General features: G+C 69.3%; 61 protein-coding genes and 2 tRNA genes (2 of these 63 only partly in view). 19 read left to right on the forward strand and 44 right to left on the reverse strand.

Features of this window, described 5'->3' with window-relative positions:
* On the forward strand, nt 1–36 hold the 3' portion of the coding sequence (locus tag DEU35_RS13540; RefSeq protein WP_116239811.1) for an SDR family oxidoreductase. It extends 783 nt beyond the left edge of the window; the window shows 36 of its 819 coding nt (coding positions 784–819); the start codon falls outside the window, past its left edge; the stop codon is at nt 34–36.
* 467 nt (nt 37–503) lie between these two features.
* A complete protein-coding gene (locus tag DEU35_RS13545) occupies nt 504–860 on the forward strand; it encodes a hypothetical protein (RefSeq protein ID WP_147301877.1) in 357 nt (118 codons plus the stop codon).
* Nucleotides 861–919: 59 nt separating this feature from the next.
* Here DEU35_RS13545 and DEU35_RS13550 read toward each other — a convergent pair.
* Nucleotides 920–993 (reverse strand) — tRNA-Ile (locus DEU35_RS13550).
* Nucleotides 994–1128: 135 nt separating this feature from the next.
* Between DEU35_RS13550 and DEU35_RS13555 the strand changes: the two genes are divergently transcribed.
* The 5 genes from DEU35_RS13555 (at nt 1129) to DEU35_RS16880 (ending at nt 4735) form a co-directional block, all read left to right on the forward strand.
* On the forward strand, nt 1129–1419 hold the full coding sequence (locus tag DEU35_RS13555; RefSeq protein ID WP_103209307.1) for a hypothetical protein: 291 nt from the start codon (nt 1129–1131) through the stop codon (nt 1417–1419).
* Nucleotides 1416–3005 (forward strand): hypothetical protein, encoded by a 1590-nt coding sequence (locus DEU35_RS13560; protein WP_116239814.1) that lies wholly within the window; start codon nt 1416–1418, stop codon nt 3003–3005. The genes DEU35_RS13555 and DEU35_RS13560 overlap by 4 nt, the downstream gene beginning before the upstream one ends.
* 4 nt (nt 3006–3009) lie before the next feature.
* Nucleotides 3010–3384, forward strand: coding sequence for a YbaB/EbfC family nucleoid-associated protein (locus DEU35_RS17565; protein ID WP_116239815.1), 375 nt, complete (start codon nt 3010–3012; stop codon nt 3382–3384).
* A 286-nt stretch (nt 3385–3670) separates the two neighbouring features.
* Complete coding sequence (locus DEU35_RS13570) at nt 3671–4126, forward strand: hypothetical protein (RefSeq protein ID WP_116239816.1); 456 nt, start codon at nt 3671–3673, stop codon at nt 4124–4126.
* Between the two features lie 189 nt (nt 4127–4315).
* Complete coding sequence (locus tag DEU35_RS16880; RefSeq protein WP_147301878.1) at nt 4316–4735, forward strand: hypothetical protein; 420 nt, start codon at nt 4316–4318, stop codon at nt 4733–4735.
* Nucleotides 4736–4827: 92 nt separating this feature from the next.
* Here DEU35_RS16880 and DEU35_RS13580 read toward each other — a convergent pair whose 3' ends face one another.
* On the reverse strand, nt 4828–5790 hold the full coding sequence (locus DEU35_RS13580) for a DMT family transporter (protein ID WP_174799693.1): 963 nt from the start codon (nt 5788–5790) through the stop codon (nt 4828–4830).
* 41 nt (nt 5791–5831) lie between these two features.
* On the opposite strand from DEU35_RS13580, the gene def reads away from it, so the two are divergent.
* Nucleotides 5832–6398, forward strand: a complete 567-nt coding sequence (gene def / locus DEU35_RS13585; protein ID WP_116239817.1) for a peptide deformylase — start codon at nt 5832–5834, stop codon at nt 6396–6398.
* Between the two features lie 24 nt (nt 6399–6422).
* Here the strand turns inward: def and DEU35_RS13590 are convergent, their stop codons facing one another.
* The 6 genes from DEU35_RS13590 to DEU35_RS13615 form a co-directional block, all read right to left on the reverse strand.
* Nucleotides 6423–7727, reverse strand: a complete 1305-nt coding sequence (locus DEU35_RS13590) for a glutathionylspermidine synthase family protein (RefSeq protein WP_116239818.1) — start codon at nt 7725–7727, stop codon at nt 6423–6425.
* Nucleotides 7727–8101 carry a tRNA-dihydrouridine synthase gene (locus DEU35_RS13595; protein ID WP_103209293.1) on the reverse strand — a complete coding sequence of 125 codons (375 nt, stop codon included), beginning with the start codon at nt 8099–8101 and terminating at the stop codon, nt 7727–7729. The genes DEU35_RS13590 and DEU35_RS13595 overlap by 1 nt, the downstream gene beginning before the upstream one ends.
* Nucleotides 8102–8169: 68 nt before the next feature.
* A complete protein-coding gene (locus DEU35_RS13600) occupies nt 8170–8838 on the reverse strand; it encodes a DUF4166 domain-containing protein (protein WP_116239819.1) in 669 nt (222 codons plus the stop codon).
* Entirely contained in the window at nt 8835–9452 is a 618-nt protein-coding gene (locus DEU35_RS13605) for an SRPBCC family protein (protein ID WP_116239820.1), read from the reverse strand. The genes DEU35_RS13600 and DEU35_RS13605 overlap by 4 nt, the downstream gene beginning before the upstream one ends.
* A gap of 55 nt (nt 9453–9507) precedes the next feature.
* A complete protein-coding gene (glsA, locus tag DEU35_RS13610; protein ID WP_258873563.1) occupies nt 9508–10440 on the reverse strand; it encodes a glutaminase A in 933 nt (310 codons plus the stop codon).
* A 43-nt stretch (nt 10441–10483) separates the two neighbouring features.
* Nucleotides 10484–12820 (reverse strand): acyltransferase family protein, encoded by a 2337-nt coding sequence (locus tag DEU35_RS13615; RefSeq protein WP_258873564.1) that lies wholly within the window; start codon nt 12818–12820, stop codon nt 10484–10486.
* A 263-nt stretch (nt 12821–13083) separates the two neighbouring features.
* On the opposite strand from DEU35_RS13615, the gene DEU35_RS13620 reads away from it, so the two are divergent.
* Nucleotides 13084–14682, forward strand: a complete 1599-nt coding sequence (locus DEU35_RS13620; protein ID WP_103209282.1) for a serine/threonine-protein kinase — start codon at nt 13084–13086, stop codon at nt 14680–14682.
* Between the two features lie 16 nt (nt 14683–14698).
* On the opposite strand, the gene DEU35_RS13625 is transcribed toward DEU35_RS13620, so the two are convergent.
* Complete coding sequence (locus tag DEU35_RS13625) at nt 14699–15109, reverse strand: hypothetical protein (RefSeq protein WP_103209280.1); 411 nt, start codon at nt 15107–15109, stop codon at nt 14699–14701.
* A gap of 123 nt (nt 15110–15232) precedes the next feature.
* Here DEU35_RS13625 and DEU35_RS17235 point away from each other — a divergent pair, with 123 nt between their 5' ends.
* Complete coding sequence (locus DEU35_RS17235) at nt 15233–15382, forward strand: hypothetical protein (protein ID WP_170210697.1); 150 nt, start codon at nt 15233–15235, stop codon at nt 15380–15382.
* A 107-nt stretch (nt 15383–15489) separates the two neighbouring features.
* On the opposite strand, the gene DEU35_RS13630 is transcribed toward DEU35_RS17235, so the two are convergent.
* The 11 genes from DEU35_RS13630 to DEU35_RS13680 all read right to left on the reverse strand — a co-directional run bounded on the left by DEU35_RS13630 (nt 15490) and on the right by DEU35_RS13680 (nt 26757).
* Nucleotides 15490–15565, reverse strand: a tRNA-Asn gene (locus tag DEU35_RS13630).
* 62 nt (nt 15566–15627) lie between these two features.
* Complete coding sequence (locus DEU35_RS13635; protein WP_116239823.1) at nt 15628–16401, reverse strand: ATP-binding cassette domain-containing protein; 774 nt, start codon at nt 16399–16401, stop codon at nt 15628–15630.
* 55 nt (nt 16402–16456) lie between these two features.
* Nucleotides 16457–18295 carry a DNA primase gene (dnaG, locus tag DEU35_RS13640; RefSeq protein ID WP_103209276.1) on the reverse strand — a complete coding sequence of 613 codons (1839 nt, stop codon included), beginning with the start codon at nt 18293–18295 and terminating at the stop codon, nt 16457–16459.
* Entirely contained in the window at nt 18295–19629 is a 1335-nt protein-coding gene (locus DEU35_RS13645; protein WP_116239824.1) for a deoxyguanosinetriphosphate triphosphohydrolase, read from the reverse strand. Before DEU35_RS13645 ends, dnaG begins: the two co-directional genes overlap by 1 nt.
* Complete coding sequence (gene dusB, locus DEU35_RS13650; protein ID WP_371861625.1) at nt 19619–20773, reverse strand: tRNA dihydrouridine synthase DusB; 1155 nt, start codon at nt 20771–20773, stop codon at nt 19619–19621. Before dusB ends, DEU35_RS13645 begins: the two co-directional genes overlap by 11 nt.
* A 91-nt stretch (nt 20774–20864) precedes the next feature.
* Complete coding sequence (locus DEU35_RS13655) at nt 20865–21548, reverse strand: DsbA family protein (protein WP_116239825.1); 684 nt, start codon at nt 21546–21548, stop codon at nt 20865–20867.
* A gap of 56 nt (nt 21549–21604) precedes the next feature.
* Complete coding sequence (locus DEU35_RS13660; protein ID WP_103209267.1) at nt 21605–22441, reverse strand: citryl-CoA lyase; 837 nt, start codon at nt 22439–22441, stop codon at nt 21605–21607.
* Nucleotides 22438–23655, reverse strand: coding sequence for a CaiB/BaiF CoA-transferase family protein (locus tag DEU35_RS13665; protein ID WP_103209265.1), 1218 nt, complete (start codon nt 23653–23655; stop codon nt 22438–22440). The genes DEU35_RS13660 and DEU35_RS13665 overlap by 4 nt, the downstream gene beginning before the upstream one ends.
* Nucleotides 23652–25163, reverse strand: coding sequence for a tripartite tricarboxylate transporter permease (locus tag DEU35_RS13670; protein WP_103209263.1), 1512 nt, complete (start codon nt 25161–25163; stop codon nt 23652–23654). The genes DEU35_RS13665 and DEU35_RS13670 overlap by 4 nt, the downstream gene beginning before the upstream one ends.
* Nucleotides 25163–25774: a tripartite tricarboxylate transporter TctB family protein gene (locus DEU35_RS13675; protein WP_219728522.1), complete on the reverse strand. Its 612-nt coding sequence runs from the start codon at nt 25772–25774 to the stop codon at nt 25163–25165. Before DEU35_RS13675 ends, DEU35_RS13670 begins: the two co-directional genes overlap by 1 nt.
* Complete coding sequence (locus DEU35_RS13680; protein ID WP_170210696.1) at nt 25771–26757, reverse strand: tripartite tricarboxylate transporter substrate binding protein; 987 nt, start codon at nt 26755–26757, stop codon at nt 25771–25773. Before DEU35_RS13680 ends, DEU35_RS13675 begins: the two co-directional genes overlap by 4 nt.
* Before the next feature lie 119 nt (nt 26758–26876).
* Here DEU35_RS13680 and DEU35_RS13685 point away from each other — a divergent pair, with 119 nt between their 5' ends.
* Genes DEU35_RS13685 through DEU35_RS13695 form a run of 3 tightly spaced genes read left to right on the forward strand, consistent with a single transcriptional unit; the run spans nt 26877 to nt 29230 of the window.
* Complete coding sequence (locus tag DEU35_RS13685) at nt 26877–27674, forward strand: IclR family transcriptional regulator (protein ID WP_218026361.1); 798 nt, start codon at nt 26877–26879, stop codon at nt 27672–27674.
* 40 nt (nt 27675–27714) lie between these two features.
* Nucleotides 27715–28314, forward strand: coding sequence for an RraA family protein (locus DEU35_RS13690; protein WP_116239826.1), 600 nt, complete (start codon nt 27715–27717; stop codon nt 28312–28314).
* A 10-nt stretch (nt 28315–28324) separates the two neighbouring features.
* Nucleotides 28325–29230 carry a hydroxyacid dehydrogenase gene (locus tag DEU35_RS13695; RefSeq protein WP_116240064.1) on the forward strand — a complete coding sequence of 302 codons (906 nt, stop codon included), beginning with the start codon at nt 28325–28327 and terminating at the stop codon, nt 29228–29230.
* Nucleotides 29231–29233: 3 nt separating this feature from the next.
* Here the strand turns inward: DEU35_RS13695 and DEU35_RS13700 are convergent, their stop codons facing one another.
* From DEU35_RS13700 to DEU35_RS17475, 4 genes are all read right to left on the reverse strand, one after another.
* Nucleotides 29234–30037, reverse strand: a complete 804-nt coding sequence (locus DEU35_RS13700; protein WP_116239827.1) for an isoprenyl transferase — start codon at nt 30035–30037, stop codon at nt 29234–29236.
* Nucleotides 30034–30762: a DNA repair protein RecO gene (gene recO / locus DEU35_RS13705; protein ID WP_103209256.1), complete on the reverse strand. Its 729-nt coding sequence runs from the start codon at nt 30760–30762 to the stop codon at nt 30034–30036. The genes DEU35_RS13700 and recO overlap by 4 nt, the downstream gene beginning before the upstream one ends.
* Nucleotides 30763–30824: 62 nt before the next feature.
* Entirely contained in the window at nt 30825–31424 is a 600-nt protein-coding gene (locus tag DEU35_RS13710; RefSeq protein ID WP_116239828.1) for a hypothetical protein, read from the reverse strand.
* Nucleotides 31425–31562: 138 nt separating this feature from the next.
* A complete protein-coding gene (locus DEU35_RS17475; protein WP_258027942.1) occupies nt 31563–31694 on the reverse strand; it encodes a hypothetical protein in 132 nt (43 codons plus the stop codon).
* Between the two features lie 127 nt (nt 31695–31821).
* Between DEU35_RS17475 and DEU35_RS13715 the strand changes: the two genes are divergently transcribed.
* Complete coding sequence (locus DEU35_RS13715; RefSeq protein ID WP_116240065.1) at nt 31822–32520, forward strand: trimeric intracellular cation channel family protein; 699 nt, start codon at nt 31822–31824, stop codon at nt 32518–32520.
* Nucleotides 32521–32532: 12 nt separating this feature from the next.
* Here the strand turns inward: DEU35_RS13715 and DEU35_RS13720 are convergent, their stop codons facing one another.
* Both DEU35_RS13720 and DEU35_RS13725 read right to left on the reverse strand, forming a co-directional pair.
* A complete protein-coding gene (locus DEU35_RS13720) occupies nt 32533–33315 on the reverse strand; it encodes an MOSC domain-containing protein (protein WP_116240066.1) in 783 nt (260 codons plus the stop codon).
* Nucleotides 33316–33361: 46 nt separating this feature from the next.
* Nucleotides 33362–33901, reverse strand: coding sequence for a TetR/AcrR family transcriptional regulator (locus DEU35_RS13725; protein WP_103209250.1), 540 nt, complete (start codon nt 33899–33901; stop codon nt 33362–33364).
* 68 nt (nt 33902–33969) lie between these two features.
* Here DEU35_RS13725 and DEU35_RS13730 point away from each other — a divergent pair, with 68 nt between their 5' ends.
* Entirely contained in the window at nt 33970–34668 is a 699-nt protein-coding gene (locus DEU35_RS13730) for an SDR family oxidoreductase (RefSeq protein WP_116239829.1), read from the forward strand.
* A gap of 21 nt (nt 34669–34689) precedes the next feature.
* Here the strand turns inward: DEU35_RS13730 and DEU35_RS13735 are convergent, their stop codons facing one another.
* The 15 genes from DEU35_RS13735 to lepA form a co-directional block, all read right to left on the reverse strand.
* Complete coding sequence (locus DEU35_RS13735; RefSeq protein ID WP_116239830.1) at nt 34690–35478, reverse strand: methyltransferase domain-containing protein; 789 nt, start codon at nt 35476–35478, stop codon at nt 34690–34692.
* A gap of 22 nt (nt 35479–35500) precedes the next feature.
* Nucleotides 35501–37261: a 2-isopropylmalate synthase gene (leuA, locus tag DEU35_RS13740; RefSeq protein WP_116239831.1), complete on the reverse strand. Its 1761-nt coding sequence runs from the start codon at nt 37259–37261 to the stop codon at nt 35501–35503.
* 139 nt (nt 37262–37400) lie between these two features.
* Nucleotides 37401–38000: a GNAT family N-acetyltransferase gene (locus DEU35_RS13745; RefSeq protein ID WP_147301879.1), complete on the reverse strand. Its 600-nt coding sequence runs from the start codon at nt 37998–38000 to the stop codon at nt 37401–37403.
* Complete coding sequence (locus DEU35_RS13750) at nt 37997–38944, reverse strand: NADP-dependent oxidoreductase (RefSeq protein WP_116239833.1); 948 nt, start codon at nt 38942–38944, stop codon at nt 37997–37999. The genes DEU35_RS13745 and DEU35_RS13750 overlap by 4 nt, the downstream gene beginning before the upstream one ends.
* Nucleotides 38945–39013: 69 nt before the next feature.
* Nucleotides 39014–39907 (reverse strand): GTPase Era, encoded by an 894-nt coding sequence (gene era, locus DEU35_RS13755; protein WP_116239834.1) that lies wholly within the window; start codon nt 39905–39907, stop codon nt 39014–39016.
* Entirely contained in the window at nt 39904–41214 is a 1311-nt protein-coding gene (locus DEU35_RS13760) for a hemolysin family protein (protein ID WP_103209238.1), read from the reverse strand. Before DEU35_RS13760 ends, era begins: the two co-directional genes overlap by 4 nt.
* Nucleotides 41211–41678 carry an rRNA maturation RNase YbeY gene (gene ybeY, locus DEU35_RS13765; RefSeq protein ID WP_103209235.1) on the reverse strand — a complete coding sequence of 156 codons (468 nt, stop codon included), beginning with the start codon at nt 41676–41678 and terminating at the stop codon, nt 41211–41213. Before ybeY ends, DEU35_RS13760 begins: the two co-directional genes overlap by 4 nt.
* Complete coding sequence (locus tag DEU35_RS13770; RefSeq protein WP_246078307.1) at nt 41675–42697, reverse strand: PhoH family protein; 1023 nt, start codon at nt 42695–42697, stop codon at nt 41675–41677. Before DEU35_RS13770 ends, ybeY begins: the two co-directional genes overlap by 4 nt.
* A 49-nt stretch (nt 42698–42746) precedes the next feature.
* Nucleotides 42747–43094, reverse strand: a complete 348-nt coding sequence (locus DEU35_RS13775) for an HIT domain-containing protein (RefSeq protein WP_116239835.1) — start codon at nt 43092–43094, stop codon at nt 42747–42749.
* 157 nt (nt 43095–43251) lie between these two features.
* On the reverse strand, nt 43252–43986 hold the full coding sequence (locus DEU35_RS13780) for a 16S rRNA (uracil(1498)-N(3))-methyltransferase (RefSeq protein ID WP_116239836.1): 735 nt from the start codon (nt 43984–43986) through the stop codon (nt 43252–43254).
* Between the two features lie 2 nt (nt 43987–43988).
* Nucleotides 43989–45113: a molecular chaperone DnaJ gene (gene dnaJ / locus DEU35_RS13785; protein ID WP_116239837.1), complete on the reverse strand. Its 1125-nt coding sequence runs from the start codon at nt 45111–45113 to the stop codon at nt 43989–43991.
* Nucleotides 45114–45175: 62 nt separating this feature from the next.
* Nucleotides 45176–46216, reverse strand: coding sequence for a heat-inducible transcriptional repressor HrcA (gene hrcA, locus DEU35_RS13790; protein WP_116239838.1), 1041 nt, complete (start codon nt 46214–46216; stop codon nt 45176–45178).
* A gap of 84 nt (nt 46217–46300) precedes the next feature.
* On the reverse strand, nt 46301–47518 hold the full coding sequence (gene hemW, locus DEU35_RS13795; RefSeq protein WP_116239839.1) for a radical SAM family heme chaperone HemW: 1218 nt from the start codon (nt 47516–47518) through the stop codon (nt 46301–46303).
* On the reverse strand, nt 47518–48162 hold the full coding sequence (locus DEU35_RS13800) for a DUF1990 family protein (protein WP_116239840.1): 645 nt from the start codon (nt 48160–48162) through the stop codon (nt 47518–47520). Before DEU35_RS13800 ends, hemW begins: the two co-directional genes overlap by 1 nt.
* 25 nt (nt 48163–48187) lie before the next feature.
* Nucleotides 48188–50032 carry a translation elongation factor 4 gene (lepA, locus tag DEU35_RS13805; protein WP_103209214.1) on the reverse strand — a complete coding sequence of 615 codons (1845 nt, stop codon included), beginning with the start codon at nt 50030–50032 and terminating at the stop codon, nt 48188–48190.
* A 213-nt stretch (nt 50033–50245) separates the two neighbouring features.
* On the opposite strand from lepA, the gene DEU35_RS13810 reads away from it, so the two are divergent.
* Together DEU35_RS13810 and rpsT are read left to right on the forward strand one after the other, a co-directional pair.
* Nucleotides 50246–50968 (forward strand): alpha/beta fold hydrolase, encoded by a 723-nt coding sequence (locus tag DEU35_RS13810; protein ID WP_116239841.1) that lies wholly within the window; start codon nt 50246–50248, stop codon nt 50966–50968.
* 119 nt (nt 50969–51087) lie between these two features.
* A complete protein-coding gene (gene rpsT / locus DEU35_RS13815) occupies nt 51088–51348 on the forward strand; it encodes a 30S ribosomal protein S20 (protein ID WP_056231218.1) in 261 nt (86 codons plus the stop codon).
* A gap of 90 nt (nt 51349–51438) precedes the next feature.
* Here rpsT and DEU35_RS13820 read toward each other — a convergent pair whose 3' ends face one another.
* Nucleotides 51439–51888, reverse strand: coding sequence for a MarR family winged helix-turn-helix transcriptional regulator (locus DEU35_RS13820; RefSeq protein WP_116239842.1), 450 nt, complete (start codon nt 51886–51888; stop codon nt 51439–51441).
* Between the two features lie 61 nt (nt 51889–51949).
* Here DEU35_RS13820 and DEU35_RS13825 point away from each other — a divergent pair, with 61 nt between their 5' ends.
* Nucleotides 51950–52477 carry a phenolic acid decarboxylase gene (locus DEU35_RS13825; protein WP_116239843.1) on the forward strand — a complete coding sequence of 176 codons (528 nt, stop codon included), beginning with the start codon at nt 51950–51952 and terminating at the stop codon, nt 52475–52477.
* A complete protein-coding gene (locus tag DEU35_RS13830; protein ID WP_103209203.1) occupies nt 52477–53253 on the forward strand; it encodes an alpha/beta fold hydrolase in 777 nt (258 codons plus the stop codon). Before DEU35_RS13825 ends, DEU35_RS13830 begins: the two co-directional genes overlap by 1 nt.
* A gap of 48 nt (nt 53254–53301) precedes the next feature.
* Here DEU35_RS13830 and holA read toward each other — a convergent pair whose 3' ends face one another.
* Both holA and DEU35_RS13840 read right to left on the reverse strand, forming a co-directional pair.
* Nucleotides 53302–54339, reverse strand: coding sequence for a DNA polymerase III subunit delta (holA, locus tag DEU35_RS13835; protein ID WP_116239844.1), 1038 nt, complete (start codon nt 54337–54339; stop codon nt 53302–53304).
* Nucleotides 54340–54348: 9 nt separating this feature from the next.
* On the reverse strand, nt 54349–54939 hold the 3' portion of the coding sequence (locus tag DEU35_RS13840; protein ID WP_116239845.1) for a ComEC/Rec2 family competence protein. 1677 nt of this gene lie beyond the right edge of the window; only the last 591 of its 2268 coding nucleotides appear in the window; its start codon lies beyond the right edge, outside the window — the gene reads right to left on this strand; it ends in the stop codon at nt 54349–54351.

Here is a 54939-nt window from a genome sequence, read left to right on the forward strand (position 1 = left end):
TGGCAGCCGGTCTCGGAGGAGGCGCACGGCTCGTAGGACGGACGGCGTCGGTTTCGGAGATCGTTCCGGGGCGCGGACCGTGCACCGGGGGCGTCTTACGACACCCCTTTGCACGGATCGCGCCCCGCTGTCGTCGGCTTTCGACAGGTGCCTGCTGCGGGTTGACGTGTTCGCGGCAATTCGGGCACCGGGCGCAGCGTCGACGGCCCCTCCCGGCGTGGTGACGCTCTCTTTTCGCGGACGCACGACTGTGCTCGCACGGCACCTGTCTGAGCGTTACGCTTGCGTTGAGATCGGGGTGGGTCACCGGGACGGGCGATAGGAACGCGGCCCATGACTGCCGGTACGCACCGATCGCACGGGGTACCTTGCGGCCTTACGGCAGTTGCCGTCGGGCTCACCATGGTCACATTCGCCCCGCCACCGCAGTGAGGCTCATGGGCACGTCCGACTTTGGCATTCGTCGCCCGTGCGGTCGTTCCGCACGCCGCTAGGGTCGGGGCATGACGTCGCCCGCCCTGCCCCCGCAGCAGCCGCCTTTCCTACCGCCGCCGTTGCCGGCGGTGACGAACGGAACCGCTATCGCCGCCGTCGTGCTGGGCCCGATCGCGGTGCTCAACGCGGCGTTCGTCCCCCTGCCCTACCTCGTCGTCGTCGCGATCTTCACCGCGTTTCCGCTAGCGGTGGCGACGATCATCCTGGGCCACCTCGGACTCCGGACAGCCGGGCGTTACGGGGTGGGTCGGGCTCTGGCCGTTATCGGGTTGATCTGCGGCTACCTCGCCCTCGGGGTGATCCTGTCCACAGCGGCCACGTTCTTCTCGCTGTTCCTGCTCTCCCGGCCGTCGATGGTCGGCTGACCAGGTTCGTCGCCCCGAGAAGGACCCCCGACCAGGTGATCCCGGCCGGGGGTCTCGCGTAGGGCGGGTGGGACTTGAACCCACGATCGTCGGGTTATGAGCCCGCTGCCTTGACCAGCTTGGCCACCGCCCCCAGCGACGTCGAGCCTACCGTCATCCGGTTATCCACAGGTGGTGAGCATTCCTGCGAAGCGGCGAGGGCTTTCGCTATGGTGTTGGCAAAGCTGACACGAGCGGGGGCCCCGTGGCGGGAAGAACGCACATCATCATGGACACCGACGTCCTGGCAGAACAGGCGTCAACGTTAGGACGCGTAAGCGATTCGCTGGATGCCGCGGCGTCCGCCGCCGGAACGCCGCTTCCTGGCTCGGCATTCGGCGTTCTGGCGTCGGGAATCGTCGTCGGAGCTGCGAACGGTCTTGCGAGCAACACCGCGCAGTTGCTGTCGAGCGCAAGAGAGCTCGTTGCGACGATGCAGAAGGGCGTGCAGGTCGCACGCGAGTCGTTCGACGAGGTCGAGGAACAGGCCGTCGCGGTGATGCAGGAGTTCGAGTCGTGAGCGGCGCTGCCGCCGTCGCTGCGCAGCTGCGCAGCGAGTCGTGGGCCGGAGGGGCGTCACGCTCGTCGGGTGGAGGGTGCGACGGCATCCCCGGTTTCGCAGGCTGGCTGATCACCTACGTGCAGCCACTCCCCCAGTGGATGGACGAACTGCAGGGCGACCCGGGCGCCATATCCCTGCGCTCGTCGGAGTGGCGCACGGTCGAGTCGTCGGTGTCGGAGGTGACCCTCGACCTCGCGTCCGCCGCGCGGGCTCTCGACGACCTCGATGGCCGGACTGTGCGGGCCCTTCGCCAGCGGTACGAAGACGTCTCGAGGGTGTTGACGGACGTGCAGGACTGGGCGGGTGCCGCGTCGTCTGCGCTGGCCCTCGCCTCGACTCTGGTCACCGCCTGCCGCGACGCGATCTGCGGCCTGCTGAACGCCCTGGCGCGTTTGGCGGATTCGTTGACCAGCTTCACCCTGAACCCGTTCGACAAGCTCGACGCCATCCGCGAGTTCGCGGACGCGGCGTGGGACATCATCGTGTTGGCGCGGGACCTGATCGAGCAGCTCCTCACGGCGCTCGGGCAGCTGGGCCGTCTGCTCGGGGAGCTTGGGCCGATCGTCGGTGACGGCTTGGTCGTCCTCCAGGATCTCCTGGGTCGCATGCTGCCGGGCATCGCAGCGTTCGTCGGGGGCCCGGTTGGGTACCTCCTCGGAACAGGGCTTGGCGACATGCTTAAAGCGGACCCGTCGGTGGGCGAGCTTGATCCGAGCGCCGCTAGTGACGATCAGGCGTACGAAGAACTCATGAAGCGGGGTTCGATCTCGTCGCCCGGTGATCTCATTGAGGGCAATGGATTGATCGATCGCATCAGCGGTAAAGACCAGACAGCGGTGAGTATCTCCACGATCCGGAGGCCTGACGGGTCTACTTACACGTTGGTCAATCTGCCCTCGACCCTGGACTGGGGCATTCTGAAGGGCATCCTCGGCGACGATCCCTTGGGGGACTCGTTGAAGGACTATGCCCCACTCAACGACCTCGACAGCAACATCGCCCTTGTCTTGATGGATAACCCCATTATCCGCACGCAGTATGAGCGCGCGGTTCAGAAGATGATGGAAGATGCAGGGGTACCCCCCGGGTCGGACGTAGTGTGGTCCGGGTTCAGCCAAGGGGGGATCATGGCCGGAAATCTTGGCGCCGACTCGTCTTCGCCGTACAACACGATCGGGGTCGTCACGAATGGCTCCCCCACGGAGCAATACGACATTCCGAGTCATATTCCAGTACTGCAGGTTGAACACGTCTCGGACCCCGTCCCGAAGCTCGATGGCCGAGCACCTGTCGACTGGAATGCAGATGTCGTCAACGGTCCGCTAGGGCCGAGCGTGGTGGTCGCCGGAACCGTGCCCAAGAACATCGACTGGGTTGTCTTGTCTGATCCGGGCGGTTCCATCGACCCCAACAAGACGCACAACGCCGACACGTACACCTCTGACTTCAGGGACTACCTCTCGAACGGCGGGAATCTGAAAAACGACTGGACCTTCCTCAATGGCACGGTAGAAGAGGTTTACGTCGGAAAGTCTGGAGAGTGAAAGTATGGACTTCAGTATTGACGAACGGGTTGAAGCAGCGCGTGCCCGTCTAGAAACGCAGTTCGCTGCAGCTGCCATTGCCAGAGAACGTGCCGATGGTGCTATGGAAGAGCTGCGGTCCGTGTCGGAGACCATTCGAAGCGAGGGCGGAGAATGCACCGTCACATCCGCCGCAGACGGAAAGATCCTAGATGTCACCCTCGCCAGCGGCTTTCGTACTGATGCCCGGCTTTCGTCGGTCCTCACAGAAACCATCTCCCGCGCGCAGGCAGCGGCACGGTCCGAGGCTGCGGATCGCGCGTCGACAATGTTCGGCGAGTCTTTCCCGCTCGTTTCTGGGCTTCGAAAGGGGTCAGATGAACGGGGGGCGGCTCGATGAGCGGGCGACTCGACGTCCAACTCGGTTCGCTCGCTGACCACGCGCAGAACCTCGATGCGCAGGCGGCCCAGCTGGAATCGGTGGCAACCCAGCTTCAAACGGCTATCGCGGCGTTGAATGCGCAGACCAGCGGTGAAGCCACGGATGCCGCAGTTTCGTCGAGTACGCGGGCGATGATAGAGACCCGCGCTCGTGCAGCTCGCCTCAGTCGGAACGCGGCGACGATCCGCACTCTCGCGGATGTTTACGAATCGTGCGACCTCGCTGGCGCACGAGCTTTGGGGGAATGATGGGCGTCAACACTGTGCGTGCGGGATTGACCCTTCTGACGGTAACGCTCTTGTTCGGACTGACCGCCTGCTTCGGCGGGCCCAGCGCCGGCGACAAGGAGGCGCAGCTCACAGCGGCGCTCGAATCCGCGGGTAGCGGTGTCGTGGGCGCGAAAGTGGTTACTACCCCCTCTGCCGCGGGTGGCTTGACCGTCACAGTGAAACTCTCCTCCGACGGTCTGGAGTCGGGCGGCCGCGAGGTCGCCGCCGCGACCCTGACACGCATCCTCGCGGTTACGGCAGACAACGCTGCAGACATGAAAGTGACCAGTCTGTATCTTTACGCCGACGACGATTCCGGGAAAGACCTATCGTTCCGAGATGCCGCGACGGAGCTCGGACTTCAAAAGTCACTCAACGGCGACTCGCTGACGCTTGTAGCGGAGGAATGGACCTCCTACGCCGGGAAGTGACCGCGAGCCAAGGAAGATGATGCGATTATGAGCACGTGGACCGGCGTATGTGGCGATGATCACGGCCCTCGGGATGGCGCTGACGGGGTGCTTCCCGTTGGGGCCATCGCTTGACACCCGGGCAGCCGCGTTGGTGGACGAACTCGAGCACAGCAGTCTCGGTATCTCGCGGGCAGACGTCCTCGCGCCATGGTGCTGGTCGCTACATACACAACCTTGATCGCCGGTTGTGTCGGCTTCGGACCCACCGGGCAGCAGCGTGCGGACCAGTTAGCGGCGCAACGTGAGTCGAGTAACGTTGGTGTTCGCGAGGCGACTGCGGACTACACAGCATCGATCTCGAGCACAATGGTCCTGCGCGTCACCCTGGATGACTCGGATGACGAATGGGGGGTCGTGTCCGCGGAAACGTTGCGGCCAATCCTCGCGGCCATCGGTCGCGGCACAGAAGACATGCGCTTAGGATCCATGGATCTCTTGGCAAAGGACCCGGAAGGTCAGGACGTGTCACTCGCCTCTGCCGCAGGCGAGCTTGGTTTGAAAGACGCTGTGCAGGGCAAGTTGCTCGGGCTCCTGCAGTCCGATCTGCGAGACATCAGGGAATGGTGACCGCTCTGCTTCGGCGCTATCCCGTTTGAGGAGCGCCACTCCGCGATCGACCAGCGGTACAGCTCCAGGCGCGCCACGTCCCCTCGAACGGCCTACTTCACCCGAGGCTTCGCCGGCTTCCCATCCGCCGTCACCTGAGGGTGGTGCTTGGTCAACTGGATCACTCCCCACGTCGCGATCGCACCGGCAATCACGAAACCGATGAGCGCCCACGCGGGGGCCGTCGACGCCTCGCCGAGCACCAGAAGGCCGATCAACACAGCAACGATCGGGTCGATCACGGTGAGACCCGCGATGACGAGGTCGGGCGGGCCGACCGAGTATGCCGTCTGCACGAAGTAGGCGCCCACGGCGACGGCGGCGAGCAGCGCGACCAGGCACAGCATCGTCAGCCACTCGAAGTTGCCCGCCTGTGCCCGACTGATGACGACCTTGGCGAGCGTCGCGACGAAACCATAGATCACGCCTGCGGCCATGATGTAGAACAGCGCCTGAGCGCGACGGCGCACCAGCACCCAGAACACACCGAACACGATGACGACGACGGCCAGGATGCCGAGGATGATCCACAGTTCGCGCTCGGTGACCACGTGTTCGGTGGCGAAGAACGCGGCGATCGTGACGAAGATGAAAATGCCGCCGACGCACAGCGCGATCGCGATGAGCGACTGCCGCGTCGGCTTCTGCCCCGAGACGCGGGCGTTCAGCACCGTCGTGATGACGAGGGCGATGGCCCCGAGCGGCTGCACGAGGATCAGCGGGGCCACCGACAGCGCTGAGAGCTGGCACACGATCGCCAGGCCCAGCATGACCGTGCCCGCAACCCACGAGGGACGCGTCAACAGAGACGTGAGCTGCTTGCGTGAGAGGCCACCGGTGGTCTTGCCCGAGAGGCGCTCGACCTTCTGCACTCCCCGGTGCTGATACTGCGCGCCGAACGACATGAACACCGCGCCGAGAAGGGCCAGCGGAATGCCGAGCAGGATACGTGGGTCGCGGAAGACACCGACGAGTTGGTCGATTCCGTCGCTGAGGGTGGCATCGAGCGGGATCACCCTCCGACGATAGCCCGCCGCCCCCTGGATAGGCTGGTGACGTGGCCGTACTCCCGATTCGCATCATGGGTGATCCCGTGCTGCACGCTCCCGCTGCCCGCGTCGACGAGATCACCGATGAGGTGCGCGCGCTTGTCGCCGACATGTTCGAGACGATGGACGCCGCCCCCGGTGTGGGCCTCGCGGCTCCGCAGGTCGGTGTCGGACTCCGCATTTTCACGTACACGTACGAAGACGATGAGGGTCAGCCGTGGCGCGGCGTGGTCATCAATCCCGAGCTGTGGATCCGTCCGATGGAACCGGGCTACCCCGACCCCGACGAAGAGAGCGAGGGGTGCCTGTCGTTCCCCGGCGAGCGCTTTCCGCTGCGCCGGTCCGAGGCGGCGCTGCTCACCGGCACCGATCTCGACGGCCACGCGGTCCGTATCGAGGTCACGGGCTGGCGGGCACGCATCCTGCAGCACGAGTTCGATCACCTCGACGGCATCCTGTACGTGGATCGTCTCGACGAGGAAGACGGCCGGGTCGCGGCGAAGATCGCGAAGAAGCGCAAGTGGGGCAAACCCGGTATCTCGTGGATGCCGGGTGTCGACGACATCGACGCGTGAGCGAGCTCGAGAGGGGCGGCGCGGTCAGCTCTCGATGATGTTCGGGGCGAAGCGGCAGTAGTAGTCGGTGATGGGGCCGTCGGACTCGCGGATGCCGACTCCGAACGCCTCGTCGTTGATGACCCACGAACCGAGCACGGGGTGATTGCTCCCATTGCTTCCCGGGAAGTCGGGGAGCTCGTGGTACTCCTGCCAAACGCGCTCCCGTCCGGTGCCCTCTCGCCGGTACTCCTGGCCGTTCGAGATGACGCTGCCGTCACGGCGGTGTACCCGGATGCCGTCTCCCTCTCGACCGAAGACGGGTTTGACGACGAAGTCGGTCATGCCGTTCGGCCCGTCGGCGTAGGCGGGCAGCAGGTTGGGGTGGCCGGGGAACAGCCGCCAGAGGGCGACGAGGAGGAGCTTGTTCGAGAGGAACATCTTCCACGCCGGTTCGTACCAGCGGCCGAAGAGTCCTCGCCCCGCAATGAGCAGCGCCCCGAACTCCTGGTCGCCGGCGACGCGGTCCTCCCCCGAGACGAGGTCCTCCCAGGGGTAGAGCTTGAAGAGGTTGCGGATGACGGGGTACTGCGTGCCCGGGGTGTCACCCGGCAGCGCCGCGATGCTGCGCGAGGAACCCCACGGCTCCGGCACGCCCACGAACTGTCGCGCGCCGTGGTGCCAGCCGATCTCCTTCATCTCGATGCCGGTGTGCTCCCAACCGGCCTCGCCCGCGAGATCACGCATGTAGGCGACGGTGTCCCAGTCCTCGCCGTAGGTGTCGGCATCCGAGTGCGCAACGAACAGGCGTCCGCCCTCGCCTTCTTCGAGCGAGCGGTGGAGAAGAGTGCGCCAGCGCTCCACCAGGGCCTCGTGCAGGCCGTTCCACTGATCGGTGTCGGCGGGAAGCGCCCCGCTCCTGAGCCGGTCCTGCAGCCAGAACCACTGGGTGACCGAGGCCTCGATCAGACCGGTCGGGGTGTCGCCGTTGTACTCGAGCATCTTCGCGGGTGATCCGTCACCGGCGTAGGCGAGGTCGAAACGGGCGTAGACGTCGGGTTCGTTCTGCTCGAGCGACCACTGGGCGAGCTCGAACGCCTTCGGGCTGAGCCCGAGGTGACCGAGTTCACCGGATGCCATGTACCTGGCGGCCTCGAGACTCATCCGATGCAGTTCTTCGGTTTGCTTCTCGAGCTCCTCGACCTCCGGGAGCGTGAAGACGTACGCAGCGCCGTCGTTCCAGTAGTCGACCGCCGTGCCATCGTCGCGGATGGAGTGCGAGTAGATGAGTCCGGACTGCTTGATGGTGCGCTCCCAGTCAGGGCGCGGATCGAGCTCGACGCGCCGCATCAGCTGCCGTGGCTTCCGTCGGAGCCCGAACCGCCGAAGCCGCCGCGCGAGACGCTGGCACCGTCGCTCGAGATGCCACGTGCCGCGGTCTTGCCCGACGGGAGGCTGTCGGCACCACCGGTCGCGGGCTGGCCGACAGCGGGTACCGTGCGACTGCTCGAACCCAATGGCAGGTAGTACCAGTGCGCGCTGCCGCCGTGATTGTTGCAGTCGTCATCGGGGAGGCGCTTCTCGGTGGAGTTGTCGCGGCAGATCTGGGCGTAGTCCTCCGAGACGTTCGTTCCCTGGCCGCACCCGGTGAGGGTGGCGGCGAGCGCGGCGACGACGCCGACGGTGACGGTGCGCGAGGCGCGGCGACGCACGACGGGCTGCATGGGGACTCCTTCGGAAGGACCGGACCGGCGTGGGGGCGCCGTCATTCTCGCATTCGCGAGCGTGTGGATCAGGTGCGTGATTCGTGTCGCCGGGGGAACACGTGCGGCGGGGCGTTGGAGGCCGGCATCCATTCGCAGGTGAAGCTCCCGCGGTACCCGAACAGGAAACCGAGTCGGTCGTTGTCGACGCGCATGTCGACGTGGAAGCGGCCGTCGCCCTCGTCGAAGCGTTCGCGGAGGGTGGCGCGACCGCTGAAAAGCATCGGGAAACGGAATCCGACCGGTCCCTCGTAGAAGCGTTGCTCCCCCGAACGGAGGAGCAGGCCGCCGTCGTCGTCGACCTGCAGGTCGAGGTCGACGGCGAGGTGCTGGTGTGTGCCGAGGTAGTCGATCACCCTGCCCTCGTGGGAGATCATCGTCGCGTCGAACCGGGCCGGTCGGCCGGCGACCTCGTACTCCCGCACGAAGGTGACCGTCTCGCGGCCGAAGGGGTCGAGGTAGGGGCTGTTCCAGATGGTGAAGGGAACGTTCGTGCCCACCGTCGGCACGAGGATGTTGCGCAGTTTGCCGAACTGGAGGAACGGGACGGTCCACCAGGGACCGCGGCGGATCTCGCTCATCACGCCGTGGCCGACACACGCCTGACCCTCGTCGAGGCCGACGCCGAAGCGTCGCCGCATCATCGGGTGCAGGCGGTCGAAGTCGGATCCCATCGCCCGCGCGAAGATCGACGTCATCGCGTGCCTCCCGGCGCGGGCAGCGCCGCGAGCGTGGCGGGAGCGTCGTCGAGGGCGCGCCGTCGATGCGGGGGCACCCGCTCGCAGCGCGAGGCACGTGGGCGGTCTCCACGCCAGAACGCGAGGGCGTGCCACAGCGCGTACCGTTCGGGCTCGACGCCGGTCTCGAGCCACAGGCGCAAGCGGTCGAAGCTCCACGCGGTCGCCCAGCCCACGATCGGACGAACGATCACGTCGAGCGGGCCCCACCCGGCCGCGTAGTCGTACCCGGTTGAGAAGCGGATGCCGTCGTCCACCGGCTCGTAGCGCCAGTAGCCGCGCCCATCGCGCAGCGGTGACAGCCGGTCATGCGTCGTGAACCTCAGGGCGGAGGTGCGGGTGCCATCGGGCCGAGACGTCTCGCCGATGCTGATGCCGTCGCCGCGGACGGTGTGCACGGGCGTCCGCCGTTCATAGACGAACCGCGCGGCACCGTCCGGCGTGCTCGTGGTGGGTGTGATCCTCGAGAAGCGGACATCCCATCGCACGTGCTGGGACGGGTCCTGAGTGGCCGTCCACACCTCGTCGAGCGTCGCGCGGATGGTCGTCGCAACGTAGATCCCCCGTGCCCCCATGGCGCCAGCCTAGGCCGAACGCCCGGTCCCTCCCCATATCGCGGGGCGGGTGTCGTCAGCGCGACGCGAAGGAGTGCAGGGCGAGGTCATCGCTCAAGGCTTCGCTCGCGAGGCGTCCACGCACGCTCGTCCCCTGTTCGTCGAGCGGCGGGCTCACCACCGCGGCGCCGAGACGCCCGGGAGCCGACAGCACGATCGCCCCCGAGACACTGGACTTCGCCGGTACGCCGACGGCGCGCATCCACCGACCGGAGCCGTCGTAGACGCCGCAGGTCGCCATGACCGAGATGACATCCCGCGCGACCCGTTCGGGAACCACTCGTTCCCCCGTGCGCGGGTTCACACCCCCGCACGCCAATGTCGCACCCATGACGGCGAGGGTTTCGGCATCCACGATCGTCGCGCATGACCGCGCGTACACGGCGACCGTGTCGTCGGCCGAGGGCTCGAGGGTGCCCTCTGCGCGCATGAGGTGGGCGAGGGCGTGATTGCGGTCGCCGAGGAGGTGTTCGTTGTGGGCCACGTCTTCGTCGACCTCGAGCTCGCGTCCGGCGAAGGCCGCGAGCCCGCGGGCGATGCGGGCACTGCGCGACTCGGGGTCCGAGCCCTCGACGAGCGAAGCGGTCAGCAGGGCACCGGCATTGACCATGGGATTGGGGGGTCGGCCCGTGCCGCTCTCGAGTTTGATCGCGTCGAACGACTCCCCCGTTGGCTCGATGCCGACTCGATCGAGAGCCGCGCCGTCGGTGTCGAGCAGCGCGAGAGCGAACAGGAACGGCTTGACCGCCGACTGCACGCTGAACGAGACGGTGGCCTGTCGACTCGACCGGATCGAGCCGTCGGGCAGAGCGAGCGCGAGGGCGCAGAGGTCGGGGTCGGCGTCGGCGAGTTGGGGGATGCTGTCGTCGACCTTTCCCCCGCGCTCGGGCAGCAGGCGGGTCCGCGCAGCGTCGAGGTCGTACGAGCGCGGGTCGGGAGGCGAGATCACTCCCCTAGCCTCGCAGCCACGCGCGGGTTCGGGGCCGCAGGCGTCAGTACAGATCTCTCGCCGCGAGCTCGCCGCGCAGGATCGGCGTCAGTCGTTCCGCGAACGCCGGGGTGATGTGGGTGTCGTCATAGCGCACCGGCGTTTCGCCCGCGAAGGCGGGGCACGCCCCCTGCCAGCAGCTGAAGGGCAGGGAGCTGATCGCAGAGTCACCGGTGGCGGCGGCCTGAACTTCGGTCGCCGTCTCCATCTGCGTCCACACGTCGTCGACTCCCGCGAGGCACGCCGAGGGGCCGGTGAGAGGCGAGACGCACCGCCCGAGATCCGCGCCGTGCGGCGGGGGCGCCAGATACACCGTGCGGCCCGCGGGCGCCCACCCCGTGATCTCGGAGGCGATGGCGGATGCTAGCTCCCCGGCGCCCAGGTCGCGCCCGTCGACCGAGCGGCCCAGGGTGAACGCGTTCGACACGACGAGCAGATCGGCCGGCGCGGCGGCGATCATCGATGCGACATCCACTTTTCGCTGTCCGCACGCGGCCATGACCGACGGGTCGCGGCTCTCGACGAGCACGTCGGTGAAGCGGCATCCGTACATCCCGACCGTCGTGACGCGCCACGCTCCCCCGCTGTCGTCGGCGAGTTTCGCGAACGCCGGCGCATAGGCCATCGCGCTCGAGTCGCCCACGAGGTACAGGTGGCGCGGGGCGTCGGCGGAGCCCCAGGTGCACCTCGCCGCCTCGAGGGCGACACCCGGAGTGAAGCAGTCGCGGGCGCGATTCGCCGACGACGAGGCGCGTTGCACCTCGTCGAGCGAGGGGCGCAGGTCGGGCCACGAGGAGGCGGTCGTCGCGGCGGCGAGCTCGCCCTGCAAGGTGCCGAGGGCGTCTCCGGCCTCGGCTGCGACGTCGACGGCGGCCGGGGCGGCGAGCGGCAGACCGGGGAGCGTCGGGGCGCCGTACGCCAGCATCACCGCGAGCGCCGTCGCTCCGGTGCCGATCGCGAGGCTGGCTCCGGCCATCGCCACGCGTGGCGCGAAACGCGCACGCCAGGCGGCCCAGGCGGGTGCGTCATCGGTCTCGCCGGATGCCGGGGGTGCCGGCATCCGCTGAGCGTCGTGCCGCACCACGGGCGTCGGTGCGACGGGTTTCGTGGGCTCCGGGGGAACGGGGGCCATAGGGCGGGAGCCGGGGTAGTACCGCTGACCGGGGATGTATCCGGCGGGCCGCGAGGCGAGGCTGCTCGCACGGCGCGGAGCGGGTTCCGATACGCGCTCCGGCTCGGCGGGGGCGGGCTCGCGTCGATGCGCGGTGCGGGCTGCCCAGGGCGAGCGATGCAGAGGCTGTTCGATGCCGAGGTAGGTCGCGACCGTCAGGACGAGCATCGCCAAGACGGTGATCCCCGTGGCGGCGGGTCCCGGAGCGAGCAGAACCCCCGCGAACACGATCACGGGCAGGTGCCAGAGGTACAGCGAGTAGGAGAGATCGCCGATCGTCACCGCCAACGGGTTGGTGAGGACGAAGAGGTGGCGGTGACGCGGGTCGCCGCCGATGCCGCCGCCGATCACGAGTGCTGCTCCGAGTACCGGGAGGGCGGCCGCGGGTGCCGGGAAGGGGTCCGCGGGATCGATCAGGAAGACCGCCGCGATGATCACCGCCAGGCCCACCCAGGCGAGGAGCGCGCGGGCAGCCGCCGGAATCCGTACGAGGACGGGGGCGGCGGCCGCGATCATCGCTCCCGTGGCGAGCTCCCCCGCCCGCGTGAGCGTGGAGAAGTACGAAAGACTCGGGTCGACGGGCGTCTGCACGACGGCGACGATGCCGGATGCCACGACGACAGCACCCGCGAGCAGGCCCACGGCCACACGTCCACCGCGTGCGCGGCGCACGGCGACCGGCAGCGCGGCGACCGCCAGCAGGACGAGGAACGGCCATGCCACCGAGAACTGTTCCTCGACGGAGAGCGACCAGAAATGCTGGAGCGGCGAGACGTCGGTGGCGGCGAAGTAGTCGCGGCCCTCGAGACCGAAGTGCCAGTTCGAGAGGAGGCCGGCAGCGGAGACGGCGTCGACCAGGGTGCTCTCGGCACGCACGGGCGAGAAGACCAGAAACGCTGCCCCGACGACGACCGCGAGCACGACGAGAGCGGCGGGCAAGAGGCGCTTGACGCGGCGAGCGAAGAAGGCGCCGAGGCGCACCGTCCCCTCTGCCTGGAGATCGGCCAGCAGGATGCCGGTGACGAGGAAGCCCGACAAGACGAAGAACACGTCGACACCCACGAAGCCGCCTCGGGGCCATCCCGTGAGGTGGGTGCTGACGACCGCGATCACGGCGATCGCCCGGAGGCCCTGGAGATCGCGGCGCACGTGAGAGGCGGGGGCGGGCACGTCGGTTCCTCTCGGGCCGGCGTCGGCGGCCGGAGAGAGCCTAGTGGAACCGCTCCCACGGCTTTGCTCGCAGGCCTGGGGACGCAGATGTCCCGGACGGGGAACGAAGCCGACGATCGCGAGGTGAGCGAGCATTATGCGCATCGGCGAGCGGTGTCGCTACCCCGCTCTCCGCCGACCCGCGCGGGCATAGCGTGCAATGCAACGGATGCGTCCCGGCATCCACCCTTCCCGCCGTCAGGCGGTCCCGCTCGAAGGAACCGATGAGTCACGTGCTCGACCACTCGATGCCCCACGCGGGCGACATCCTCGGTGGGCGCTACATCCTGCGCGAGCGTATCGGCGCGGGTGGAATGGGGCGCGTCTTCCGCGCGCGCGACGAGGTTCTCGCACGCGACGTGGCGATCAAGATCTTCTACGCCGACGCGGGCGACGAACCCGAACCCCTCCGCCGCATGTCGGAGGCACGGGCTCTCGCGGCGCTCGATCACCCCTCGCTCGTGACCCTGTACGACGCGCGGCTCACCGGCGACGACCACGTGTACCTCGTGATGGAGCTGGTGAGCGGGCCCTCGCTGCAGCGCCGCATCGAAGAAGGCCCCGTCTCGCCTGCCGAGGTCGCGGGCATTCTCGCCGACCTGGCGGGCGCTCTCGCCGTCGTCCATGACGCCGGCATCGTGCACCGCGATGTCAAGCCGTCGAACGTCCTCCTGCGGGAGGTGAGAGGCGGGGTGCGCGCCGTCGAGGCCGTGCTCGCCGACTTCGGGGTCGCCCGGCTGATCGGTGCGACACGTCTGACGACGCCCGGCACCGTCATCGGGACGGCCGCCTATCTCGCACCGGAACAGGTACGCGGCGAGCCGCCCCGCGCCGCGTCGGACGTGTACGCGCTGGGGCTTCTCGCCATCGAGGCGCTCACGCGCCTGCATCCTTTCGGCGGCGGAACGCTGCAAGAGACGCTGCTCGCCCGCCTGGCTCGTCAGCCGGATATCCCGGGGACGTACGGTGGCGAGTGGCAGTCGCTGCTGACGTCGATGACCGCCTTCGACCCCGATGAGCGACCCTCCGCCGCGAGCGTCATGACGCGGGTGCAGTCGCTAACCCACGAGTCAGCGGGGACCGCCGCCGGCGCACCCGCAGCCGCGGTGTCGTGGCAGGTGCCGACGGCCGTGATGAGCGCACCTCCGGTGGCATCGGCAGGGAGCGATGAGCCGCGGGCCGCGGCCACATACAGCACCGCCCCGGTCGCCGCCGCGGCGTCCGTCGGCGTCGGGGCCAGCGGTTCTTTCGTCTCCGCAGCGCGCCCGCGTCGATCGTTCCGACGGTGGTGGGTCTGGGCGGGCGCCGCAGCCGGCGCCGTGCTCATCGTCGGAGGGCATGTGATGGCGTTCTCTCTCGGTGCGGTCCCCGACGCGGTCACGGACCGCGTCTCCACCCCTGCGCCTTCATCGACGCCGGTCCCTCTGGTGGCCGAGAACGATCCCTCCTCGGTCGAGTCGGTGTCGAGCACGGATGCCGAGACCCCACCGCCTTCGCCGGCCCCGGTCGCGCCGCAGCCGGTGCAGCCCGCTCCGGCACAGCCGATCGTTCAGGTGCCGGGTGGCGGATCGACGCAACCCGGTCGCGGCTCCTCCGACTCCAACGGTTCCCCCGTCGTCGAACCGGCGCCGGACCCCACCCCGCCCGGCGGCGGCTCGGTCGCTCCCCCTCCGAGCACGTCGCCCTCGCCGGAGGCGACGCCCGGCGGCTCCGCGCCCGGCGCGCCCGGCTCGGGCAAGGGGAACGGCAACGGGAATGGGAAGGGCTCGAACAACGGGAAGGGGCGGGGGCCGGAACAGGTCGCCGATTCTCCGACGAGTTAGCGCGCCCGCCGAAGCGTCATACCGTACAGAGCTGTGACGAGAAGACCTCGATGACGCGATCGCTATCGGGGAACCCCGCAACAGCCAAGGCGTCGCGTACATCGGCACGAACGGCCTCGCGGTGTGCGGCACCGTCGAGGCGGCCCGGCGACGGCCAGGTGACGTCGTCATCGAGCAGGAGGAGTTCTCTCCATTCGGACAGCTGCGCTTCGTCGACCCTCGATGAAGCGAGCGCCTCGCGCGCGACGCCCCACGCCTCGCCTGTCGCACCATCGTTCAGCGCGGCCAACCACCACTCGATGCGGCACGTTCCGCCCGTGACGCTGACATCGTCGGCGCGGTCGACGACGTCGGGGCGTACCCACCCGCAACCCGCGAGAAGGCAGATCGACATGCAGGAGGCGACCAGGACGAGTGCGCGACGCATGCCCCGAGTGTAGGCATGCCGCCCGCGCGAGCAGGTGAGCCCACAGGCGAGCGCGTTTCGGCGGGTCGGCGCCTGTGTCAACGGGCGCGACGAACCCCCGAGCGCGGTGGTTCGGTTGCCGGCATGAGCGATCCGGATCGACTTCCCATCCCCGACCCCGCCGCCCAGAAGGCCGATCGAGACGACACGTCGATCGATCCCGACATGGAGCAGAGCCCCGCACACCGCGAGGAGCAGCGGCTCGAGCCCGACGCTGACTCCGACCCCGCCTGAAGGGTGTCGTGCGGGGCTTTCTCCCGAGCGGGCCGGCTCACCACGACCTGACGATCTGCGCAGTCTGACGACGACGAAGGCCCGACGCTCGTGCGTCGGGCCTTCCGTGGCTCCCCGGCTTGGACTCGAACCAAGAACCTATCGGTTAACAGCCGATTGCTCTGCCAATTGAGCTACCGAGGATCATGCTCACCTTGCGGCGGGCAACCCCACGATACTAACAGCACGCGGGGGCGGCGGAAAAATCAGCCCGTCGAAATCCGCCTCTCGGGCGTGCCGTCCGGAGTCCACTGCACCGCCTGGTCGCCGTGGCCGAGCCCCACGGCGTGACCGGCGTGCAGCACGAGCACATCGGCATCCAGGTCTCTCGGGGCATCGGCATCGTTCGTGACGATGAGCGAGGCCATTCCGCGCTCGTCGCGCCGCCGCGTGATCGAACCGCGAGCGGCCGCGCGCACCTCGAGGTCGAGGTTGGCGTACAGGTCGTCGGCGACGAACAGACGCGGCTCCAGCACGAGCGCGCGCGCCAGGGCGACGCGCTGACGCATACCGGCACTCAGCTCGTAGGGGTATTTCGGGGCCGTGCCGAGCGGCAGCTCCATCTCGTCGAGGAGGGTCGCCACGCGCACGGCGAGAGCGCGCGTGTTGACTTTGCGGTCGCGACTGGTGATGGGCTCGGCGATGACGTCCTGCACGGTCAAGCGGGAAGGGAGAGCTGCACCCGCTCCCTGCGGCAGGTAGCCGGTGTGGAAGGTCCACTCGCGACGCGCACGTCCCGGGCGCCGGGCAGAGATGCCGTGCACGCGGGCGTCTCCCCCGACCACCGTCAGCCCGTCGTCGGGGTGGCCGGCCAGCAGCGAGACGAGCGAGGTCTTTCCCGCCCCCGTCGCTCCCTGCACGACCAGGGTGCGTCCGGCGGGGAGCGTGAAGGTGATCCCGTCGATCACGCGCACGCCGCTGCGCGCCAGAGACAGGTCGTCGGCTCGAAGGGCGACGTCGGTGTCGAGGGTCCGGGGCATTCCCTCATCCTCCCCGACGACAACGAGGGATGCCAGCGGCGCGCGGGGCGCCCGCTCAGGAGGCGATGAGGCGCTGGCGGTCGGCGTCGAGCTCGCGCAGCCGGAACCGCAGGCGCTTGCCCTCGTCGGAATCGGCGGGAACGCGCTGAATTCCGCGGAGCAACTCGCTCTTCTCGCGCTCGAGCTCGCGCACGAGCAGACCGCGAGCGAGATCGTTCGCCGAGGCGACGGCGCCCTCCTCGGTTCGTGCGGGGAACTCGGCGGTCAGCAGTTCGGCCGCGAGCGAGCGGAAGGGCTCGCGCACGGCTTCGACCGCGGCGACGGCCCATCCGGGCTGCGACAGATCGGTGGATGCCAGGGAGCTGCGGACGGCCTCGAGAGCCGGGTGCGTGAACGGCGTCTGCAGGGCCCGCAGGAAGACCTCGGGCTCGATGCGGTGCCCGTACTGCAGGAACGCCATCATCGCGCCGCGCTCGAGCGCGACGTCGCGGTTGTTGGGCAGCGACGCCATCGTCACCGAGATCGCCACCGGGGCGGGCTCGGAGTCCTTGCGCGTATCGCGCTTCTCGGCGCGATCGGCGCCGCGCGCGGCGCGTTCCACGGCGGACTGCACCTCGGGCATGTCGAGGCCGAGGCGGCGCGCGAGCACACGGACGTACCCCGGACGCAGGGCCGGGTCGCGGATATCGGCGACGATCGGCGCGGCCGCACGCAGGGCACCGGCACGGCCCTCGACACTGGAGAGATCGAAGTCCCTCAGTCGCTGGTCGATGACGAACTCGAACATCGGCGCCTTGTTCTCCATGAGCGCGCGTACCGCACCGTCACCCCGCTGGAGGCGCAGGTCGCACGGATCGAGACCCTCGGGGGCCACGGCGACATACGTCTGCGCCGCGAAACGCTTCTCATCGGCGAAGGCGCGCAGCGCCGCCTTCTGCCCCGCGGCATCGGGGTCGAAGGTGAAGACGACCTCGCCGGCCGAGCTGTCGTCTCCCATCACCCGCCGTAGGACGGTGATGTGGTCGCTGCCGAAAGCGGTGCCGCACGAGGCGATCGCGGTGGTGATGCCGGCGAGGTGACACGCCATGACGTCGGTATATCCCTCGACCACGACGACGCGGTGCGAGCGCGAGATGTCGCGCTTGGCGAGGTCGAGGCCGTACAGCACCTGCGCCTTCTTGTAGATGGGCGTCTCGGGGGTGTTCAGGTACTTCGGGCCCTGGTCGTCGTCGTAGAGTTTGCGCGCGCCGAACCCGATGACCTGCCCGGTGATGTCGCGGATCGGCCATACCAAGCGGCCGCGGAACCGGTCATACACCCCGCGCTGCCCCTGGGACACGAGTCCCGCCTGCAACAGTTCGTCACGCGTGAACTTCTGCGCGAGCAGGTGATCCATGAGATGCGACCAGCCCTTGGGGGCGTAGCCCACGCCGAAGTGCGCGGCCGCGCCGGCGTCGAAGCCGCGGTCTCCGAGAAAGCGTCGGCCCGTGTCTGCTTCGGGCGTCATGAGCTGGGCGCGGAAGTACTCCGCCGCGGCGGCGTTCGCGGCGTACAGCCGCGAGCGTCCGGTCGTCTCGGGCGCGGGCCCGCCGTCTTCGTAGTGGAGCGTGTACCCGACGCGCGCCGCCATGCGCTCGACCGCTTCGGTGAACGAGACATGGTCCATCGCGCGCAGGAACGAATACACGTCGCCCGACTCACCGCAGCCGAAGCAGTGGTAGTACCCGACCTGCGGGCGCACGTGGAAGCTGGGGCTCCGCTCGTCGTGGAAGGGGCAGAGACCCTTCATCGAGCCGACGCCGGCCGACTTCAGCGCGACGCGCTCACCGACGATGTCGGCGATGTTGACCCTCGCCTTGACCTCATCGACGTCGGACTGGCGGATGCGGGGCATCAGGCATCCGCTCCTCGAGCGGCGCGGGCACCGGGCGCCCAGACACCGAGCTCTGCGGCATCCACTTCTCCGACGAGGCGTCCGTGCCACGCGATCGCGAGCTGATCGGTGAGACTGGCGACCTGGTCGACGACCACGCGGCGGCGGGCCGCGTCGTCGTCGGCGGCGGCGAAGTCGGGTGCGTGCAGGGCGTCGAGGGCCCCCGGGTTCTCCCAGAGGGCGGATGCCAAGCGCTTCAGCACGTGGCGCTGCTCGCGGTACAGCACCTTACGACCATCGATGGAGACGACCGTCGCTCCGATGATGCCCTTGAGCACGGCCATCTCGACCTCGACCTCTGTGGGAACGATGACGTGCGCGCGATACCGGGTCAGCTGATCGGCGGGATGCGCCGCGCGGGTCGCCGCGGTGGCGGCGCGGGCGAAACGCCCGATGAGGTCGGAGGTGAGGTTCTTGAGCCGCGCGAGAGCGGGACGCGTGCCATCGAAGGAGTGGATCCATTCGGGCATCGCCATCAGCCGTTCGAGGCCGGCGGCGAGGTCGTCGCGGACGAAGTCGTAGCCGACCCACCGCTGGATCGCGTCGAGCAAGCCCTCGCGGCCGACCCGCGAGGCCAGTCGCGCGGGGTCGACATAGCGGTTGACGACCGCGTCCTCGAAATCGTGCACCGAGTACGCGATGTCGTCCGACAGGTCCATGACCTCGGCCTCGATGCAGCGTTGACGGGCGGGTGCTCCCCCGCGCATCCAGTGGAAGACCGGCTCGTCGTCGGGGTAGACGCCGAACTTCAGGCGCCCGCCCGGGTCGGGGACGGGCTCGTCGATGGTCCACGGGTACTTGCAGGTGGCGTCAAGACTCGAGCGGGTGAGGTTGAGGCCGAAGGGCTCGCCGTCGGAGCCGAAGGTCTTCGGCTCGAGGCGCGTGAGGATGCGCAGCGTCTGCGCATTGCCCTCGAACCCCCCGATGTCGGCAGCCCAGTCGTTGAGCGCACGCTCTCCGTTGTGCCCGAAGGGCGGGTGGCCCAGGTCGTGGCTGAGGCACGCGGTGTCGACGACGTCGGGCGACAGCTGCAGCGCCGTCGCGAGCTCGCGGCCCACCTGCGCGACCTCGAGCGAGTGCGTGAGGCGGTTGCGGGCGAAGTCGGCGGGGCTCGCGGGGCTCAGCACCTGGGTCTTCGCGGCGAGACGACGCAGAGCAGCGGAATGCAGCACGCGCGCACGGTCGCGCGCGAAGTCATCGCGCTGGGAGCGATGGTTCTCGATGTGGAAGCGGGCGGCATCGGCGTCGTCGTAGCCGACGGGGCGGGAGACCGCCGGTGAGACCTCAACCGCCACTGTGGTGCAATTCCGCCGCGGCGAGCTCACGGCCGGCGTCGTGGCCGATGTCGCGGGAGTCGAGCCACCCGTCGGGAAGAGCGGGGCGCTTCGGCGTTCCTGCGCGTCCACGCTGCCCCTCGGCCGCGGCCCCGGGGTACGGCGCGTCGAGCTCCATCGTGGCGAGCAGCTCGTCGATCTCGTCGAGGGTCGAGGCGGTCGCGAGGGCGGCCCGCAGCTCACCGCCGACCGGGTAGCCCTTGAAGTACCAGGCGACGTGCTTGCGGATGTCACGGCATCCGCGGCCCTCGTCGTCGAAGAACTCCACGAGCAACTCGGCATGGCGACGGAAGGCGCGGGCCACGAAGCCGAGCGTCGCGTCGACGGGCTCGCCGTGTGCTGCGTCGGGGCCGCCGAGTGCGCGCGCGAGATCGCCGAACAGCCAGGGGCGGCCAAGGCAGCCGCGACCGACGACGACACCGTCGCAGCCGGTCTCGTCCATCATGCGTACCGCGTCGTCGGCCGACCAGATGTCGCCGTTGCCGAGCACCGGGACGCTCGTCACGGTCTCTTTGAGCGTGGAGATCGCGGCCCAGTCGGCATGACCTGAATAGAACTCGGATGCCGTGCGCGCGTGCAGCGCGATCGAGGCGACGCCCGCGCCCTCGGCGATGCGCCCGGCCTCGAGGTAGGTCAGGTGGTCGGCGTCGATGCCCTTGCGCATCTTGATGGTCAGCGGGATGTCGCCCGCGGCTCCCACGGCCCGCTCGACGATCTCACGGAAGAGCGACGTCTTCCAGGGCAGGGCGGCTCCCCCGCCACGGCGGGTGACCTTGGGGACCGGGCAGCCGAAGTTGAGGTCGATGTGGTCGGCGTGGTCTTCGTCGACGATCATCTTCACCGCCGCCTCGACCGTCGCGGGATCCACACCGTAGAGCTGGATCGACCGCGGGGTCTCGGATTCGTGGTGGCGGATCAGACGCATGGTCGTCTCGTTGCGCTCGACGAGAGCGCGCGTCGTGATCATCTCGCTCACGTAGAGACCGGCCCCGTATTCGCGACACAGACGACGGAACGCCGTGTTCGTGATGCCGGCCATCGGGGCGAGCACGACGGGAGCGTCGAGTTCGATGTTGCCGATGCGGAGAGACCGCGTCGGAGCCATTGCCGTGTTCACTGCACCATTGTCCCAGACGGATAGCGACAGCGGTGCCCGCCCCGGGCGAAGGGGAAACGGGCACGGCTGGGGAGGAGCCTCACGCGTCGGCGGTCTCGGATGCCTCGCGACGCTCGCCCCATACCTGTCGGGCGATCTGCGTGAATGCTTCGACGGGCTGGGCACCGCTGACGCCGTACTTGCCGTCGATGACAAAGAAGGGAACGCCGGTGATACCGAATTGGCGAGCCTGCTCCTGGTCGGCACGGACCGCCGCGCGGAACCGCTGCGAGGTGAGCGCATCGCGGGCGGCGTCGCCGTCGAGGCCGACCGCGACCGCGAGGGCGACGAGGTCGTCGTCGCGCCCGACGTGCTTGCCCTCGAGGAAGTAGGCCGACATGAGCACCTCGGCCAGCTCGAGCTGCTTGCCGTTCTCTTTCGCGAAGTGCAGCAGTTCGTGCGCCTTGACGGTGTTCGTGTGCTTCAAGATGTCGAAGCGGTAGGCGAGCCCCGCGTCGGCGGCGACGCCGGTGACGCGGTCGAGCATCTCGCGAGCCGACTCGGGGGAAATGCCCTTGTGCTGTGAGAGGTAGTCGACCTCTCCCCCATCGAAGTCCTCCGGGGTATCGGGCGAGAGCTCGAACGAGTGGTACTCGATCTCGACGACCGGGGCATCGTCATCCGACGCGGTCGCGGCCAGGCCGTTCTCGAGGTTCCGCTTGCCGATGTAGCACCAGGGGCAGGCGATGTCGCTCCACACGTCGATCTTGATGGCATCCGTCATATCGCGTGCAACCACCGGGCGTATCGATCTATTCCACTGACGGCATCCCTTCTCCGTCAGGGGTCCGTGCGCCCGGTGTCGCGGGGTCGGGCGTCGACGACCTCCGGTCCGGTGTAGTCGGCCAGCAGCGGCGGAGGGAGAGGACCCTTGATCCGTCTGCCCGAGCCGGTCTCCTCCCACGCGTGGGCGAGGATGCCCACCGACCGGGCGAGCACGAAGAGCCCCCGCGCCAGTTCGGGCTCCACCCCGAGCTCCCCGTAGACGATGGCCGAGATGCCGTCGATGTTCATCGGCACGCCCCGGGACGCGAGCGCTCGCTCGACCGCGAGGCCTGCGCGCAGATGGTCGCCGGGGATCGCCCCGGAGGCCACCGCTTGCTCCACGAGTGCCAGGAGAGGATCTCGGCGGGGGTCCACCGGATGGAAGCGGTGGCCGAAGCCCGGCACGAAAGCACCGCGCGCGCGGTGCTGAGCGAGTTCTTCGCGAGCGAGATCATCCAGGGAACGCCCCTCAGCCCCGTGGGTCTGGACCATCCGATTCAGCATCGCCACGCACTGCTGCCCGGCACCCCCGTGGGTGTCGCCCAGCACGTTGATGCCGTTCGCCATCGCCGAGTTGATGCCCACACCGCACGTCGCGGCCATGCGCGCGCTCGCGATCGAGGGTGCCTGGGGCCCGTGGTCGACGCTCGCCACCAGCGTCGCCTCGAGCAGCCTGCCGCGCTCGGGATCGAGGACCCCTCCGGTGACCATGAGCCAGATCGTCTCGACGAAACCGGTCGTGCCGATGAGATCCTGCACGGGGCGGCCGCGGAACGCGATCTCCCCCGGCTGGATGCGCGTGATGGCTGTGGCCCACCACGCGGTGACGGGGGCGAGCTCGTCGTCGGTCATACAGCGCCTTCCTCGTGCAGGGCGGCGATCTCTTCGGCGCTGTAGCCGAGAGTCGCCAGGATCTCGTCGGTGTGTTCGCCCAGGAGCGGCGGCGGGGTACGCGGTGTCGAGGGCTTCCCATCGATCCGAATGCCGTTGCCCAGAACACGCAGCGGCGCGTCGCCGCCGCCCGGGAACGGAAGCTCGTGAACGAGGCCACGGTCCAGGATCTGGGGGCTGCGCAGCATCTCATCGACGCGCAGAACGGCGGCCGCGGGGACGCCCGCGGAGCTGAGGATGTCCTCCCATTCGTCGGCCGGACGCGCGGCGAGCGCGCTCTCGAGCTCGGCCGTGAGCGCGGCGCGGTGTCTCTTCCGGCTCTCGCGCTCGCTGAAGCGGTCGTCGGTGACCAGGTCGGGACGACCGACGAGGGTGCAGAGGAGCTCGAACTGCTCCTGCTTGTTCGCGGCGATGTTGAGCATGCCGTCCGCGGTCGTGAACGCCCCGGAGGGAGCAGCCGTGCCGTTGTCGTTGCCGAGGGGACGGGGCTCGTGACCGTCGACCAGCAGGTTCGAGACGACCCATCCCATGGCCGTCACCGCGGTCTCGAGCATCGAGACGTCGATCACGGCTCCCGCACCCGTGCGGGCGCGACCGGCGAGGGCGCTGGAGATCGCGAACGCCGCGGCGAGCCCGCCGATCGTGTCGGCGAGCGGGAACCCCGCGCGCAGCGGGCCGGTCTCGGCGGTGCCGGTCACGCTCATCATTCCCGAGTACCCCTGGATGATCTGGTCGTACGCAGGCTTGGTACGCATCGGGCCGGTCTGTCCGAAACCCGACACCTGACACAGGATGAGACGGGAGTTCAGCGCCCGGAGATGGTCCCACCCGAACCCGAGGCGCTCGAGAACCCCGGGGCGGAAGTTCTCGACGAGCACGTCAGCGGTCGCGACGAGCCGACACAGTGCTTCCGCGCCGCGCTCCGTCTTGAGATCGAGGGTGATCGAGCGCTTCTGGGCGTTCTGGGCGAGGAAGGAGATGCCCAGCAGCTGCGCGTTGAGTTCGGCCGAGGTGCCCAGGCGACGCGCGAGGTCGCCGCCTTCCGGGGTCTCCACCTTGATCACGTCGGCACCCATCAGAGCCAGCTGGTAGGCCGCGTAGGGGCCGGCGAGAACGTTGGTGAGGTCCAGGACGGTGATCCCTGTCAGGGGTCCCGGGGTCGTGGCATCCGTCATGCGGCGACCTTCTGCTTCCGCGCGGCGCGCACCCGGGTGAAGACGACGCCCACGACCGCAACGGCGAGCACCGCGTACAGCGTGATCGAGATGGGGCTCGACACGAGGATGCCGGCGTCGCCCTCGCTGACGGCCATGGCTCGGCGGTACTCGGTCTCGGCGAGGGGGCCGAGGATGATGGCGATGAGCATCGGGGCGACCGGCAGGCCGTAGCGTCGCATCAGGAAACCGAGCAGACCCACCGCGAGCACGAGCACCAGGTCGAGGATCTTGCCGCTCGTGGCGTAGACGCCGAGCATGGCGAACACCGTGATGCCCGCGTAGAGGTAGTGCTTGGGCACCTTCAGTAGCTTCGCCCAGAGGGGCGCGAACGGCAGGTTGAGGATCAGGAGGACGACCATGCCGACGAAGAAGCTCGCCAGCAGCGCCCACACGAGGTCGGGTGCGCGGTCGAAGAGCAGCGGCCCCGGCTGCAGACCGTACTGGCGGAAGGCCGCGAGCAGGATCGCCGCGGTCGCCGAGGTGGGAAGGCCCAGGGCGAGCAGGGCTCCCATGGCGGTACCCGCCGTCGCGTTGCCCGCTGCCTCGGGGCCGGCGACGCCCTGGATGGCGCCGCGACCGAACATCGGCCGCTTGCGCCGTCCGTCGAGCTTGCGCTCCGTCCCGTAGGACAGGAAGGTCGGGACTTCGGAGCCGCCGACGGGGATGATGCCGAACGGCACGCCGATCGCGGTACCGCGCAGCCACGCGGGCAGCGCCTGCCGCAGCTCGCGGAACGACAGCCAGAGGCGACCGCTCGAGGCCAGGAGCTTCGTGTCGTCGGGCGTGCCGCGGCGACCCGCGACGCTGAAGACCTCGCCGAGGGCGAGGAGCCCGACGGTGATCACGACGATGTCGATCCCGTCGAAGAGTTCCGGCAGACCGAAGGTGAAGCGCGAGGCGCCGGATGCACCGTCGATGCCGACCACGGAGATCGCCAGTCCGATGGCGAGGGCGGCGAGGCCGCGCAGCACCGAATCGGTGACGACGGCCGAGATCGCCACGAAGGCGAAGACGGCCAGGGCGAGGTACTCGGCGGGGCCGAACAGGGTCGCGAGTTCCGCGAGACGCGGTGCGAAGAAGACCACCAGGATCGAGGCGATGATGCCGCCGATGAAGGCGCCGATCGCCGAGGTCGCCAGCGCCTGAGCCGCGCGGCCGTCCTTGGCCATCCGGTGGCCTTCGATGGACCCGGCGATCGCGGTGCTGTTGCCGGGGGTGTTCATCAGGATGCCGGCGATCGAGTCGCCGAAGAGGCCGCCGAAGAGGACCCCGGCGAACATGATGAACGCGCCGATCGGGTCGAGGGAGAAGGTGACGGGGAGGAGCAGCGCGACGGCCATCGCCGAGCCGAGGCCGGGGAGCACGCCCACGGCGGTGCCGAGGACGGCTCCGATGAGCACCCACAGCATATTGATGGGGGTGAGGACGACGGCGAAGCCCTCCCCCAGGTTGACCAGAGCATCCATCAGAAGAGGCCCTCCAGGATTCCAGGCGGCAGGTTGAGTCCGAGACCGCCGGAGAAGGCGATCTGCACGATGGCGGAGATCGCCAGCGAGAGGAAGATGTCGAAGATCGGGCGGCGGCTCCCGAGCGATCGGGCGATACCCCAGAACAGGAACGCGCCGGAGAGGAGCCACCCGAGCGGAGTGAGCGCGGCGATGAAGACGACGACCGTGCCGACAGCCCCCGCCAGGGCCCACAGGTTGCTCCGCGGGCGCACCACGGGGGCGTCGGGCTCATGCCCTTCGACCGCGGCGATGAGGGCGTCATCGTCGAGCTCGGAGGGGTTCTGAACCGCGGCGTCGTCGGCGACCTCGACCGGCTCGGGGCGGCGGATCACATCGACGGCGAGCAGGATCGCGAGCACGATCACCGCGGCCGCGATGAGGGCCGGGAAAAGCTGCGGCCCGGGAGGGGCGGTGTTGGCGGGCACCGTCATCGTGAGGGTGCCCACGATGAGGGCGAGACCGACCGACAGCATGACGGCGGGGACCACGAGGCCCGTGCGACGTCGCCAGAATCCGTCTGCTGTGCGTGCCCGGTGGGTACGCGGGACGGTGGGGATGACGCCGCTCACAGGCCCAGCTCCTCGATGATCGCGTCGACGCGCGCTTGGTCCTGTGCGATGAAGTCGGCGAAGTCCGCACCGGTCAGCAGCGCGTCGCGCCATCGGTTGCGCTCGAGCACCTCGGCCCACTCGGGCGTGGCCGCCATCTGCTCGACGATGGCGACGAGCTCGTCGCGGTCGGCATCGGTCAAGCCGGGAGGGGCGACGAGGCCGCGCCAGTTGGGGAGGTTCACGTCGACGCCCTGTTCGATGAAGGTGGGGATGTCGATGCCGGGAACGGCTTCCTCGGACGAGACGGCCAAGGCCCGGAGCCGCCCGGCTTCGATCTGGTCGCTGAAGTCGTTGTATCCGCTCACGCCGACGGCGACCGTGTTCGACAGCAGCGCGGTGAGGACCTCGCCCCCACCGGCGTACGAGACGTAGTTGATCTCGCCCGGATCGATGCCCGCGGCTTTCGCCGTCAGACCGGTGAGCAGGTGATCGGTTCCGCCGATGCCGCCGCCACCGATCGCCTGGCCGTGCGGGTTCTCGCGCCAGGCCCGCACGAAGTCGTCGAGGGTCTGGAACGGCGAGTCGGCCGGCACGATGAAGACGATGTAGTCCTCGGCGAGGCGGGCGATCGGCGTCGTGTCGGCCAGCGTCGCCTCGGAGCCGTTGGCGGTGATCGCGCCCTCCATGACGGTGCCGGTCATCATGAGGTTCGTGGGGTCGGCATCGAGCTGCACGAACTGGCCGAGACCGATGGTCCCACCTGCCCCGGGCACATTGACCACCTGCACGTTGTTGACGACCGAGGTCGAGCGCAGCACCTGCTGGGACTCGCGGGAGGCGAGGTCCCACCCGCCGCCGGGGGCCGCGGGGGCCATGATCGTCAGCTTGGTCCGCGGGTCGGCGCCGGCGGTCGAGCCGCTGGCGTTGACCGCGGCCACGCCGACGAGGGCGGCGGTGGCTGCGATCCCGAGCGCGTGCAACAGGACGCGTCTGGTTGTCACGTCGTCACTCCTTCGTGATGAGGTTCGGACCCGATGACCATCTAGTGGACTCCGGTGTCCACCTGACGGTACACTCGCTCAACGTGAAGGCGCAACCGCGGCGCCGGGAAGAGATGACCATGTCCACGACCATCGAGAGCCGAAACAGCTCGACCTCCGAGGGCGGTGGCGTTCGAGCCGTCACCCGAGCTTTCGAGGTACTGCAGAGCTTCACCGCGGATCGCCCCGTGCTCTCGGTCGCAGAGATCGTGCGCGAGAGCGGTTTGCCGCGAACGACGGTGCTGCGGCTGATCGACACCCTGGTGAGCGAACGCATGCTCCGCCACGCCGCCGATGGCCGGATCACGGTGGGCGCGCGCCTGATTCGTCTCGCCGCCTTCGCCGAGGCGGCGTGGGCGGTCCCTGAAGAGACCGCCGACCGCATGACACGGCTCGCGCAAGAGACCGGTGAGACGGCGAGCCTCTACGTCCGCAGCGGCCTGCGCCGCGTGGCCGTCGCGCAGTCGCCCAGCCCCTATTCGCTGCGCCACGTGGTCCAGGTCGGTGACGAGATGCCGCTGCTGGCCGGCGCGTCATCCACGCTGCTGGTGGCGGCGAGCGGGCCCGATGCGGCGGAGCACGTCCTCGCCGCGGTCCCGGCCGACCAGCTTCCCCGCGTCGACGCCGACGCCTTCCGTCTCGCGGTTGCTGCAGCCGCCCGCGATCGGCACGCCGTGTCGCACGGAGCCCGCGAACCGGGTAACAGCGGCGTCGCCGTGATCGTGCGAGAGGGCGACGACCGACGTCCCGCCGTGGTGCTCGGACTCGGTGGGCCGACGGCCCGCTTCACCGACGAGCGCGTGGACATCTTCCTCGAGGCGCTCGAGGCCGCGGCATCCGATCTCCGCCACACCGGTCTGCCCCCCGCGCTCGACTGACTTCTTCCCGACCCGCCCCCGAGGAGAGGATCGCCCGACGATGAGCACCCCGACCGAGAACACGGAATACCCTCCACCCGGTGCGTACGCGTCCGCGACCGTCGGTGACGCGATGGAGCGCTTCGGGGTGGCGCGGGGCGTCTCGCCCCTGTGGGACGGCGCGGTCGTCTCCGGCCCCGCGGCCACCGTGCTCACACGTCCCGGCGACAACAAGGGGGTGCACGCGGCGTTCGAGGTCATTCGTGCCGGAGAGGTCCTGGTGGTGGACGGCGGGTCAGACGAGAGCAGGGCCCTGATCGGAGAGCTCGTGGCAGAGAAGGCGAAGGCGCTCGGTGTGGCCGGCATCGTGCTCGACGGTGCGGCGCGCGACGCGGGTGAGCTGCGCCAGGTCGGCGTACCGGTGTTCGCTCGCGCGGTGACCCCCGCGGGCCCGTGGAAGACCGGGCCCTTCCGCCTGGGCGGAACCGTCACACTCGGCGGCGTTCCCGTCTCGCCCGGCGACTGGATCGTGGGCGACTCAGACGGCGTCGCCGTCGTTCCCCGCGAGCGAATCGCCGCGGTCCGCGCCGCGGCCGACGAACTCCTGCGCGGCGAGACCGAGCGTCGCGCCGCCAACCGCGCCCTCACGCCCCGTGGCTGAGCGTTCTCCGGTGCGGCCGGTCGTCTGGGTCCCTCGTGAGATCCACGCCGACGCGGTGGCCGACCTCGAGACCTGGGCCGACGTGCGCCGCGGGTGGGGGGTGGGCGCCGCGACCGAAGACGTTGTCGCGCCTGTGGCCGAGGGAGTCCTGCTCCGCACGGCGCGTCTCGACGCCCCGCAGCTGAAGCGGATGCCGCGGCTGCGGATCGTGGCTCGCCACGGCGTGGGGACCGACACCGTCGACACCGCCTACGCGCGAGAGCGCGGCATCCGGGTCACGACCACGCCGGAGGCGAACGTCCTGTCGGTCGCCGAGCACGCGGTGGCGCTGCTGATGGCGGTGCGGCGGGGTATCGGCGCGGCAGCGACCGGAACCGCCTCGCGCGACGATCTGATCGGGGGCGAGCTCAGCGGCTCCACCCTCGGCCTCATCGGTTTCGGCCGCATCGCGCGTCGCGTCGCGCGGATCGGGCAGGGCGGATTCGGCATGCGCGTCCTCGCGCACGACCCCGGCCTGAGCGACGACGAGGTGCGGGCGGGCGGCGCGGAGCCGCTCCCGCTGGACGTATTGCTCTCTGAAGCGGATGCCGTGAGCGTGCACGTTCCGCTGGTGCCCACGACTCGCGGCCTGCTCGGAGCCGCGCAGTTCGGGAGGATGCCGTCGCACGCGATCGTGATCAACACGTCGCGGGGTGGGGTCGTCGACGAGTACGCGCTGGCCGAGGCGCTCGACGCGGGCGAGGTGGGAGGCGCGGGACTCGACGTCTCCGAGATCGAGCCGATGCCCGACGACCACCCGCTCCGCGGCCGCGCCAACGTCGTCGTCACGCCGCACATCGGCGGTCAGACGCGCGAGGCGATGCGGCGGGTGGCGATGGAAGCCGCCGCCGCCCTGCGGAGCGAGCTGGCCAGCTGAGTCTCACGCCGTGGGGGCGTCGACCGCCCCGCCGAAGCGGCGATCACGCGACAGATACAACCCGATCGCGTCCCAGAGGTGCGTGCGCCGGAAGTCGGGCCAGAGCGTGTCGAGGAACACCATCTCGGCGTACGCCGATTCCCACAGCAAGAAGTTCGAGGTGCGCTGCTCGCCGCTGGAACGCACGAACAGATCCACGTCGGGCATGTCGGGCTGGTACAGGTTCTTGCGGATGAGCTTCTCGGTCACCGCGGAAGGCTTGAGCCTTCCGGCCGCGATGTCGTCGCCGATGCGGCGCATGGCATCCACGATTTCGACCCGGCCGCCGTAGTTGACGCACATGGTGAGCGTCAGCGTCGAGTTCCCCTCGGTGAGATGCTCCGCGTGCTGCAGCTCCTTGATGACGGAGCCCCAGAGGCGCGGCTTGCGGCCCGACCAGCGGATGCGCACACCCCACTCGTTGAGCTGGTCGCGACGACGGTGCAGCACCTCGCGGTTGAAGCCCATGAGAAACCGCACCTCGTCGGGAGACCGTGACCAGTTCTCCGTCGAGAACGCGTACACCGACAGGTGTTTCACACCCGCCTGGATGGCGCCGGCGACGACGTCGAGCAGAGCCGCTTCCCCGGCGCGGTGGCCCTCCACACGCGTGAGTCCCTGGCGGTTCGCCCAGCGGCCGTTGCCGTCCATCACGATGGCGACGTGCTCCGGAACCGCGCCCTTCGGGTAGGTGGGCGGGTATTCGCCCGTCCAGTCGAGCGGGCGGTACGGCACCGCGTCGCGGTGCGTGAACGGCTTGGGTGTCATCGGTGCGACTCCAGGTGCGAAAGCGAACGGATGCCACGTTCGAGGTGGAACTGCGCGTACGCCGCCACGAGTCCCGATGCGGCCGCGATCGTGCGACCGGGGGCGGCGTCGATGCGCTCCCACTCCCCCGCCATGAGGGCGCGGAGCATATCGACCGTGTCAGGTGCGACGCGGGGCGAGCCCGCCGGCGCGCAGGTCGAGCAGATCACCCCGCCGAGCTGGGGAAGGAAGTAGTCATGGTCGCCGATCGTGCCGCAGCGGGCACACTCGGTCAGCCCCGGCGCCCAGCCCGAGAGGGCCATGGCGCGGAGCAGGTAGGAATCGAGCACGCTGCGTTCGGAGTGTTCTGCGCGAGCGAGGGCGCGCAGGCCACCGACCAGGAGGAGGTACTGCTGAGGGGTGGCCTCGGCCTCGTTCAACCGGTCGGCGGTCTCGACCATCGCGCTGGCGGTGGTGTACCGGTCGTAATCGGTGACGATGTCGGCCCCGTACGACCCGAGCGACTCGGCCTGCTGCACGATGTCGAGGTTGCGCCCCGTCGCCAACTGCACGTCGGCGACCATGAAGGGTTCGAGCCGAGACCCGAACTTCGACGAGGTGCGCCGCACGCCCTTGGCGACCGCACGGATCTTGCCGTTGCGCCGGCTGAGCAAGGTGAGGATGCGGTCCGCCTCCCCGAGCTTGTGGGTACGCAGGACCACGACTTCGTCGCGGTAGGTGGGCACAGTCCATTATCCGCCCGGTTCCCCGGGAAGCGGCCGCGCGCGGCCGTGACGCGCCGCTCGGCTCAGCGGGAGGCGACTGCTCGTCCCTGAAGGGGCCAGGACCCGTCGGGGATCGGCAGGTCGGGACGGCTCTGCTGCAGGAAGTCGATCAACTGCGGATATCCCAGCATGAGACGCGTCGCGCCGAATCGGGTCGAACTCCCCGTCTTCGCGAGAATGCCGCCGAACCGATCGCCGGGGTTGGGCTCGAGGCTGGTGAGCTCCGCGATCGGCACCTCGTTCGGCCCGCGCACCAGACCGAACGACCACACCGAGTCGGGGGTGACTTCGAGACGCATCCGCTTCATGCCGCGGGCGAGGAGGATGAACAGGATGCCGCCGACGAGCATCGCCGCCCCTGCGATGACCATTCCGATCTCGGGGTCTCGGACGAAGGCGGCTGCCAGCAGGAGCATGACCGCCAGCGGCAGGACAGCGATGCCGACGGTGCGGATGAGAACGCGCTGCCACATCCGCGTCGAGACCACGAAGAGCACGCCCTCCCGCGTCGCTCGCGCGGTCGCGCGCGACGGCGACCGCCTGATGATCGCGGTGACGATCGTCGTGATGACTCCCGCGATGAGCACGGCGACCGCCACGCTCGAATTCGCCCCCCAGTGCATGTGCGTTCCTCTTCCGCGGTTCCCGACCGCCTCGACGTTCCAGGCGTACCAGATCGGCCCCCTCATCGATACAACCGCATCGCCGTCACGCGCGGTGCCGCTGGACGTGCCATCGCGCGCGGTGCTATCGCGAACTGCTCAGCGGTGGCGGTGGCGCTGCCAGCTGGGCTGACCCCATTCGAGCAACCATCGCAGTCGCCGCGGGGCGCCGCGCCGGGGTCGTAGGTAGTCGTCGCGAGCACGGTCGTACAGCTCGGCGGGCAGCGTCACCTCCGGGTCGCTTGTGTCAGCGACGCGAGAAGGGTCGCCGCATCCGAGCGGAGGTACGCGGGGTCCATCCGTCGAGACTATGCCGCGCCTCCCCGCGCACTCGAACGCTTCGCGGAGAATGGATGCCGTGAACGCCTCGGTCTTCGTCATCCCGCTGTGGGCAGATCTCACCGCCGTCGCCCTCGGCGGCGTGCAGGGGGCACTGTTCGCCTCGGGGTTCCAGGGCCAGCGGCGACTGGATCTGCTCGGCGTGGCGATCATCGGCATCCTGCTCGGGATGGGCGGTGGCCTCATTCGCGATCTGCTGCTCGGGCTCACCCCCGCGACGCTGCAGAGCAACTGGTACCTCATCACCGCAACGCTCGCGTCGATCGTCGGGATGCTGCTGTCGGGGATCTTCCAACGACTCAACCGTGCGATCGTCATGCTCGACGCCGTCGTCATCGGTCTGTTCGGCGCCTTCGGAACGTCCAAGGCTCTGGCGCTCGGCATGCCCGCGGTGCCCGCGGTGTTCGTGGGCGTCCTGGCCGCCGCGGGCGGCAGCGTGCTGAGGGACGTGCTCATGGGCCTGCCGGTCGCGATCATGCACGTCGGCTCGCTCTACGCGGTGGCCGCCGGCGGCGGGTGCGTCGTGCTCGCCACCACCGCCGCGTTCGGCGTCCCCCTCCCGATCGCCGCGGTCATCGGCGTGATCGTGACGACCATCGTCCGCGTGCTCGCGGTGATCTTCGATCTCTCCCTACCCGAGCAGCGCAAGCTCTACCGCCGCAAGGTCGCGGTCGAGACCACCGGCATCCCGATCATCCGGGCCGACGACGCGGCCTGACCGCCGCGTGAGTCACGCGTCGACGACGACCTCGTCGCCCTCGCGGATCGTGCCGCCGCCGTCGACGGGAAGCAGAAGGATGCCGAGGGTCGGCTCGTCCTGACCGAACTGCGTCGTGAGTACGCGCAGCAGGCGCGCATCGCGCACGCCGGTGTCGGGGTTCGCGGTGATCGCCGCGCACCGTTCGATCGGCTTCTGCACCGCGAACTCGACGTCGCCGATGCGCACGCGACCGCTCCAGTCGAGCTCCGCCCACGCGGCGGTGCCCTCGACGACGATGTTCGACCGGAAGCGGCGATCGTCCACGGGGGCGGGGACGGTGGCATCCAGGGCTCCGACCGACGCAGCGCCGTGCAGCGAGACGAAACCGCGCGGGCGGTCCTGGAAGCGCGCCGTGCGGCCGTCGCCCAGGAGATCGAGGGGCAGGATGCCGTCGGCGTCGAGGAGCTTCGCGTCGCTCGTGGTGCGCAGGTACGCCGTCACCGCCTCGGAGAGGCGCTGCCGCCCGCTGTCGCTGAGGTCGCCCTCCACGTCGATGTCATCGACCCGGAGGCGGAGCGTCTGCGTCTTGTCGTCGAAGGTCAGATCGATCCGCGCGAGCGTGGGGAATGTCATGAGGGCGAGACCGCGGCTCTTGGGGAAGGTCGCGTCAGCGGGCTCGAGGGCGTCGGCGAAGCGGAAGACGAGCGAGCGGTCGCCCTGCACGCGGCCGTCGTCTTGGATGACGAGACTGTCGCGTCTCTCGGGCGTGAAGCCCTTGACGGGATAACGGTAGAGGGCGTCGACGCGGATCACCTGTTCATCCTGGCACCCGACGTCGCGGAACGCGTCCGAGCGGAGCTCAGTCACCGCCCGGAAGCATCTCTCCGAGGATCTGCGCCGCCGTCTCCGCGTCGATGTCGCGAAGAGCGGGGACGTCGAGAAAGTGCCGCGCCATGGTCACGCCCATGATCGATGCGACGAGGATTGCCGCTCGCTGGTGCCGGTCTCGATCGCCGCCCGCCGCGAGGGCCGAGGCTCGCTCGTCGAGATAGGCGCTCATCGCATCCGCGGCCTCCGGTGAGCTCAGCATCGAGCGCATCAGCGCGCGGGTGGGGGCGTCGAGCTCATGGAACCGAGCGAGCAGCACCTGCTCCAGATGGACGCCCACCTTGCCGTCCGCCTCGTCGAGCTCGGCGACGGGTCGTACCGCGAGAGCGAACAGAGCGCTCTTCGAGCCGTAGTGCTGCATCACGAGCGACGGGTCGACTCCCGCACGCCCGGCGATCCGGCGGATCGTCGCGCCGGCCGGCCCCCGTTCGGCGAACTCCTCGCGCGCGGCCTCGAGAATGCGTTCGGCTGTCGCGGCGCGCTTCTCGGCTCGCGTCCCTGTGCGTTCCATATCTCCACTCTACAAACGTTGAGCGAAGGCGTACTGTTTCGCTCATCACTTGTTGAGCGGAGGATGCCATGACAGAAGCACACACCCGCCGGGCGTTGATCGTCGGAGCCTCTCGGGGACTCGGCCTCGCCCTCGTCGAGGAGTACGCCCGTCGGGGCGTCGAGGTCGTCGCGACGGTCCGTGATGCCGAGAGCGAGGCGCTTCGCGCCCTGACCGAGCGGTTCCCGGTCGCCGTCGAGCATGTCGACGTCACCGATGCCCTGCAGATCTCGGCATTGGCGCACCGGCTGGCGAGGTATCAGTTCGACCTGCTGTTCGTCGTCGCGGGCATCTCTCTCGCACCCGTCGACGAACCGGCGTCCGACATCGCCGATGACGCGTTCACGCGGACCATGTTGACGAACGCGCTGGGCGCCATGCGTGTCGTGGAGCGTCTCGCGGCCCTCGTCCCTCAGACGGGCACCGTGGCGGTGATGTCATCCGGCCAGGGCAGCGTCGCGAACAACACCTCCGGCGGTTTCGAGGTCTACCGCGCGTCGAAGGCGGCGCTAAACCAGCTGATGCGCAGCTACGCCGCGCGGCACGCCGCCGAACCGAAGACGCTGCTCCTGCTGGCACCCGGCTGGATCCGCACCGACATGGGCGGCGAGGGTGCGGGTCTCGACATCGCCGAGGCCATTCCCCCGCTCGTCGACACGATAGAGGCTCAGCACGGGACGCCGGGACTGCACTACCTGGACCGCCACGGTGCGACCGTGCCGTGGTGACACGGCCGCACGCGGGTGGATTCACGAGCGCGCGAGCACCTCGCCGTGCGGCAGCAGGATCCAGCCGTCGGCGTCCGCCGCCCATTCGCGCCACGCGTCGGAGATCCGCTGCAATGTCTCGTCGTCGGCGAGTCCGAGCCTCTTCGCGTGGCCCGCGAACGCCGAGGCGAGCACCCGGTCGGCCCACATCCCGCCCCACCAGGTGCGCCTGTCGGGGCTGTCGAACACCCAGACGCTGGCGCTCGCCTCGATGCGCGTGAACCCGGCCTGGCGGGCCCACGCCTTGAGCACCCGGCCGGCGTCAGGCTCCCCCGACACCCCGCGATGCACCCCGTGATAGATCGCGAGCCACTCGTCGAGAGCGGGGATTCTGGGATGCCAGATGACCCCGCCGTAATCGACGTCGCGCACCGCGACGAGGCCGTCGGTGCCGGCGACCCGTCGGAACTCGCGCAGCGCCTCTACCGGGCGGGCGAGGTGCTGCAACACCTGATGCGCGTGCACGATGTCGAACGAGCCGTCGGGCACGTCGAGGGCATAGGCGTCGCCGGTGCGGAACTCCACATTGGTGCGGTCGCCCGCGGTGGCGCGGGCGACCGCGACGACGTCGGCGGCGGCATCCACCCCGACGACCTCTCCCGGGAAGACCCGGTCGGCGAGGTCGACGGTGATGGTGCCGGGGCCGGCGCCCACATCGAGGATGCGGACGCCGGCGGACAGCGAAGACACCAGGTAGGCCGCCGAGTCGGCGACGGTGCGCGCGGCGTGGGAACGCAGCACGCTCTCGTGGTGTCCGTGGGCGTAAGCCACGGTCGACTCCCGTTCGCGCGCGTCAGACGCCGGCCAGGGCGCCAGAGGTCTGACGGGAGCGGATCGCGCGGTTCACACCCGAGACGATCGCCTTGAGCGACGCGGTCGAGATGTCGCCGTCGATACCGACGCCCCAGAGGCGCTGATCGTCGACCTGCAGCTCGACGTAGGCGGCCGCCTGCGCGTCGCCGCCCGAGCTGAGAGCGTGCTCGACGTAGTCGTACAGGGTCACCTCGAAGCCCTGCGCGCGCACGATCTCGAGGAAGGCCGCGACCGGGCCATTGCCCACTGCGGAGGCCGGGTGGCTCGCATCGCCGTCGCGCAGCGTGACATCGAGGTGCACGTCGCCCGACATGTCGCTCGACGAGCGGGTGGAGAGCAGCTCGAAACGGCCCCAGCGCTGGTCGTCGGATTCGGACGGCAGGTATTCGTCGGTGAAGATGTCCCAGATCTGCGCGCTCGAGACCTCGCCGCCCTCGGCATCCGTGCGCGTCTGCACGACGCCCGAGAACTCGATCTGGAGCTTGCGCGGCAGGTCGATCGCATGATCGGCCTTCAGCAGGTACGCGACCCCGCCCTTGCCCGACTGCGAGTTGACACGGATGACGGCCTCGTAGGAACGCCCCAGGTCCTTCGGATCGATCGGCAGATAGGGAACCGCCCACTCGATGTCGTCGATGCTCTTGCCCTCGGCGGCCGCGCGAGCCTCCATCGCCTCGAAGCCCTTCTTGATGGCATCCTGATGCGATCCGCTGAACGCGGTGAAGACCAGATCGCCGGCCCAGGGGCTGCGCTCGGGAACGGGCAGCTGGTTGCAGTACTCGACGGTGCGCTTGACCTGGTCGATGTCGCTGAAGTCGATCTGCGGGTCGATGCCCTGCGTCAGCAGGTTGATGCCCAGCGCGACGAGGTCGACGTTGCCGGTGCGCTCACCGTTGCCGAACAGGCATCCCTCGATGCGATCGGCGCCGGCCATGTAGCCCAGTTCGGCGGCGGCGACGGCGGTGCCGCGGTCGTTGTGCGGGTGCAGCGACAGGATGACGTTCTCACGGTGGTTCAGGTGGCGCGACATCCACTCGATCGAGTCGGCGTAGACGTTCGGGGTGGCCATCTCGACCGTGGCGGGCAGGTTCAGGATGACCTTGCGCTCGGGGCTGGGCTCGAAGACCTCGAGCACCTCGTTGCAGATGCGCAGGGCGAACTCCAGCTCGGTGCCGGTGTAGCTCTCGGGCGAGTACTCGTAGAAGACCTCGGTCTGCGGGATGGTCTTCTCATACTGCTTGCACAGTCGGGCGCCCTCGAGGGCGATGTCGACGATGCCCTGCTGGTCGGTGCGGAACACGACCTCGCGCTGCAGCACGCTCGTCGAGTTGTACAGGTGGACGATCGCCTGCTTCGCGCCGGCGATCGCTTCGTAGGTGCGGGCGATCAGGTGCTCGCGCGCCTGGGTCAGCACCTGGATCGTGACGTCGTCGGGGATCAGGTTGTCGTCGATCAGCTGGCGCACGAAGTCGAAGTCGGTCTGGCTCGCGCTCGGGAACCCGACCTCGATCTCCTTGTAGCCCATCTTCACGAGCAGGTCGAACATGACGCGCTTACGCTCCGGGCTCATCGGATCGATGAGCGCTTGGTTGCCGTCGCGCAGGTCGACAGCGCACCAGCGCGGGGCGATCTCGATCCGCTTCGACGGCCACGTGCGATCGGGCAGGTCGACCGCGATCTGCTCATGGAAGGGACGGTACTTGTGTACCGGAGCGGACGTGGGCTTCTGGGTGTTCTTCATGATGTGTCGCTTCTTTAGATTCGTTCGGTGGGGGCCGACGACGATCTCCGCGACGAGGAAGGCCCTTAGATCGAGGACTCGTCGCGGCAACTAAGAAGAAGCTGGCCACCGAAGCGCATGGAGTGATCGTAGCAGTCCGTCACGGAGCACTCGGTCCAGGGGCCGTCCACTCGCGGTCGAGGACCGCGTACACGAGCAGATCGCTCCACCGACCCTTGAACCACTCGTTCTCGACGAAATGGGCCTCGCGGCGCATCCCGATCCGCTCGGCGAGGGCCGCGGAGCGCTCGTTGTCGGCGTCGATCTGCGCGACAAGACGCCTGAGGCCGTACACGTCGAACGCCGTGTCGACGAGCGCACGCACCGCTTCGGTGGCGAGGCCCTTACCGGATGCCGCCGGGCTCATCACCCATCCGATCTCGGCCGACCCCGCCTCGGCGTCGAGGTGGAAGAGGACGAGATCGCCGATGACTGCGCCGTCGTCGGTGCGCTCGATGACGAGCATGACGCCGCCACGCTCCCCCTCGAGGGAGGTGCATCCGATGAGGTGCCCGTTGCGGCGGCGGATGTCGTCGGCCGTCTGCGGTTCGAAGGGGAGGAACCGGCACACCTCCGCGTCTCCGCGGTAGACGGCCATTGCTTCCAGGTCGCTCTCCTCGAACGGACGCAGGCGCACCCGCTCGCGCGTCACCTCGAGTCTCTCGGGCGCGGGAGGAAGGACGAAGGGTGAACCTGTCACGGCAGCAGGGCGACCTTGCCGCCCGGGTGTCCGTCCATGACGAAGCGCACGGCCTCCACCGCCTCGGCGAGCGGGTAGGTGCGGGCGACGGGAACCTCGAGTGCACCGGATGCCGCAAGCTCGAGCACCCGCGCACGCGCGATGTCGCGGAAGCGGGCGCTCTCGGGTCGCGAACCGGCGATCCAGAGCACGCCGTCCTTCTTCGCGCGCTCGGGGTCGACGATCGTGACGATGCGGTCCCGCTCCGCGACGAGGGCGAGGGAGACCTCGAACGCCTCGTCGGTGCCGACGGCGTCCCACGCCGCAGCGATGGGGGCCCCCTCCGCGGCCTCCTCGACCCGCTCGCGCAGACCGTCACCGTAGGCCACCGGGATGCCGCCGTAGCGACGGACGCGGTCGGCCGACTCCTCGACATCCGGGCCCACCGTTCCGATGACGCGGACGCCGAGCTCGCGCGCCTGCTGCAGGAGGCTCACTCCCACTGCTCCGGAGGCGGCGTGCAGAAGCACCAGGTCACCCTCGCCGACGCGCGTGACCTGGATCATCTCGGCCGCCGTGGTGCCGGCGAGCAGGAGGTTCGCGGCCTCTGCGTGCGAGAGGTTCGCGGGCTTGGCGAAGACATCGCGTGAGGCAATCGTGAGTTCGGTGGCATAGGCCCCCTGCACACGGAACGCGACGACCTCGTCGCCGACGTGCAGCTCGCCCGCGCCGCCGAGGGCGTCGGAGCCGACGGCGGTGATCTCGCCCGACAACTCGTAGCCGATCGGCACGGGGAACTCGGCGCCGGGGCGTGACGTGGCGACGTGCTTGGCATCCGCGGGGTTGATGCCCGCCGCCCGGACGCGGACGGTCACCTCGCCGGATCCGGGCGGCGCGACCTCCACCTCGTCGAAGCTCCACGTGTCGATCGGGCCCGGAGCCGGGGCCGTCCACCTCATCGCCATGGTCACGCCTTTCGTTGCGAATGTTCGCCACCGAGCGCAGACCCGGCGCGAGAAGTTCGGAGGGACCGGTCAGAAGCCGAGACGGCCGAGTTGCTTCGGATCGCGCTGCCACTCCTTGGCGACGCGAACGTGCAGGGACAGGTAGACGCGGCCGCCGACGAGCGGCTCGATGCCTGCTCGTGCCCGCGCACCGACGTCGGCGAGTCGTGAGCCCTTGCGCCCGATGATGATCGCCTTCTGACTGTCGCGCTCGACGACGATGTTCGCCCACACGTCGGTGAGGTCGCTGTCTTCCCGCGGAGCGACGTCGTCGACCGTCACGGCAATCGAGTGCGGGAGTTCATCGCGAACGCCGTGGAGGGCTGCTTCGCGGATGATCTCGGCGATCCGGTCCTCGAGGGCCTCGTCGGTGACGACATCGTCCTCGTACAGCGCGGGACCGACCGGCATGAGCGCGAGGAGCTCGTCGCTCAGCACGTCGAGCTGGTCGTTCGTGACGGCGGAGAGCGGGATGACCGCTGCCCAGTCCTCGCGAAGCGCATCGACTTCGATGAGACGTTCGGTGATCTGATCCCGCGTCGCAGCGTCGGTCTTGGTGACGAGGGCCACCTTCTTGGCCCGCGGATAGCCGGAGAGGGACTCGGCGATGCGGCGGTCGCCCGGGCCGACCTTCTCGGTGGCGGGCGCGCAGAACGCGATCACGTCGACGTCGCCGAGGACCTGCTCGACGAGGTCGTTGAGCCGCTGGCCGAGAAGAGTGCGGGGCCGGTGGATGCCGGGGGTGTCGACGAGCACGAGCTGACCGCCGGGGCGGTTGACGATGCCGCGGATCGCGCGACGAGTGGTTTGCGGCTTATCGCTCGTGATGGCGACTTTCTCGCCCACGAGCGCGTTGGTCAACGTGGACTTGCCGACGTTCGGCCGGCCCACGAAGGTCACGAAACCGGATCGGGTGTCGGTCATCTGTCGTTCCTCTCACGCTGCGAGGTCTCTGCCTCGGCGTTCTCATCGTCTGTCGTCTCGGCCCGCTCCACGATCACCGTCGCGATTCCGCGGTTGCGCCCCCGCGAGGCGCCGCCGGTCATCACGAGACCGGAGTGCTCTGCCGTCGCGCCGGGTTGCGGGATGCGGCCCAGCGCTTTGCCCAGCAGGCCCCCGATCGAATCCACGTCTTCGTCGTCGAGCTCGAGGCCGAACAGGTCGCCGACCTCGTCGAGACCGAGACGCGCATTGACGCGGTAACGGCCGTCGGGGAGCTCCACGATCTCGGTGGACGGGGCGTCGTACTCGTCGGCGATCTCGCCCACGAGCTCTTCGATCAGGTCTTCCAGGGTCACCAGGCCCGCGACGCCGCCGTACTCGTCGACGACGAGGCAGACGTGCACGGCGTCTTTCTTCATCTGCTGGAGAAGCGTCTCTGCCTTCATCGATTCGGGGACGAAGACGGCCGGACGCGCGATGCGGCGGATCGGTGCATCGCGCCAGCCGGCTTCGTCACGGAAGCCGAACTGGACGAGATCTTTGAGATACAGCACACCGACGATGTCGTCGGCTTCGTCGTCGGCGAGAGGGATGCGAGAGACGCCTTTGTCGAGAAAGAGCGCGAGCGCCTCGCGGGAGGTGGCCGCGGCATCCACGCTCACCATGTCGGTGCGGGGCACCATGACTTCGCGTACGTAGCGATCGGTGAAATCGAAGACCGAGTGAATGAGCTCGCGATCGTCCTCTTCGATGAGCTCGTTCTCGGCCGCCTCGTCGATGATGCTGAGCAGCTGCTCCTCGGACGCGAACGACGTCGAGTGGGCGACACCGGGCGTCACGCGGTTGCCCACTGCGACGAGCCCGTGAGCGAGGGGCCCGAGCAGGACGCGCATTCCGCGGATGACCGGTGCTCCCCCGCGCAAGAGCCCACGAGCGTGCTGGCGGCCGACGGAGCGTGGGCTCGCGCCGACGGCGACGAAGGAGATGCCCGTCATCAGGACGGCCGCGGCGAGCACCGCGAGCAGGATGTTGTCGAAGATGAGCATGAACGCCGCCGCGACGAGCACGGCCGCGGTCGTCTCAGCGAGCACGCGGATGAACGAGACGGCGGTGACGTGGGCGTTCGTGTCGTCGCCGATACGACGCAGGGACCGCGCGTTGCGGCCGCCCGATCCGAGTTCGATCAGGTCGACGCGCGAAGTCACGCCCAGCGCCGCCTCGAACGCCGCCATCAGGCCGCCGAAGGCGACGAGCAGGAAGGCGGTGACGAGGAGCAGGGCCTCGGTCATGCGCGGCGCTGGCGCTCGACGGCCTGGAAGCCGGCGATGAGCTCGCGCTGCAGTCCGAACATCTCACGCTCCTCGTCGGGTTCGGCGTGGTCGAACCCGAGCAGGTGCAGCAGGCCGTGGGTGGTGAGGAGGATCAGTTCGTCTTGCGTGGAGTGCTTCGCGGCGACGGCCTGCGTCTCGGCCACGGCCGGGCAGAGCACGATGTCGCCGAGCAGGCCCGCGGGGGTGGGTGCGTCCTCGGAGCCGGGGCGCAGCTCGTCCATCGGGAAGCTGAGAACGTCGGTGGGGCCGGGCTCGTCCATCCACTGCACGTGCAGGGACTCCATGGCGCCTTCGTCGACGAGCACGATGGCGACGTCGGCGTCGGCGCTGACGTGGAGTTCCGTCAGGTTGTATTCCATGAGACGCAGCAGTACCTGCTCGTCGATCTGGTGGTCGGATTCGTTGTTGATCTCGATCGTCATGAGCGGTTTCGTCTCGGGAGGTGATCGCGGGGACCGGCGGCGCTCGAGCCGCGTCGCTCCGCACGGGTGGCGAACTCGGATGCCTCATCGCGCTCGCGACGAGCGGCCAAGCGCTTCTCGTCGTATTCGCTGTACGCGTCGACGATGCGGCCCACGAGGCTGTGGCGCACGACGTCGTCGCTCGTGAGGCGGGAGAAATGGATGTCGTCGATGTGGTCGAGCACGCGCGTGACGAGGCGCAGACCCGAGGCGCCCTGGGGCAGGTCGACCTGCGTGATGTCGCCGGTCACGACCATGCGCGTGCCGAAACCGAGGCGCGTGAGGAACATCTTCATCTGCTCGGGCGTGGTGTTCTGCGCCTCGTCCAGCACGACGAAGGAATCGTTCAGCGTGCGACCGCGCATATAGGCCAGGGGGGCGACCTCGATCGTTCCCGTCGCCATGAGCTTCGGGACGATATCGGGGTCCATCATCTCGTTGAGCGCGTCGTAGAGCGGGCGAAGGTACGGGTCGATCTTGTCGGTGAGGGTGCCGGGGAGGAACCCGAGCCGCTCCCCCGCCTCGACGGCCGGGCGCGTGAGGATGATCCGCGTGACTTCTTTGCGCTGCAGAGCTTGAACGGCCTTGGCCATGGCGAGATAGGTCTTGCCGGTACCGGCTGGCCCGATGCCGAAGACGATCGTGTTCTCGTCTATCGCGTCGACGTACTCTTTCTGGCCGGCGGTCTTGGGGCGGATGGTCTTTCCGCGCGACGACAGGATCGCCTCTCCCATGACTTCGGAGGGCCGCGGGCCCCCGTCGGAGAGCATGCGGTTCGAGCTCGACACGTCGGACGGGTCGAGGCCCTGGCCCGAGCGGGTCATGCTGAGCAGTTCGTCGACCAGACCGCGGGCCGCGCGCACGGCACCCGGCGCACCGGTCAGCGTGATCTCGTTGCCGCGCACGTGGACGTCGACACCGGGGTGCTCCTTCTCGACAACACGCAGGAGACGATCCTGCGGGCCGAGAAGCTGCACCATGGCCACGCCGTCGACCTGGATGTGGTCGGAGACGATTTCTTCGGCGGAGTCAGCCACCCAGGCTCTTTTCGTTCAGGCCACCCGCGAGGACGTGGGCGTGCACATGGAAGACGGTCTGACCGGCACCCTCGCCGGTGTTGAAGATGAGGCGCAAGTCGCCATCGGCGTGCTCGGCGGCGACCGAATCGGCGAGCCCGATGAGCTCGGCGAGGAGAGCGGGATCACCCGCGGCGAGCTCGACCACGTTGCGGTACCGCTGCGTCTTGGGGATGACGAGCAGGTGCACGGGCGCCTGAGGCGCGATGTCGCGGATCGCGAAGACGTTCTCGGTCTCGGCGACGATCTCGGCGGGGATCTCGCCCTGCAGGATGCGCGTGAAGATCGACGGTTCGCTCATGGCATCCAGTCTAGTGACGGCCTCCGACACCGGGGCTGGGCCGTTCGTGACGCGCTGACCGGTGCGGCGCCGACGGGGCGCGCCCCCATCGGCGCCGTCCGCCCCGGGTCGCCGAGAGGAGCGGTGCCGATCCACGGGGAGCAAGCTCGGGTGGAGCTCACCAACGACCGTGCGCCGCCGACAGCACCGAGATCGCCGCAGCCCCCGCGGTGGAGGTCCGCAGCACCGTGTCGCCGAGGCGCACGATCCGCGCGCCCGCGCCCTCGAGGGCCGTGAGCTCCTCGGGCGCGATCCCGCCCTCGGGGCCTACGACGAGCACCACGTCGCGACCGTCCGACGCCTCCGCGGCGACCTCGGTGAGACGAGCGGATGCCGACGGCTCCAGCACCAAGATCTGGGCCGCGCCGGCGAGGCGGACGAGGTCGGCCGTTCGCGCGACTCCCTCGACCTCGGGAATCCACGCGCGGTGGGCCTGCTTCGCCGCTTCGCGGACGATCGTGCGCCAGCGGGCGAGACCCTTCTCGGCTTTCGCGTCCCAGCGCGAGACGCTTCGCGACGCCTGCCACGGCACGATCGCGTCGACACCGAGCTCCGTCGCCGCCTGGACGGCGAGTTCGTCGCGGTCGCCCTTTGCGAGGGCCTGCACGAGCACGAAGCGCGGGGAGGGCGCGGGGACCTCGTCGCGTCCGGTGACGCGCACGTCGACCTGTTTCGGGGTCGCCGCGGTCACGATGCCCGACAGCCACACCCCGCGCCCGTCGCCGAGCGTCACCGCCTCGTCGACGCGCACGCGCCGGACGGCCGAGGCGTGGTGCGCCTCGGCACCAGTGAGTTCGACGGTGTCGCCCGGGCGGGCGGAACCGGCGTCGTCGCAGACGAAGTGCAGCGCCACGGTCAGTGCCGGAAGCGGTCGCGGAACTTGCTGAACATTCCCTGCTGGTGCTCGGCCAGACGGGGCTTCGGCGCCTTGGTGCGCTTGGCGAACTCCTCGATGAGGGCGCGCTCCTTGTGGTCGAGGCGCGTCGGGGTCACCACGTGCACGCCGACGCGGAGGTCGCCGCGCTGGCTCCCACGCAACGGCGTGATGCCGCGGCCCTTGATCGTCAGGACGTCGCCCGATTGCACGCCCGGGCGCACTTCGAGGTCGACGCTGCCGTCGAGGGACTGGATCGAGGTGTTCGTACCGAGGATGGCATCCGGCATCGACACCTCGAGGGTTGCGACGAGGTCATCGCCCTCACGGCTGAAGGACTCGTGGGTCTCGACGGTGATCTCGAGGTAGAGGTCGCCGTTGGGACCGCCCGCGGGCCCGACCTCGCCGGAGCCGGGGAGTTGCAGGCGCAGGCCGGACTCGACGCCGGCGGGGATGTCGACCGACACGGTGCGGCGGGCGCGGACGCGTCCCTGACCCTGACAGGTGCCGCAGGGGTACGGGATGGTCGTGCCGTGGCCCTGGCAGACGCTGCAGGGGGCACTGGTGACCACGTTGCCGAGCAGGCTGCGCACGGTGCGCTGCACGTGGCCGGAGCCGTGGCAGATGTCGCAGGTGACCTCGCTGGTACCGGGCTGCGTGCAGGCGCCCTGACACGTCTCGCACAGCACCGCGGTGTCGACCTCGAGGTCGCGATGGGTGCCGAAGACGACGTCGCCGAGGTCGAGCGTGACGCGCACGAGGGCGTCTTGTCCGCGCTCGCGGCGCGAACGCGGTCGAGGTCCGCGGCCGCCTCCCCCCTGGCCTCCGCCGCCGAAGAACGTCTCGAAGATGTCGCTGAAACCACCGAAGCCGGCCGCGCCCCCACCACCGAAGGGGCTCTGGTCGCCGCCCATGTCGTACCGACGGCGCTGCTCGGGGTCGCTCAACACGTCGTAAGCGTGGGTGACGAGCTTGAAGCGCTCGGACGCGTCTTCTCCCGGGTTGACATCGGGGTGGAGCTGACGCGCCAGACGGCGGTACGCCTTCTTGATGTCTTCGGGGCTGGCATCGCGTTCGACGCCCAGGACCTCGTAGTGGTCAGCCACAATCGCCTTCCTGTCCGCTTGCGCGGGGTCGTTCTCGGGTGGGGTGCTCGGAGCGCTCGTCGTCAGCGAGACGCGTCGTCGTCTTCGAGCATCCGGGTCAGATAGTGCGCGACGGCACGAACCGCCGCGAGGTTGGAGGAGTAGTCCATGCGGGTGGGACCGAGCAGGCCCACGCGTGCGCCGCCGGTGGAGCCGTCGTACCGGCTGGCGAGCACCGAGGCCTCGACCAGGCCGAAGGGCTCGTTCTCGCGGCCGATGCTGGCCGACAGGCCCTTCTCGTCGGCGACCATCTCGCTCATGAGACGCAGGAGCGTCACCTGCTCCTCGATGGCCTCGAGCAGCGGGTAGATGCTGCCGCGAAAGTCGGACTCACGCTTGGCGAGCGTCGCGGCACCGGCCAGCACCAGGCGGTCCTGGCGGAACTCCTCGAGCTCTTCCCCGACCACGTGCAGCACCGCATCGGCGATCGCGTCGAGCGCGACCCCGGGGCGCGGTCCGTCAGCCAGAGCCGCTTGCACCCGATGCGAGCTGTCGGCGACGCTTCGCCCGACGAGCACCGCCCCCACTCGGGCGCGCAGCTGGATGATGTCCGCCTCGGTCGGCTCCGTGGGCACGAGAGCGATCCGTTGCGACACCCGGCCGGTATCGGTGACGAGGATGACCAGCAGGCGCGGTCCGCCGAGCGCGACGAGCTCGACGTGGGTCACGTTTGCGCGGGCGAACGAGGGATACTGCACGATCGCGACCTGGCCGGTCAGTTGTGTGAGCGCTCGGACGGTGCGCGCCAGCAGGTCGTCGAGGTCGCCCGCCTCGTCGAGGAAAGACGTGATCGCGCTGCGCTGCGCACCCGAGAGCGGGCGGAGTTCCGCGAGGTGATCGACGAAGACGCGGTAGCCCTTGTCGGTCGGGACGCGCCCCGACGACGTGTGCGGCGCGACGATGAGGTCCTCGTCTTCGAGCAGCGCCATGTCGTTGCGGATCGTGGCCGCCGACACTCCGAACGCGTGACGGTCGACGATCGCCTTGCTTCCGACGGGCTCCCGCGTGTCGACGTAGTCCTGGACGATCGCGCGGAGCACCTGAAGGCCTCGTTCCGACACCATGAGCTGCTCCTCCCGTCTGGCACTCGCATCTGTGGAGTGCCAATTCTACGGGATCGGTCCGACCCGGTGCCGGGGGCTCGCGGATCAGGCCGTCAGAGACCGCACCACGGCATCCGCCAAGAGGCGCCCGCGCAGGGTCAGCACGATGCGTCCCCGCACGGCATCGCGTCCCTCGATCAGACCGTCCGCGATGAGGGATGCCACGGCCTTGCGGCCCTCGCCGAGGATCTCCGACACCGCGAGGCCGTCGCGGATGCGGCTGCGCAGCAGCACCGACTCGAGCCGGCGCGCGGTCTCATCGGGGCGTTCCCGCGCGGCGGCCGGGGACTCGAGCGCGGCCAGGCGCTGAGCGTACGCGGCCGGGTGCTTCACGTTCCACCAGCGGAGCCCGCCGACGTGGCTGTGAGCTCCCGGCCCGAAGCCCCACCAGTCGGTGCCGCGCCAGTAGGCGAGGTTGTGGCGAGAGCGGTGCGAAACGCCTCGGGACCAGTTCGACACCTCGTACCAGTCGAAGCCGGCGGCGCCGAGCAGCTCGTCGGCAAGCTCGTACATGTCGGCCTGGAGGTCGTCGGACGGCTCTGCGACCGCACCCGAGCGGATCTGACGCGCGAGCTTCGTGCCGTCTTCGACGATCAGCGCGTAGGCCGAGATGTGGTCGGGTTCGAGCGCGATGGCCGCCTCGAGGGAGGCCCGCCAGTCGTCGAGCGACTCCCCCGGCGCGCCGTAGATGAGATCGACCGACACGTCGAGGCCCGCCCGGCGGGCCGCTGCCACGGCGGTGGCGACGTTCAGGGGGTCGTGAGTGCGGTCGAGGACCGCGAGCACGTGCGGTCGCGCCGACTGCATGCCGATCGACAGCCGCGTGACGCCCGCGTCGGCGAGGGTGCGCGCCACGGTGTCGTCGACGGTGTCGGGGTTGGCTTCGACCGAGACCTCGGCACCCTCGGCGATCCCGAACTCGTCCCGCACCGCTTCGAGCATCCGCGCGAGATCACCGGGCGGAAGAAGCGTCGGTGTGCCTCCTCCGAAGAAGACGGTGGATGCCGCGCGGCGGCCGCCCGCGGCATCCATCACTCCCCCCGCCAGGCGCACCTCGGCGGCGAGCGTGTCGGCGAAGTCGTCTTGGCGCGCGCCGCGCAGCTCGCTGGCGGTATAGGTGTTGAAGTCGCAGTAACCGCAGCGCACGCGACAGAAGGGGACGTGCAGGTACACGCCGAAATCGGTCGCGGGGTCGATGGCGAGGTCGGCGGGCAGGCGTCCATCGACCGGGGCGGGGTCTCCGAGTGGGAGGGGGCCGCCCATCAGGACGCGTACAGCGGAGAGATGGCGCGGAGGTACCGGGCGAACAGCGCCTTGCGGCGGCGGCGTAGGCGGCTGCCGAAGAGGCGGTAGGTCGGAGCCGTGGGGCGGTCGAAGGCGCGGACCACGAACCAGACCTCATCGTTGTCTCGCCATTCGACCGAGAACAGCTCCTCGCCGCTGACGATCGAGTGGCCGACCGTGCCGAGGATGAAACCGACGCGGCGGGGCTCCTCGAAGACCGAGATGACGCGGAGTTCGGCGTCGGCGCGGTGCCCGTCGACCTTGCCGTGCAGACGGATGCCGGTGCCGGGACGGACGAAGGGTGTGCCGTCGGCGGCGAAACGCTGCTCGGCCTCGAGGCTGCTGGGCGCGACGGGAGCACCGTCGGCGTCGAAGCCGACGCCGGAGTACCCCTCTCCAGACGCGGGACGGACGTCGCTGATGCTCAACTCACCGGCACGTAGCGGCGCCCACGACAGCAGCAGCTCGCCGGCGGCGGCGAAGCGCTCCTCGCCGCTGCCGATGCGCCACGCGTCCTCTGCCGGTACCGAGTTCTCGGGCGGGTACTGCATCAGATCGTGCGCCTGGGTGGCGCCGACAGCGGCGTAGTCGACCGTGTCATCGGTGAAGTTCTGCCTGCGCATGGTTCACCCCTCTCGGTGTGGTGCGTTACTTCTTGGTCTCGACGTCTCCCGACAGGGCGGCGATGAACGCCTCCTGCGGAACCTCGACGCGGCCCACCATCTTCATGCGCTTCTTGCCCTCTTTCTGCTTTTCGAGGAGCTTGCGCTTTCGGGTGATGTCACCGCCATAGCACTTGGCGAGCACGTCTTTGCGGATCGCGCGGATCGTCTCGCGCGCGATGATGCGCGCGCCGATCGCGGCCTGGATGGGCACCTCGAACTGTTGGCGAGGGATGAGCTTGCGCAGGCGCTCGGCCATGAGCGTGCCATACGCGTACGCCTTCTCGCGGTGCACGATCGAGCTGAACGCGTCGACCTTGTCGCCCTGGAGCAGGATGTCGACCTTGACCAGGTCGGCGGTCTGCTGGCCGGCGGGTTCGTAGTCGAGGCTCGCGTAGCCCTGGGTGCGTGACTTGAGGTGGTCGAAGAAGTCGAAGACGATCTCGCCCAGGGGCATGTGGTACCGCAGCTCGACGCGGTCCTCACTGAGGTACTCCATGCCGAGCAGCGTGCCGCGGCGCGTCTGACAGAGCTCCATGACGGTGCCGACGTAGTCCTTCGGCAGCAGGATGCCGACCTTGACGATCGGCTCCGAGACCGAGGCGACGCGCCCGTCGGGGTACTCGCTGGGGTTGGTGACCGACACAGTCTCGCCGGTGTCGGTGGTGACCTCGTACGTCACCGACGGCGCGGTGGTGATGAGGTCGAGTCCGAACTCTCGCGAGAGACGCTCGGTGATGATCTCGAGGTGCAGGAGGCCGAGGAAGCCGCAGCGGAAGCCGAAGCCCAGGGCGACCGAGGTCTCGGGCTCGTACTGCAGCGAGGCGTCGGAGAGCTTGAGCTTGTCGAGAGCTTCGCGCAGCTCGGCGTAGTCGCTGCCGTCGATCGGGTAGATGCCCGAGAAGACCATGGGCTTCGGATCGGTGTAGCCCGGAAGCGCGTCGGTGGCGGGCTTGCGGTGCGTGGTGATCGTGTCGCCGACCTTCGACTGACGCACGTCTTTCACACCCGTGATGAGGTAGCCGACCTCGCCGACGCCGAGGCCCTTGGTGGGGACCGGCTCGGGGCTCGAGACGCCGATCTCGAGGGCCTCGTGCGTCGCGCCGGTCGACATCATCTGCAGACGCTCGCGCGGCTGTAGCGACCCGTCGATCATGCGCACGTAGGTGACGACGCCGCGGTAGGCGTCGTAGACCGAGTCGAAGATCATGGCGCGCGCGGGGGCGTCGGCCGTGCCGACCGGGGCGGGGATCTTCTCGACGATCAGGTCGAGCAGCTCTTCGACGCCCATGCCGGTTTTGCCGCTGACGCGCAGCACGTCGGCGGGGTCGCCGCCGATGAGGCCGGCGAGCTCGGCGGCGTACTTGTCGGGGTCGGCCGCCGGAAGGTCGATCTTGTTCAGCACCGGGATGATCGTCAGATCGTTCTCGAGCGCCAGGTACAGGTTGGCGAGCGTCTGGGCCTCGATGCCCTGAGCGGCGTCGACGAGCAGGATCGCGCCCTCGCAGGCGGCGAGAGAACGGCTGACCTCGTAGGTGAAGTCGACGTGCCCGGGTGTGTCGATCATGTTGAGGGCGAAGGTGCCGTCGGTCGTGGACCACGGCATGCGCACGGCCTGCGACTTGATCGTGATGCCGCGCTCGCGCTCGATGTCCATGCGGTCGAGGTACTGCGCCCGCATATCGCGGTCGCTGACCACGCCGGTGATCTGCAGCATGCGGTCGGCCAACGTCGACTTGCCGTGGTCGATGTGAGCGATGATGCAGAAGTTGCGGATCTGCTCCGGCGGAGTGGCAGACGGCTCGAGGGGCTTCAGGGCGCGCGGTGACATGTTCCGTCGATTCTACGGTGGTGCGCCGACATCGCCGTCCCCGGGTGCTCGGGGTTCTGGCATCCGGTGCTCCTGGCGCCCTGCTTCTGGTGCGAGATCACGTGACCTGGCCGAGGCCCCACTGCATGTCGGGTGTCCTCGTCCAGGTCACGTGATCTCGACGCGGCGGGGCCTGGGCGCCCGGCGGTTCTCGTGCTTCTACCCATGGATGCCATGGCGGTCCAGGTCGTGCTCGTGCACGGCATCCGCACGTCCTCGACGATGTGGCGGGCGCAGGTCGCACATTTGCGGGACCGCGGCACGCCCGTCGCCGCCGTCGATCTCCCGGGGCACGGGAGGCGCCGGGGCGAGGTGTTCTCGCTCGATGAGGCATTCGCGACCATCGATGGCGCGGTTCGGGATGCCGCGAGGCTCGGGCCCGTGCTGCTGGTGGGGCATTCCATGGGTGGGTTGCTCGGTATCGAGTACGTGGGCGGCGAGGACCGGCCTCCGGTGGCGGGGTTCGTGGCGGCGTCGTGCACCTCGCTCCCCCGCGGAATCGGGCTGTCCGCGTACCGCTTCTTCACGCGGCGTTTCGACAGCCTCCCCGATCGCGGTCTGGGACTCACGAACCGCATGCTCGACCGCACCCTCCCTCTTGAGACACGGCCCGACTTCGGTGCCGGCGGGTACGCCTTCGACGCGCAGGACACGGCCCTGTCGGCTCTCGCTGAGCTCGACGTCGTGGCAGCCCTTCGTCGAATCGACGTGCCCCTGTGGTTCGTGAACGGTCAATGGGATCAGCTCCGGATGAACGAGCGGATGTTCCTCACCGTCGACCCGCACGCGGAGCTCATCGTGGTTCCACGCACGACGCACCTCGTCACGGCGATGCGCCCGCGCGTTTTCAACGCGCTGCTGGAGGTGGCGCTCACCACGATCGAGGCATCGACCTGATAGACTCGGCTCTTGGCTTGCGTGTGGGGTTTTTCCCGACCTCCACGATCGCCGGTGCAGCGCCCCTCTACCGCTCGCCCGGCACAATCCCATACTCATTCGAACGAAAGACCCTCGACGTGGCGAACATCAAGTCGCAGATCAAGCGCAACAAGACCAACGAGAAGGCGCGCGAGCGCAACAAGGCCGTGAAGAGCGAGCTCCGCACGCACGTGCGTCGCACCAAGGAGGCCGTCGTGGCCGGCGACAAGGAAGCAGCCCTCAAGGCGCTCGCCACCGCGACCAAGAAGCTCGACAAGGCCGTGAGCAAGGGTGTCATCCACCAGAACCAGGCCGCGAACCGCAAGTCGGCCATCGCGAAGTCGGTCGCCGCTCTCTGAGTCGCAGATCTTTTCCAGGCCCGTCCCGTGTTCCACGGGGCGGGCCTTTGCGTTGCGCGCCGGCCGATCGTGCCGCGCTGCCGGGGGCTGTCAACCGCCGACGATGCGGTGCTGCAGTCGCTCGAGGGCGGGCAGGGCCGCGGCAATCGTGGCGACATCCCCCGGGGAGAGGTCCCGGAGAGCTGCGGCGAGGATATGGGCCGCGGACTCGTCGAATGCGCGCAGGCGCGTCTCGGCGAGCGGCGTGAGTCCGACGCTGGTGCGTCGTCCGTCGCCGGCGACCAGGTGCCGCTCGATGAGCCGTGCACCCTGCATCTGCGAGAGCAGGTTGCTGATGGTCGACCGGGCGAGGCCGAGCGTATCGGCGAGATCGGACGGCGCGCTCTCCCCCGTCGCCGCCAGCGAGCGCATGACCTCGATCTGCGCTTCGGGAATGTCCGGGAGGTCGGCGGCCGATCGGGACGCCCGGAGGACGGCACGGCGCAGCGGACCGAGCTGGTGTGCGAGCGAGCCGGCGGTGCGAGTGATGCCATCGTCCATCGTCGAAGTGTAGGCCGGAAATATGTTTGACACAGAACTAGTTTGGTCACAAACTCATTCCATGGAGATCACCACCACCGTCGCCCGCCCCGAACCTCCCCAGGACCTGTCCGGCATCGTCGGACATCGCTTCATCTATACCTACGCCAACGGCTGGCAATACGAGATGTACGTCAAGAACGCCACCACGATCGACTACCGCATCCACAGCGGTCACGTCGGCGGCCGCTGGGTGAAGGATCAGACCGTGGACCTCGTCGCTCTCGCGACGGATGTCTACAAGGTCTCGTGGAACGAGCCGACGGGTACGAGCGTCGTCGTCAATGTGCTCCCCGCGTCGCGCGTGCTGCACGGAACCATCTTCTTCCCCCGCTGGATCGAAGTCGACGGGCATAAGACCGTGCTCTTCCAGAACGACCACCTCGACGACATGCAGCGCTATCGCGACGAGGGTCCCACTTACCCGATCTACGTCGTTCCGGAGTTCGCCCACATCACGCTCTTCGAGCACGTCGGCGAGAACGACGAGACCGTGATCGACACCGCCCCCGGCGACCTGCCCGCCGGCTGGTCGGACCGGACGAACTGATGGCCGCCGACGCGCACCTCACCCCCCTCACCCTCTCCCACGGCGATCGCACCCTGCGCGGGTGGCAGTGGGAGCCCGTCGCCGGCGTTACCGATGCCGCCCCACGCGTGCTGCTCGTGCACGGATTCAGCGCCGACGCGACCGGCGGGCATCAGCTGTTCGTGCAGGCCGCGCGTCACCTCGTCGAGCGCGGCGCCGTGGTTCGCAGTTACAGCCGGCTCGGTCAGGGCATGAGTGATGGTGTTTTCTCGGAGATCACAATCGGCGACGAGGTCGACCAAGTGGTGGGCATGATCCGTGCCTTCGCCGTCGAGGGGCCCGTCCATGTCGTGGCGCACAGCCTCGGCGCGGTGGAGTCCGCTCTCGCCGCGGCTCGCGTGCCCGAGCTCGTTCGCACGCTGACGCTGTGGTCGCCGGCGGGCGTCGTCGTCGACGACATCACGGTGCACGACGCGATCCAGGGCCAGTCCCTCGCGCCGGCTCGCGAGCAGGGATGGTTCGATTTCGGAGGGATGCCGCTGGGCATGGCGTTCATCGACGAGGTGACCGCGGGCCTCGACGTCTACGGGCCTGTTACGACCTACACCGGTCCAGCCGACGTCGTGCACGGAACGCAGGACACGATCGTGCCGGTGGAGTACGGCACTCGGTACGCAGAACTGCTGCCGGGGGCGTCGCTCACCGTCGTCGACGGCGCGGACCACGGCTGGTCGTCGACCCCGTGGCGTCGGCGTCTGTTCGAGATCCTCGATCGGCGAGTGGGGTTCGCGGCCTGAGTTCGGGCTCGCCGTCGCGTCGCGTGCGGTGCGACGGCGGCCGACCGGCTAGCCGCCGTAGGGTGCCCGTGTCGCGATGATCGTGATCATGCGCTCGAGAGCGAAGACGGGGTCTCGCGACGCGCCTTTGACCTCGGCGTCGGCGCGTGCGGTGGCGTGGATCGCCATGCCCAGCGTGTTTCCGGTCCACCCGACGAGGTCGCGGCGGGCGCGGTCGACCTGCCAGTCCTTCATGCCGAGGCGCTGGGCGAGCACCGACGACGACTCCCGGGTTCCCGCGACGCGGGCCATCGTGCGCAGCTTCATGGCGACGGCGGCGACGAGGGGCACTGGGTCGGCTCCGGATGCCAGCGCGTGCCGCAGCGCGAGAAGAGCGGGGCCGTACTGGCCGGCGATGGCGGTGTCGGCCACGGTGAAGGCCGAGGTCTCGACGCGCCCCCCGTAGTAGCGCTCGACGGTGCGCTCGTCGATGTCGCCGGGGACGTCGGATATGAGCTGCTGGCAGGCGGCGGCGAGCTCGGTGAGATCGTCGGCGAACGCCGAGACGAGAGAGCGCAGAGCGACCGGGGCGATGCGCTTGTGCGCAGCCTTGAACTCGCCGACGGCGAAGTCGAAGCGGTCGGAGTCGCGCTTGACCGCGGGGCACGCGATCTCGATGCCGTTGCCCTGACCCGCGCGGATGCCGTCGAGCAGCTTCTTCCCGCGCACGCTCGCACCCGTGTGGCGCAGCACGACGGTCGCGCCGTCTTGCGGGTGGGCGAGGTAGGACACCGCCTCGATGAGGAACGTGTCGCTGCACTTCTCGACGCCGCTGACGCGGACGAGGCGCGGCTCGCCGAACAGGGAGGGCGACGTGACGCTGAGCAGGGTGCCGGCGGCGTAGTCGTCGGCGCGAATGTCGGTGACCTCGAGGCTGGGGTCTTCGCTCTTCAGCATCGATCGGATGCCCGCGATCGCGCGTTCGGCGCAGACCTCTTCGGGGCCCGAGACCAGGACGAGGGGCGCGGGCTGGGGGGACCTCCATGACACCTGCGGGATGGCCGACTTCGCCTTGGCGGGGGTGGAGCGTCGGGGAGCCGGGGTCACTCTCCCAGCCTACCGATCGGTTCCGACATCGCCGGGCGGCGGCGAGTCGCCGATCCCCGCGTCGGCTCGCTCCCGCCACAGCGTCAACCGTCCGTCTGCATCGAGCCAGACCGCGAGTGCGCCGTCACGATCGGTACGTGCCGCGGTCGTTCCGAGAGCCGTCAGGAGGCCGAGGAGCTTCGCGGTCGGATGACCGTAGTCGTTGTCGGCACCGACGCCGATGAGCCCGATCGTGGGGTGCAGAGCGCGGTAGAGCGCGGCATCCTGATCGGCGCTGCCGTGGTGCGAGACCTTCACGACCTGCACGCGGGGGACGTCGATGCGCCGGCGGAGGGCGGACTGCGCCTGTTCCCCGAGGTCGCCCAGGAGCACGGTACGAGGGAAACCCCCACCGACCACGTCGAGGGCGACCGAGGCGTCGTTGCCGGGTTCGGCGTTCGGTAGCGGGCCGAGCGCCTGCCATCGCGTCGTGCCCACGGCTCCCGTCATCCCGATCGTCGCGAGCTGGAGGCGGGCTCCTGCGGCCGCGAACCGGTCGAGGAGCCGCTCGTCGTTCGCCTCGTCGGGCGGCCCGTGGACGAGGAGGTCCACCCGGCCCAC

It is taken from the genome of Microbacterium sp. AG157, assembly GCF_003385695.1.
Taxonomy (GTDB): Bacteria; Actinomycetota; Actinomycetes; order Actinomycetales; family Microbacteriaceae; genus Microbacterium; species Microbacterium testaceum.

Excerpts from the sequence above, each read along its gene's own strand:
- DEU35_RS13545 (WP_147301877.1), top strand. The coding sequence starts at position 504 with ATGACGTCGCCCGCCCTGCCCCCGCAGCAGCCGCCTTTCCTACCGCCG.
- DEU35_RS13555 (WP_103209307.1), top strand. The coding sequence starts at position 1,129 with ATGGACACCGACGTCCTGGCAGAACAGGCGTCAACGTTAGGACGCGTA.
- DEU35_RS17565 (WP_116239815.1), top strand. The coding sequence starts at position 3,010 with ATGGACTTCAGTATTGACGAACGGGTTGAAGCAGCGCGTGCCCGTCTA.
- DEU35_RS13570 (WP_116239816.1), top strand. The coding sequence starts at position 3,671 with ATGATGGGCGTCAACACTGTGCGTGCGGGATTGACCCTTCTGACGGTA.
- DEU35_RS16880 (WP_147301878.1), top strand. The coding sequence starts at position 4,316 with ATGGTGCTGGTCGCTACATACACAACCTTGATCGCCGGTTGTGTCGGC.
- DEU35_RS13590 (WP_116239818.1), bottom strand. The coding sequence starts at position 7,727 with ATGCGGCGCGTCGAGCTCGATCCGCGCCCTGACTGGGAGCGCACCATC.
- DEU35_RS13595 (WP_103209293.1), bottom strand. The coding sequence starts at position 8,101 with ATGCAGCCCGTCGTGCGTCGCCGCGCCTCGCGCACCGTCACCGTCGGC.
- DEU35_RS13600 (WP_116239819.1), bottom strand. The coding sequence starts at position 8,838 with ATGACGTCGATCTTCGCGCGGGCGATGGGATCCGACTTCGACCGCCTG.
- DEU35_RS13605 (WP_116239820.1), bottom strand. The coding sequence starts at position 9,452 with ATGGGGGCACGGGGGATCTACGTTGCGACGACCATCCGCGCGACGCTC.
- DEU35_RS13620 (WP_103209282.1), top strand. The coding sequence starts at position 13,084 with ATGAGTCACGTGCTCGACCACTCGATGCCCCACGCGGGCGACATCCTC.
- DEU35_RS13625 (WP_103209280.1), bottom strand. The coding sequence starts at position 15,109 with ATGCGTCGCGCACTCGTCCTGGTCGCCTCCTGCATGTCGATCTGCCTT.
- DEU35_RS17235 (WP_170210697.1), top strand. The coding sequence starts at position 15,233 with ATGAGCGATCCGGATCGACTTCCCATCCCCGACCCCGCCGCCCAGAAG.
- DEU35_RS13635 (WP_116239823.1), bottom strand. The coding sequence starts at position 16,401 with ATGCCCCGGACCCTCGACACCGACGTCGCCCTTCGAGCCGACGACCTG.
- dnaG (WP_103209276.1), bottom strand. The coding sequence starts at position 18,295 with ATGCCCCGCATCCGCCAGTCCGACGTCGATGAGGTCAAGGCGAGGGTC.
- dusB (WP_371861625.1), bottom strand. The coding sequence starts at position 20,773 with ATGGCTCCGACGCGGTCTCTCCGCATCGGCAACATCGAACTCGACGCT.
- DEU35_RS13655 (WP_116239825.1), bottom strand. The coding sequence starts at position 21,548 with ATGACGGATGCCATCAAGATCGACGTGTGGAGCGACATCGCCTGCCCC.
- DEU35_RS13660 (WP_103209267.1), bottom strand. The coding sequence starts at position 22,441 with ATGACCGACGACGAGCTCGCCCCCGTCACCGCGTGGTGGGCCACAGCC.
- DEU35_RS13665 (WP_103209265.1), bottom strand. The coding sequence starts at position 23,655 with ATGACGGATGCCACGACCCCGGGACCCCTGACAGGGATCACCGTCCTG.
- DEU35_RS13670 (WP_103209263.1), bottom strand. The coding sequence starts at position 25,163 with ATGGATGCTCTGGTCAACCTGGGGGAGGGCTTCGCCGTCGTCCTCACC.
- DEU35_RS13685 (WP_218026361.1), top strand. The coding sequence starts at position 26,877 with ATGTCCACGACCATCGAGAGCCGAAACAGCTCGACCTCCGAGGGCGGT.
- DEU35_RS13690 (WP_116239826.1), top strand. The coding sequence starts at position 27,715 with ATGAGCACCCCGACCGAGAACACGGAATACCCTCCACCCGGTGCGTAC.
- DEU35_RS13700 (WP_116239827.1), bottom strand. The coding sequence starts at position 30,037 with ATGACACCCAAGCCGTTCACGCACCGCGACGCGGTGCCGTACCGCCCG.
- DEU35_RS13710 (WP_116239828.1), bottom strand. The coding sequence starts at position 31,424 with ATGCACTGGGGGGCGAATTCGAGCGTGGCGGTCGCCGTGCTCATCGCG.
- DEU35_RS13725 (WP_103209250.1), bottom strand. The coding sequence starts at position 33,901 with ATGGAACGCACAGGGACGCGAGCCGAGAAGCGCGCCGCGACAGCCGAA.
- DEU35_RS13730 (WP_116239829.1), top strand. The coding sequence starts at position 33,970 with ATGACAGAAGCACACACCCGCCGGGCGTTGATCGTCGGAGCCTCTCGG.
- leuA (WP_116239831.1), bottom strand. The coding sequence starts at position 37,261 with ATGAAGAACACCCAGAAGCCCACGTCCGCTCCGGTACACAAGTACCGT.
- DEU35_RS13750 (WP_116239833.1), bottom strand. The coding sequence starts at position 38,944 with ATGGCGATGAGGTGGACGGCCCCGGCTCCGGGCCCGATCGACACGTGG.
- era (WP_116239834.1), bottom strand. The coding sequence starts at position 39,907 with ATGACCGACACCCGATCCGGTTTCGTGACCTTCGTGGGCCGGCCGAAC.
- DEU35_RS13760 (WP_103209238.1), bottom strand. The coding sequence starts at position 41,214 with ATGACCGAGGCCCTGCTCCTCGTCACCGCCTTCCTGCTCGTCGCCTTC.
- ybeY (WP_103209235.1), bottom strand. The coding sequence starts at position 41,678 with ATGACGATCGAGATCAACAACGAATCCGACCACCAGATCGACGAGCAG.
- DEU35_RS13770 (WP_246078307.1), bottom strand. The coding sequence starts at position 42,697 with ATGGTGCAGCTTCTCGGCCCGCAGGATCGTCTCCTGCGTGTTGTCGAG.
- DEU35_RS13775 (WP_116239835.1), bottom strand. The coding sequence starts at position 43,094 with ATGAGCGAACCGTCGATCTTCACGCGCATCCTGCAGGGCGAGATCCCC.
- hrcA (WP_116239838.1), bottom strand. The coding sequence starts at position 46,216 with ATGGTGTCGGAACGAGGCCTTCAGGTGCTCCGCGCGATCGTCCAGGAC.
- hemW (WP_116239839.1), bottom strand. The coding sequence starts at position 47,518 with ATGGGCGGCCCCCTCCCACTCGGAGACCCCGCCCCGGTCGATGGACGC.
- DEU35_RS13800 (WP_116239840.1), bottom strand. The coding sequence starts at position 48,162 with ATGCGCAGGCAGAACTTCACCGATGACACGGTCGACTACGCCGCTGTC.
- lepA (WP_103209214.1), bottom strand. The coding sequence starts at position 50,032 with ATGTCACCGCGCGCCCTGAAGCCCCTCGAGCCGTCTGCCACTCCGCCG.
- DEU35_RS13810 (WP_116239841.1), top strand. The coding sequence starts at position 50,246 with ATGGCGGTCCAGGTCGTGCTCGTGCACGGCATCCGCACGTCCTCGACG.
- DEU35_RS13820 (WP_116239842.1), bottom strand. The coding sequence starts at position 51,888 with ATGGACGATGGCATCACTCGCACCGCCGGCTCGCTCGCACACCAGCTC.
- DEU35_RS13825 (WP_116239843.1), top strand. The coding sequence starts at position 51,950 with ATGGAGATCACCACCACCGTCGCCCGCCCCGAACCTCCCCAGGACCTG.
- DEU35_RS13830 (WP_103209203.1), top strand. The coding sequence starts at position 52,477 with ATGGCCGCCGACGCGCACCTCACCCCCCTCACCCTCTCCCACGGCGAT.